We start from the raw sequence: 53233 nt of genomic DNA on the forward strand, positions 1-53233 counted from the left end.
AGCCTTTAAGCCTCCCCTGTCAAGGGGAGGTTTGGAGGGGGTAGATACGAAAACTTAAATGTTACAATGCACTTAGTCTCAAACTAAAAATCGACGATTACATCATTTCCAAATTTAAGGGCTGCTACCTCAGTAGCCATACGAATAATTGATTCTCTTTCTCACACATCAAGGGAGCCCCATCAAGCGGCACTTATAACGATAAAGCGGTCGTCAAAGAGATCCGCAAGGAGCGGGCGCACCTCCTCCCAGGAGAGACCGCCCCCGCCGCACCCGGGGCGGGGGACGATGACGAGGGTCCACCCCCCGCGGTCGGCACTGGCCCGGAGCTCTTCCGCAGAACGCCGGATGAGCCGCAGGTCGGGATTTGCCCACGGGCTCTCCTCCACGGGGAAGCTCACAAGACCGTCGCCGATCACGTGGACATGATTCCCCCCTTCGGACAACAACGCACCGAGACGAGCCGGCAGATCGGGAAAACGCTCCCGGGCCTGGCGGGCGCAGCCGCGGCCCAGAACCGCCTCCCCTTTCCTGGTCATATGCCCGTTGGTGGTAACGCAAATGACCGCTTTCCCGAGGTAATCCCAGATGTTGCCGGTTATTTCCTTCATGGGGTGGTGGTCCTGTGTTCGTGTTCTCCGACCCTCCAGGTCGGCTGCGAGCTCCAGATTTCAGCCAGTTATACCTTCTTGTCAAAAGTGTAGCTCCGACATTCCCGCTGGTCCCCTGTTGCTGATTCCAGGAAGAACATCTGAAAAGCCAGGTTTACCCCTCGACAAATCCAGCGAATACTTTCCGATGCAATCCGCACCTCAATATCCATGCAAGAAAAGGGGCTGGAAATCCTTCCGCCCCCTTTTCCGATCATTTCGTGTCCCGCTCCTGGCTCACTACCCCTTCGCCCGCCTTATGAACTCCCGCACCTTCGCCGGGTCTTTCCGCCCCGGGGCGCTCTCCACGCCGCTGGAGACGTCCACGGCATAGGGTTCGACCGCCGCCACCGCCTCGGCCACGTTGTCGGGGGTGAGGCCGCCGGCGAGGACCAGGGGGCCGAAACTCTTCACCCGCTTGGCGATCTCCCAGTTGAAGGTGTGGCCGGTGCCGCCGTATGCCGCGGGCGAATACGCGTCGAGGAGGTGGGCGGTGACGCGGTAGTGGCGGATCGGCTCGATGCTCGCCGAGTCCCGGACGCGAAACGCCTTGATGACGCGGCGCGCCACGGCGTCGCAATATTCCGGCGGTTCGTCGCCGTGGAGCTGGATCAGGTCGAGCCGGCAGCGCGCGGCGGTTTCGTTCACGAAGTCGATGGGGCGGTTCACGAAGAGCCCCACCGTCTGGACGAAGGGGGGGAGCGCCGCGATGATCTCCGCGGCCTGCTCAGGGGTCACGTGGCGGGGGGATGGATCGTGGAAGACGAAGCCGAGGGCGTCGGCCCCGGCGTCGATGGCGATGAGGGCGTCGGCCAGGCTCGTTATGCCGCAGATTTTTACGCGAACCATAATAAACCTGTAGGGGCGGCGCTTGTTCCGCCCTTCTTGGCACGTGGACCGTACGTTAATCAGGGGCGCGGCAAGCAGCGCGCGCCCCTACACTCTACACACCGACCTTCGGCAGCCGCGTCAGCGACTCCCGGATCAGTTCCTCGGGATAGGCGTAGTCCTCCAGGGAGCCGGAGAGGTAGGCATCGTAGGCCCCCATGTCGAGCTGGCCGTGGCCGGAGAGGCCGAAGAGGATCGTCTTCTCCTTCCCCTCCTCCCTGGCGAGAAGCGCCTCGTCGATGGCGGCCCGCAGGGCGTGGGACGACTCGGGCGCCGGGACGATCCCCTCGTTGCGGGCAAAGAGGAGCGCCCCCTCGAAGCAGGCGGTCTGGGGGTAGGCCTTCGCCTCGATGGCCCCGGCGTGGTAGAGCTGGGAGACCAGAGGCGACTCACCGTGGTAGCGCAGCCCGCCGGCGTGGATCCCGGGGGGGACGAAGTCGTGCCCCAGGGTGTACATCATGGCGATGGGGGCCATCTTGGCCGTGTCGCCGTAGTCGAAGGCATAGACCCCCTTGGTGAGGGTCGGGCATGATGCCGGCTCCACCGCCACGCAGCGGACCTCCTTCCCGGCGGCCCGGTCGGCGAGGAACGGGAAGGTGAGCCCTGCGAAGTTGGAGCCGCCGCCGCAGCAGGCGATCACCACGTCGGGATAGTCGCCGGCGATGGCCATTTGCTCCTTCGCCTCCAGGCCGATGACGGTCTGATGGAGGCAGACGTGGTTCAGCACGCTCCCGAGGGCGTAGTTCGTATCCTCGTGGGAGGCGGCGTCCTCCACCGCCTCCGAGATGGCGATCCCGAGGCTTCCCGGGCTCTCGGGGTCCAGTTCCAGGATGGCACGCCCCGCGGCGGTGGTGGTGGAGGGGGACGGGATCACGTTCGCCCCCCAGAGCTGCATCATGCTCTTGCGGTACGGCTTCTGGGTGCAGGAGATCTTCACCATGTAGACGGTGCACTCGAGCCCGAAGAGGGAGCAGGCGAGGGCCAGGGAGCTACCCCACTGCCCGGCGCCGGTCTCGGTGGCGAGGCGCCGGATGCCGGCCAGCTTGTTGTAGTACGCCTGGGGGATGGCCGAGTTCGGCTTGTGGGAGCCGGCGGGAGAGACCCCCTCGTACTTGTAGTAGATCTTTGCCGGGGTGCCCAGCGCCTGCTCCAGCCGACGGGCCCGGTAGAGGGGGGACGGCCGCCAGAGGCGGTAGATCTCCCGCACCTCGTCGGGAATCGGGATCCACCGCTCGGGGGAGACCTCCTGCTCGATGATCGCCATGGGGAAGATCGGCAGCAGGTCGTCGGGGGTCACCGGCTGCAGGGTGCGGGGGTTGATGACCGGCGCCAGGGGACCCGGCATGTCGGGGATGATGTTGTACCAGTGGGTCGGGATGCGGCTTTCGTCGAGAAGGATCTTGGTCTGCATCATGTCTCCTCAAATCAGTTGGTGGCAGGCGGTCAGTCGAGCAACTCCCGCAGCTTCGCCCCGATGTCCGCCTCGCGCATGAGCGATTCGCCGATGAGGAATCCCCTGGCCCCGGCGGCCTGGAGCCGCAGGATGTCGGCGCGGGTGTTGATGCCGCTCTCGGCAATGGCGAAGCGTTCGGCGGGGATCTGCGGCACGAGCCGCTCGGTGGTGCCGAGGTCGGTGACGAAGGTCCGGAGGTCGCGGTTATTGATCCCGATGAGCTGACAGCCGCTCCGGAGCACCGTCTCCAGCTCCCGCTCGTCGTGGACCTCCAGGAGGACGTCGAGGGAAAGCTCCGCGGCCAGGCCGGCGAGGTCCTCGATCTGGGAGGGCTCCAGCATGGCGGCGATGAGGAGGATGGCGTCGGCGCCGGCGGCCCGGGCCTCGTAGACCTGGTAGGGGTCGAAGAGGAAATCCTTGCGCAGCAGCGGCAGCCCGATCTGCTCGCGGATGAGGGAGAGATAGCGGAGGTTCCCCAGAAAGAAGCGCTCGTCGGTCAGGACCGAGAGGCAGGCGGCACCGCTTGTCTCGTAGATTTCGGCGATCGCCAGCGGATCGAAGTCGGGGCGGATCACCCCCTTGCTCGGCGACCCCTTCTTCACCTCGGCGATGACGGCGGTCCACCCGGAGGCATGGCAGTCGCGCAGCGCCCGCTCGAAGCCGCGGGGATGGTCCTCCAGGTCGGCGATGCGCCCCTTGAGGTCGGCCACGGAAAAGGCCGCCCTGGCGGCCGTCACCTCGTCCCGCTTGTGCGCGACGATCTTCTTCAGGATGTCAGGGGTCGAGGACATTCGATTTTCCTGTAGGGACACCCCCGTGTGGGGGTGCCCAGGTTCGGGGCGACCACGCAGGGCCGCACCCACAACATCATTCGTTCGTCAATGCGATCAGTTTCTCCAGCTGCGCCAGGGCACGGCCGGAATCGATGGCCTCGGCGGCCATCCCGAGGCCGGCGGCGATATCCGGCGCCCGGCCGGCGGCCACGAGGCCGAAGGCGGCGTTGAGAAGCACCACGTCCCGTTTCGGGCCGCGGCCGCCAGCGAGGATCTCACGAATGATGACGGCGTTCCCCACCGCATCGCCCCCCAGGAGCTCCTCCGGCCGGCAGCGGACCAGGCCGAACTCTTCCGGGGCGATGAGCCGGAGCGTCACCCCTTCCGGCGTTATCTCCGCCACCCGCGTCTCGCGGGTGAGGGTGATCTCGTCCATCCCGTCGAGGCCGTGGACCACGAAGCCGCGCCGGCAGCCGAGTTTGCGCAGGACATGGGCCAGCTTCTCCACCAGATCGTCGCGGTAGACCCCGAGCACCTGGCAGTCGGCGCCGGCCGGGTTGGTGAGGGGGCCGAGGATATTGAAGATGGTCCGGATGCCGATCTCCTTCCGGGGGCCGATGGCGTGCTTCATGGCGCCGTGCAGGGCCGGCGCGAAGAGGAACCCGACCCCGATCTCCCGGAGACAATGTTCGACGGTCTCGGGAGTAACCTCCAGATTGACCCCGAGGGACTCCAGGACGTCGGCGCTGCCGCAGGCCGAGGAGACGGCGCGGTTGCCATGCTTGGCGACCTTCACCCCGCAGGCGGAGATCACGAAGGTGACGGTGGTGGAGATGTTGAAGGTGTTCGTGCCGTCCCCCCCGGTGCCGACGACATCCAGGATCGTCTCCCGGTCGATGTTGATGTCGTCCCGGTCGAGATCGAGGACGTTTCTCCCGACCCGGATGGGGGTCGCCCGGTCGCGCATCACCCGGGCCGCGCCGGTGATCTCCTCCACCGTCTCCCCCTTCATCCGCAGGGCGGTGATGAAGGAGGCGATCTGGGCGGGAGTCGCCTCGCCGGACATGATCTGGTCCATGACCTCGATCATCTCGGCCTCGGTCAGATCCTGGCGCTCCACAACCTTCGCGATGGCTTTTTTGATCATTTGTTTCACCCGTAGGGGCGATCCTTGTGATCGCCCTGTGTCAGGGCGAATACAAGATTCGCCCTGACTACGATCGTGTCATCTCCAGGAAATTGCGCAGGATATCCATCCCCCCCTCGGTCAGGATCGACTCGGGGTGGAACTGGACTCCCCAGACCGGGAGCTCCCTGTGGGCAAGCCCCATGATCTCCCCCTCCTCCACCCAGGCGGTGACCGCCAGGGAGTCGGGGAGCGAGGCGCGCTCCACCACCAGCGAGTGATAGCGGGTCGCCTGGAAGGGGTTGGGAAGCCCGGCGAAGAGCCCCTTGCCGTCGTGGTGGATGGCGGAGGTCTTGCCGTGCATCAGGTAGTCGCTGCGGACCACCGTGCCGCCGAAGGCGGCGCCGATGGCCTGATGGCCGAGACAGACCCCGAGGATCGGGATCTCGCCGGCAAAACGGGTGATGACGGGAAGCGAGATTCCTGCCTCACTAGGGGAACAGGGGCCGGGGGAGATGACGAGCCGCGAGGGACGAAGTCCCTCGATCTCCTCCAGGGTGATCCGGTCGTTGCGGAAGACCCGGACCTCCTCCCCCAACTGGCCGAAATACTGGACAAGGTTATAGGTGAACGAATCGTAGTTGTCGATCATCAGCAGCATCAGTCGAGTCCTCTCTCCACCGCTTCTATCGCCTTCACCACCGCCATTGCCTTGTTGACGGTCTCCTGGTACTCCTTCTCCGGGTCGGAGTCGGCCACGATCCCCGCCCCCGCCTGGAGATGCACCTTGCCGTCGCGGATGACGACGGTGCGGATGGCGATGGCGAGGTCCATGTTGCCGGAGAAGGAGAAGTAACCGATCGCGCCGCCGTAGACCTCGCGGCGAACCGGCTCCAGCTCGTCAATGATCTCCATCGCCCGCACCTTGGGGGCGCCGGAGAGGGTGCCGGCCGGGAAGGTGGCCCGCACCACGTCGAAGGCGTCCTTTCCTGCCGCCAGCTCCCCCCGGACGTTGGAGACGATGTGCATCACGTGGGAGTAGCGCTCGATCACCATCAGCTCCGAGACCCGGACCGTGCCGGTGCGGCAGACGCGCCCCAGGTCGTTTCTCCCCAGGTCGATCAGCATCACGTGCTCGGCCCGCTCCTTCGGGTCATCGAGGAGCTCCAGCGCCAGCCGCGCGTCCTCCTCCGGGGTGGCGCCCCGGGGACGGGTGCCGGCGATGGGACGAAGCTCCACCCGCTCCCCCTCCTTGCGGACCATCACCTCGGGGGAGGCGCCGACCACCAGGGTGTCGTCCAGCCGGAGGAAGAACATGTAAGGGGAAGGGTTGAGGGTCCGGAGCACCCGGTAGATGTCGAACGGCTCCACGGTCAGCTCGCCGCTGAAGCGCTGGGAGAGGACCACCTGGAAGATGTCGCCGGCCCGGATGTACTCCTTGCACTTCTCCACCGCCGCCTCGAACGCCTCCCGGGTGACGTTGGAGGCGAAGGAGACCGGCCGCTCGGCCCGCTCCGGCAGCGCGGGGGGAAGCGGCGTCCGGAGCTTGGCGATGATGGCGTCGATGGTGGCAGTCGCCGCGGCGTATGCCTCTTCCGGGGTTTTTCCCCCGTCCAGATGGGCGTTGGAGACCACGGTGATCTTCTGCCGGACGTTGTCGAAGACCAGGATCGTGTCGGTGATGACGAAGTACGAGTCCCAGGCGCCGATGACGGCCGGCCGCTCCGTCGGGAGCCGCTCGAAGTGGCGGACCATGTCGTAGCCGAGATACCCCACGGCACCGCCGAAGAAGCGGGGGATGCCGGGAATCTCCACCGGGGTGAAGCGGGCGAGGTAGTCCCGGACGAAGCCGAGGGGATCGTCGGTGGTGACGGTGCGGGGCGCTTCCCCCGTCGAGAGGAGCTCCACCGTGGCGCCGCGGGAGCGGATGACGGTGGTGGGGTTGGAGCCGAGGAAGGTGTAGCGCGCCCACTTCTCCCCCCCCTCGATGCTCTCCAGGAGGAAGGCGTAGCGGCCGTCGTCGATCTTGCGGAAGGCGCTGACCGGCGTATCGAGATCGGCCATGATCTCGCGGCAGACGGGGATCAGGTTCCCTTTGTCGGTAAGGGCGCGGAAGGTCTCGAAATCGGGGAAGTACACGACTGGCTCCGGGGAATACTGGTAAGTAGCGAACGAACCAAGAATGTCCGTGTTTTAAAGGAGTTTAAATTAGCATAGGGGACGGAGAAGTGTCAAGGAAGGGTGAAGAAGGAAGGGGCGGCAACAAAAGACCGTGACTGCGGAGTCCTTGCAGTTTCCCCTTGAAAAACGGGGCGCCGATGATTAGGTTGTTTCCGTTTCGTTCAAATCCGACACCCGAAAGGAGAATACCCGTCCCATGAGCAAGACCGTGAAGCAGTTCGAAACCGAGGTCCAGCAGCTCCTCGACCTCGTGATCCACTCCCTCTATTCCAACCGCGACATCTTCCTGCGGGAACTGGTCTCCAACGCCTCCGACGCCATCGACAAGGCGCGCTTCGAGTCCCACTCCAACGCCTCGATCATCGAGGGGGACCCGGAGTGGAAGATCAAGCTCGTCCCCGACAAGGAGGCCGGCACCCTCACCATCCGCGACAACGGCATCGGTATGACCCGCGAGGAGGTGGAGAAGAACATCGGCACCATCGCCCACTCGGGGACCAAGGCGTTCATCAAGGGGCTGAAGGAGCAGAACGTGGCCGAGCACCCGGAGCTGATCGGCCAGTTCGGGGTCGGCTTCTACGCCTCGTTCATGGTGGCAGACCGGGTGACACTGGTCACCCGCCGGGCGGGGCACGACAAGAGCACCGGGGTCCGGTGGGAGTCCACCGGCGACGGCTCCTACACGGTCGAGGAGTGCGAGAAGGGGACCCGTGGCACCGAGATCACCCTCCACCTGAAGGAAGAGATGAAGGAGTACCTGGACGAGTGGAAGATCCGCGCCATCGTCAAGAAGTACTCCGACTACGTCCAGTACCCGATCGTGATGGACGTGACCCGGACCGAGGTCCCGAAGGGGGTCGACGGCAAGGAGATCGAGGGGGCCGGCACCATTGAGAAGACCAGCGAGGAGACCCTCAACTCCATGAAGGCGATCTGGACCCGCCCCAAGAGCGAGATCACCGAGGAGGAGTACGAGGAGTTCTACAAGCACGTCTCCCACGACTTCGACAAGCCGCTGAAGACCATCCACTACGCGGCCGAGGGGGTGAGCGAGTTCCGGGCGCTCCTCTATCTCCCGTCCCACAAGCCCTTCGACCTCTTCTCCCCGGAGCGGCGCAAGGGGATCCAGCTCTATGTGAAGCGGGTCTTCATCACCGACAGCTGCGAGGGGCTCGTCCCCGATTATCTGCGTTTCGTGAAGGGGGTGGTGGACTCCAGCGACCTCCCCCTCAACGTCTCCCGGGAGATCCTCCAGGAGGACGTGCAGATCAGGCGGATCCAGAAGAACCTGGTTACCAAGGTCCTCTCCACCCTGGCCGAGATGAAGGAGAAGGAGCCGGAGCAGTACCTCGCCTTCTACCGTGAGTTCGGCCCGGTCCTCAAGGAAGGGGTCCACTTCGACTACGCCAACCGGGAAAAGCTCCAGGAACTGGTCCTCTTCGAGAGCACGGGGACCGAGGCCGGGAAGTTCGTCTCCCTCAAGGAATACGCGGAGCGGATGCCCGAGGGGCAGCAGGAGATCTACTACATCACCGGCACGGACCGCGCCGCCCTGGAGCAGTCCCCCCACCTGGAGATCTTCCGGGCCAGGGGATACGAGGTCCTCTTCCTGACCGACCCGGTGGACGAGTGGGTGGTGCAGGGGATCACCGAGTACGCCGGGAAGAAGCTGAAGGCGGCGGACCGGGGCGATCTCTCGCTGGAGAGCGACGAGGAGAAGAAGGAAAAGGCCGCGAAGGAGTACCAGGGGCTCCTCGACCTCATCAGGGAGAAGCTCGGCGACCGGGTAAAGGAGGTCCGCCTCTCCAGCCGTCTCACCGACAGCGCCTGCTGTCTCGTGGCCGACGAATACGGCCTCAACGCCAACATGGAGCGGATCCTCCGGGCCATGAACCAGGAGGTCCCCGAGTCGAAGCGGATCCTGGAGCTCAACCCCGACCACCCGCTCATGCAGGTCCTGGCCGGCATCTACGCCAAGGACCAGGGCAACCCGCGCCTAGCCGACTACTGCGACCTCCTCTACGACCAGGCGCTCCTCACCGAAGGCTCCGCCATCAGGGATCCGCTTCGCTTCACCCGCCTCGTTTCGGAACTCATGGTGAGCGACGGCAAGACGGTGATCGGGGGATAAACGCCGGCAATCCCGGCAACAGCATCATCTCAAACAGCGAGGGGGAGCCGGCCGGCTCCCCCTTTTTCGCGTCACCAGACACCACAACAAGCTGCAATCACGATTATTTTTTACCTACAAACACACTTGCGACTTATTACGTCGCACCGCCATGGTTTCATGCTAAAAAACGATGGAGGTGCGCCATGATCTATCTCACCACCGACAACCACGACCAGGGGGTCTACTTCGACCTGCGCCGGAATGAGCCCAGGCGCCGCAGCGGCGGGATCGAGCACGTCATCCACGGGCTCCTCGGCAACGGCATCGCCGAGGTGCCGGTGACGGTCCGCAGCTGGCGGGACTGGATGGAGATCGCCTTCGGTGCGGGAGAGCTCTTCCGCTTCGTGGAGGAGCGGGACATCCGCCGCATGCTCGGCCAGGTGGTGCGGGAGATGGAGCTGCACTGACAGAGCCGGCTTACGTCCCTTCGCACCACCTCCGCCACATGTCGCGGTAGAGACTTTCAAGATTGGCGGTGAAGCGCCGGGCATCGCAAAGCGGCGATCCCGCCATCCGCTCCCGCATCCCGGCCCGGAGCGCGGCGAGCCGCCAGCGATCCGCGGCCAGCCCTGCCACCATGTCCAGATACTCCGCCACGTTTCCGGCTATCAGCTCCTGGAGCCCGATGACCGGCAGGAACGAGGCGGTTTGCCGTCCGGCGGGACGGTCGCCCGGGAGCGTCACCACCGGCACCCCCATCCAGAGCGCCTCGCAGCTCGTGGCACCACCGCAGAACGGAAACGGATCGAGGGCGATGTCGACGTCGGCGTACTCGGCCAGCATCTCCAGGTGGGGAGAGCTCCCCCGGAGCTCCAGCCGGTCGGGACCGATGCCGTGGGCTGCGAAGAGCTCCGCATAATGCCGCCGGATCTCCGCCACGCCGAGCGTCTTCCATTTCAGGAGCAGGCGGGAGCCGGCGACGCGATTCAAAAGCTTCGCCCACGCCGCGATCACCGCTGGCGAAAGCTTCGCCAGATTGTTGAACGAGCCGAAGGTGATGCTCCCCGACGAAAGAAGGGGGGGAGGTGCCACTTCCGGCGCGCCGGCCGGGGGCTGATAACAGAAACGGCTGTCGGGAAGCCGCAGGACTGTCTCGACGTAGTTACCCTCCTCGCCGGCGTGGACCGAGAAGCGGTCGGCGAGCAGGTAGTCGATCTCCCCGACGCCGGTGGTGTTGAAATAGCCGAGCCAGGTGGCCTGAACCGGAGCAGGTTTCAGCGCGAAGAGGGTGAGGCGGTTGTAGGCCGTGTGGCCGGCCAGGTCGACGAGGATGTCGATGCCGTCCGCCCCGATCTGCCGGGCGAGCTCCGCGTCCGCAATATTGGAACACTCCGTCCAGCGGTCGGCGAGGCCCCGGAGGCGCTCCGTGAACCCGTCGCCACCGGGGCGGGTCGAATAGCAGGCGATCTCGAAACGGTCGCGGTCGTGGCGCGCCAGCACCGGTTCGAGGAAGAAGGCGACCGGATGCCGCCGCAGATCGGGGGAGACGTAGCCGATCCGGAGCCTCCGCTCCGGGTCACGGATGTTGGGAAAAGAGCCGGCAGGTCTTGCGGGCGCCCGGTGCAGTTCGCCGAACCGGCGGTGCTCCGCGGCAATTTCTTCCGGGCTGCATTCCGACAGGTAGTTGAGGGCCAGGAGGTAGTCGCTGTGGGCCGCCGCATCGGCGGGATTCAGGGCCAGGGTCTTTCGGGGGAGTTCCGCCGCCTCCCGGTGGCGGCCGAGCTCACGGTAGATGCCGCACAGGTTGACGGCCGCCTCGTGGTAGTCGGGCTTCAGCTCCAGCGCCTTCTCGAAGGCGGCGACGGAGTCGCGGACAAGCCCCAGGTCATGGAGAACCCCGCCCAGGTTGTTGCGGTAGAGGAAGTTTTCGGGGTGGAGGGCTACGGCCCGTTCGCAGTGGAGTCGCGCCTCTTCGGGAGCCCCGAGCTGGCGCAGGAGATTGCCGAGGTTGCCGTGGGCCTCGGCATAGTCGGGCTTGAGCCCCAGCGCCTTCTCGTAGCTTTTCCGGGCGTCTTCGAGACGGCCCGCCTTGCGGAGCGCCACCCCGAGGCTGTTACGGTAGGTGGCGAAACGGGGCTCCAGCCGCACCGCCTTCTCGATCAGCTCGATCGCCCGGCCGGTCTCCCCTCTGGCATCCCGCACGAGCCCGAGGAGGTGCAGGACATCGGCGTTCTTCGGTTCCACCTGCAGGATCTGCCGGTAAAGCTCTTCCGCGGGCGCCAGCTCACCCACCTGGTGATGGCGAAGCGCCGCGCGGAAGGCCTCGGGGACCTGGTGCTTCCTGATGGGACGGTGACTCATCGGCCGTAATGCTGCGGGGGCGCGTCAGTGCGCCACCCCCTCGCCTCCCTGCTGGGCGCGCATGGCGGCCTTGGCCTGCTCCACCGCCTCCATCTCCTTCAGCTTCTCCCCCAGCCAGTGGTGGAAGTCGCGGGCGGTCTGGTAGTTGAGCACCACGCCGGTCGGAACGAAGCGGACGAGGCTCTGGGCGAAGTCATCGGGCTCGACGGCGGTCTCGGCGCCGATGGTGCCATTGGGGTTGATCTCGTGGGTGATCTCGTTGGGAAGCGGCGGCCGCTCCAGGTAGAAGTTCACCACCAGCTCGCCCCGGGGGGAGACGCCGCCATGGGCGCCGTTCACGTAGAGGGGGTTGTAGTCGTAGGTGAAAATGTACTTGAAGGTTACTTCGGGCTTGTTGGACACGAATGGATCTCCTTCCTTGTCTGGGATTGGGGATTAATAGCATGTTACCGTGACGGTTTCGAGTGTTTTTCGTTATAAAATCCGCTCCGCCGTGGCACTTCGCTCAACGCCCCCTACCCCTCCCGCAACAGGGCCAGCAGCTCGGCGGCGGAGATCCGGGCGCCGGTCTCCGTCCCCTCCAGGAGGCTGTCGGCCAGGTCCCGCTTGGTCTGGTGGAGGGCGATGATCTTCTCCTCGATGGAGTGCTTCGTCACCAGCCGGTAGACGGTCACCGGCCGGCTCTGGCCGATGCGGTGGGCCCGGTCGGAGGCCTGGTCCTCCACCGCCGGATTCCACCAGGGATCCAGATGGATGACGTAGTCGGCGGCGGTGAGGTTGAGGCCGGTGCCGCCCGCCTTGAGGCTGATGAGGAAGAGCTCCCCCTCTCCCCCCTGGAAGGCATCGACCCGCTTCTTCCGCTCCAGGGGTGGCGTCGATCCGTCCAGGTACTGGTAGACGATCCCCCGCCGGTCCAGCTCTTCCCGGACGATGGCCAGATGGTCCACGAACTGGCTGAAGACGAGGGCCTTGTGGCAGTTGTCCCGAAGCTCCTCCACCAGCTCCATGCAGGCGGCCAGCTTCGCGCCGGGAAGCGGACTTTCCGGCAGCACCAGCCGGGGGTGGCAACAGGCCCGACGAAGGCGCATGATCTCCGCCAGGATCCGCAGCCGCCGCTCCCCCTCGGGACCGCTGCTCCCCTCGATCCGCTCCAGGGCGTTGAGGCGGACCGCCTCGTAGAAGGCCCGCTCCTCGGCGCTCGGTTCCACGGAGACCGAGATCTCGGTGCGGGGGGGAAGCTCGGTCAGGACCTGGGCCTTGGTCCGCCGGAGCATGAAGGGGCGGACCAGCTTTTTCAACCGTTCCCGGGCACCCTTGTCGCCGCTTTTCTCGATGGGGAGGGCGAACCGCTCGGTGAAGGAGCGGTGGGAGCCGAGAAGGCCGGGGTTGATGAAGCGAAAGAGGTTCCAGAGCTCTCCCAGGTGGTTCTCCACCGGCGTTCCGGTGGTGATGAGCCGAAAGCCCCCCTTGAGGGACATGGCGGCCTGGGAGCGTTTGGTGGCCATGTTCTTGATGGCCTGGGCCTCGTCCAGGACGATGGTCTGCCAGGAAACGCCTCCCATGAGCTCCGCCTCCTGCTGCAGGAGGCCGTAGCTGCAGATGACCAGATCGAAGGGCCGGAGCTCGGCCAGGACCTTGTGCCGGTCTCCCGGCCCGAAGACGATCACATTGAGGGTGGGGGCGAAGCGGTTTGCCTCGGCCTCCCAGTTCATGCAGACCGAGGTAGGGGCCGCCACCAGGGTGGGACCGCCGGGAGCGCGGAAAAGGATGAGGGCCAGGGCCTGGACGGTCTTGCCGAGCCCCATGTCGTCGGCCAGGCAGGCCCCGGCCCCCCAGTGGGCCAGGTGGGCCAGCCATTCGAACCCCTCCCGCTGGTACTCCCGCAGTTCGGCCTGGAGGGTGGAGGGGAGCGCCGGCACGAGGCTTTCCGCCTCCCGCAGCCGCGCCAGCCGGGCCTCCCATTTTTTGTCGGTGGTGAAGCTTCCCGCCTCGCCGGCCAGCTCTTCGAGGGAGGCCAAGGCCGGCAGGGCACAGCGCACCCCCTTGCCGTGGGGCTCGGTGAAGCTCCGCAGCTCTTCGAGGCGGCGGCGGAACTGGTCGGTCAGGGCGAGAAACCGCCCCTCTCCCAAGGGGACGAACCGTCCGACCCGGCTGTCCAGAAGATCGAGAATCTTCCGCAGCTCCAGCACTTCCCCGTCATCGGTCTCCAGGCTCCCGTCGAGCTGAAACCACTCGCCGGACTCCCGGACCCCGAGACGAAGCTTCGATGCGTCATGGGGCCGCGACACCCGCAGCTTTTCCCCTTCCGGCCAGACCGTCCGCGCCGCCCCCTCCTCCAGGGTGCGAACCGTCTCCAGCAGTTCCAGACAGGCGCGGGGCTCATGGAAGAGCCAGACCCCCTCCGCCTCCTCGTCCGCATAGTGGAGCGGCAGAAGCGCCGTGACCCGGTCCGCGGCGGCCGTCTCCCCGGCAAGGTCCCGCCGTGCCTGGACCCGCGTCCCCGCCAGGTCGGCGATGATCGTGGCGCCGCCGGTGCCGGGGCAGAAGAGGGGACCACCCTCGCCAAGGGGGCGCACCTTGAGTTCGAGGCGCAGGCCATCCCCGTAGGGGGTCAGGAGCAGGAGTGGCACCGGGTCGGCCGGCCGCTCCTCGAGACTCCCGCCGCCGCCGATATCCGAATGGACCGTGACCAGGGACGAAACCGCCCCCACCGCCTCCAGCACCTTCCCTTCGGCCGTCGCCGGCACCGTGAGCCCCTCGCCCACGATCTCCGCCACCGTGCGGAACCGCTCGCCGATCTCGATCACCTTGAGCCGGGTCCGGGTCTCCCAGACGAAGCAGGCCCGCTCCTTCTCCCCGGCCAGGGGAACCACCGTCAGGCGGAGCCGGTCCCCGGCCCGGGCCACCCGCAGCTCCGGCTCCCCGGCCACGATCTCCAGGGGAAGGAGGACGCCGTCATCCACAAAGGCCAGGGGGTGCCCCACCAGAAGCGGCAGAGCCCTCATGGGGTCGATCCGGTAGCTCTCCTGACTGTTGCGGTAGTAGTAGGTCTTCTCCCGGATGATCGCCGCGCAGACCTTGCGGTCCTGCTCGGTCAGGAAAGGAAGCGTCGCCGTCCCCTCCTTGAGGCGCTTCAGGGCCACGGCCCGGCCGGAGGTCCAGCCTCCCGAGGGGGTCCGTTTCTGCTCCTTGGGCTGGATATCCAGAAAATCCTCGGCAAACTGACTGATTACCCAGACCAGGCGCGACTCCCCCCGGGCCACCTTGGCCGCCGGGACCTCGCCGGCGCTCCCCAGACGCGCCAGGGCCGCCAGGGCCGACTCCCAGGACGCCCGCCGGGTAAGGAGAGATTGGAGCGGGATGATTCCCTCCCGCTCCTGGCGCTCCTCGGCTCCGGCTGCGTCGTTTCCCGCGCCCAGGGCCCGGCAGGCAAGGGCCGTCTCATCGGCCAGCCAGCGGTAACCCGCCCGGGTCATCCTGTCGATGAGGGGCAGGGCCTGTCGGGCCAGCTCCTTTCCCCTCTTGCCGCCGGTCCAAAGCTGGGCCAGCAGGGCGAAAAGGACCTGGAACGCCGATCCGTGCCGCACCAGATGGAAGGACCATTCGTCGATCGTGTGGGCGGCGGAACTCACCCCGCGCCGGCCCTCCAGCACCTGGGAGAGGAGGTAGTAGACCGGCCAGAAGTTCCAGCCCCGTTTTCCGGCCACGAAGGAGGCGTGCTCCTCGGCCTGGCGAAGGCGGTCCGGCTGGCCGGTGCGGATGAGGGACGGGATGAAGAACATGCCGGGGATGTCGGTGAAAAAATGCTTCCGCTTGTTCAGCTCCTTCTTGATCCGGGTCAGGGCCTCCCCGTAGCTGGAAATGGCCCCCTCGTCGTCGCCGGCAAGAAAATCGGCCCAAGCGAGTATCGTCAGGTCGGTGGGAGTCGCGTAAGTTGCTACCACCTCCCTTCCCTCCCGGACCCGTCCCCGCATGATCAGCTCCGTGGCGTAGACCTGGCGGAGAAAAGAGATGCCTGCTCCATTCTCCCGGCGGTAACGAGCCTCGAAATGGGCGAATATATCGCCGCTCGGGATCATCTGGGACTGGGAAATGTTGAAGTGTTCCGCAACGATCCCCAGATAGAGGTTCAGGGGAAGCTCGTCGAGCCATTGGCCATCGAAAGGTTGGCATATGATCAAGTAGGGGTGCTTTCGTTCGACCTCGTCGGGAAACTGGCTTGCGCAGGCATCGAGGGCCTTCTGGACATCATGGGCGCGGCCCCGGTGGAGGCCGATCCGCACATCCCGCACCGCCTGGAGGTAGGAACGGTAGTACACTTCTCCGCCCCAGGCGCTCTGGGGTCGGATCTCCTGCTGGACCGCCGCGGCCATCGCCTCGAAGCGGCCAGCGGCAACGGCCTCCCGCGTGTACCGGTGACAGAGGTCCGGTCGCAGGTAGTACCCGTTCATATCGTGAACGACCACCCCTTTCTCCACGAGGGGGCGCAGCAGGGGTTCCACATGGGCGGGAATGAACTGCCGACCGTCGGCGTTTCTGATGCCGACCCGGTTGAGGCAGGATGAAATGGCGGTCTTGGAGGCGGGGGCAAAGATGACGGAGAGGAGCTGGAGCACTTGCTCCTCCAGAGCCTTCGGCAGGGGAGCGCTCTTGATGGGCTCCTTTTTCATCGTGTCGCTTTTCTGCTCGGCCTTCCGCTTCGCCAGGGCCTCGGCAAGCTCAAAGATGATCCGTTTGTTTTCGGCGTTTTCCCGGGCACGTTTGGACATGCGTTGATTCCTCGCTGGTTGTGTCTTCGAAACGTCGGAAATCATACCGGGTTGAGGTGTAAAAAGGAAGATTGAACATGGGTAGAGTAGAGAGCAGGGTTTCCCCTACCCTCCCTCATCAAACCGTGCATGCGGTTTTCCCGCACACGGCTTTCCGATGTTCTTCACCGCGAGGCATGCGCTTTCGTCCAGCCCGCTGTTGTCGGCACTTTGTACAGGGCGCACTTTTCACATAGTGTCTCGATGGGAAACAGAACGTACCCCGCTTTTCGTTCTCGGACCTTGTGCCGTTTGCGTAGATGGGTCCGTAACCGCTCTTCGACATGGCTCTTCAGTTACCAGCTGCGCCGGTGGCTGATGGGATTCGGGGATGGGATGGAGGTACTGGAACCGGAGGCGCTGAGGGACGACTTCAGGGAGATGGCCAGGAATCTGCGCCGGATTTACAGGCGGCGTTAAACCTGAAAAAAGCAGTTCACCACGGAGACACTGAGGCACGGAGATTTTTTTCTAAGAGAAAACAGACGAGCGGGCTAGCACTTTCTCCGGCTCGAGGCAAAAAAGCGGGCACCCCCTCCGGAGTGCCCGCTTTTCATCATTCTGCAGCCAGTGCGGCATTCGCTACACCAGCACGATCACCAGATCTTCCTTCTCCACCTTGTCCCCTTCCCTGAACTTCACCTCGGCGATGGTGCCGTCTTCCTTCGCCTTGATGTTGGTCTCCATCTTCATCGCCTCGGTGACCATGAGGACGTCGCCGGCCTTGACCTCGTCGCCGGCCTTGACGTTGAGCTTCAGGACCTTACCCGGCATCGGGGCGCCGATGTGCTTGGCGTTCCCCTTGTCGGCCTTCTCGCGCACCGCCTCCTCGGTCTGGACCGACTGGTCGCGCACCACCACGCTGCGGGCGTTGCCGTTCAGCTCGAAGAAGATATGGCGGGTGCCGTCGGGGTGGACCTTGCCGATGGCGTTCAGCTTGATGATGAGGGTCTTCCCCGGCTCGATCTCGATGGAGGTCTCCTGCCCCGGTTCCAGGCCGTAGAAGAAGATCGGGGTCGGGATGACCGAGGTGTCGGAATACTCTTGGCGGTGCCGGTCGAACTCCGGGTAGACGTGGGGGTAGAGGATGTAGCTCATGAGCGCCTTGTCGTCCAGCGGGTGCCCCACCTTCTCCTCCACCTTGAGTCGTTCCTCCTCGAAGTCGACCGGTTCCAGGAGCTCGCCGGGACGGCAGGTGATCGGCTCCTCCCCCTTCAGGACGATCTTCTGCAGTTCCTCGGGCCACCCCTGGTACGGCTGGCCGAGCATCCCCTTGAACATCCCGACCACCGATTCGGGGAAGGTGAGCTCGTCACCCTTGGTGAAGACGTCGTCCACGTCCAGGTTGTTCTTGACCAGGAACATGGCCATGTCCCCCACCACCTTGGAGGAGGGGGTCACCTTCACGATGTCGCCGAAGAGGAGGTTCACCTTGTGGTACATCTCCTTGCACTCCTCCCAGCGGTCCAGGAGGCCGAGCCCCGCCACCTGGGGCTTGTAGTTGGAGTACTGGCCGCCGGGGATCTCGTGGTGGTAGACCTCGGCGGTACCGTTTTTCAGCCCCGATTCGAAGGGGGCGTAGTAGTCGCGCACCGTCTCCCAGTAGTTGGCGAGCTTCTGGAGCCCCTCCTCGTCGACCTGCGGGTCCCACTCGGTCCCTCTGAGGGCCGCCACGAGGGCGTTCAGGTTCGGCTGGGCGGTGAGCCCGGAGAGCGACGACAGGGCCGCGTCGACGATGTCGGCTCCCGCCTGGCAGGCCATGAGGAGCGTGGCGCTCCCGTTGGAGGAGGTGTCGTGGGTGTGGAGGTGGACCGGGATGCCGATGTTCTCCTTGAGGGCCTTGACGAGCTTGTAGGCGGCGAACGGCTTCAGGAGCCCCGCCATGTCCTTGATGGCGAGGATGTGGGCCCCCATCTGCTCCAGCTCCTTCGCCATGTTCACGTAGTATTCCAGCGGATACTTGTCCCGCGTCGGATCGGTGATGTCGCCGGTGTAGCAGATGGCTGCCTCGCAGATCTTGCCGCTCTTGCGCACCGCCTCCATGGCGACGGCCATGCCGCGTGTCCAGTTGAGGGAGTCGAAGACCCGGAAGATGTCGATGCCGCTGGCAGCCGCCTCCTCCACGAAGCGCTGCACCACGTTGTCCGGGTAGTTGGTGTAGCCGACGGCGTTGGAGCCCCGCAGCAGCATCTGGAAGAGGATGTTGGGGATCGCCTCGGAGAGCTTGTGGAGCCGCTGCCACGGATCCTCCTTCAGAAAGCGCATGGAGACGTCGAAGGTGGCCCCCCCCCAGCATTCAAGCGAGAAGAGCCCGGCCCCGAGATGGGAGGTCGGTTCGGCGATCTTCAGGAGATCGTAGGTGCGGACGCGGGTGGCCAGGTTCGACTGGTGGGCATCCCGCATGGTGGTGTCGGTGAGGAGCAGCTTCTTTTGCTCCAGGATCCACCTGGAGAGCCCCTCGGCGCCGAGCTTCATGAGGAGATCGCGGCTTCCGGCGGGACGGGGCTTCGTGGCGTCCACCTCCGGCACCCGGGCCTCCAGGAGCTCCGCCGACTTGAGGGGCTTCGTGATCCCCGGCGAGCCGTTGACGATGACCTCGCCGAGGAAGCTGAGAACCTTCGTGGCCCGGTCCTTCTTCTCGGGGATCCGGAGGAGCTCCGGGTGCTTCTCGATGAAGGAGGTGTCACACTTGCCACCCAGGAAGACCGGGTGGGTGATGACGTTCTCCAGGAAGCCGATATTGGTCTTCACCCCCCGGACCCGGAACTCCTGGAGGGAGCGGTTCATGATGTGGGCCGCCTCTTCGAAGGTGAGTCCCCAGGAAGTGACCTTCACCAGGAGCGAGTCGTAGTGGGGAGTGATCACCGAGCCGGTGAAGGCGTTGCCGGCGTCGAGCCGCACGCCGAAGCCGGCCGACGAGCGGTAGGTGGTGATGGTGCCGAAGTCCGGAGCGAAGTTATTGTTCGGATCCTCGGTGGTGATCCGGCACTGGATGGCGTACCCCCGCATGGCGATGGCCGACTGGTTCGGGATGTTGATGGGGGAATCCGAGAGCGTCTTCCCCTCGGCCACGAGGATCTGGGCCTGGACCAGGTTGCGGCCGGTGATCATCTCGGTCACCGTGTGCTCCACCTGGATGCGGGGGTTCATCTCGATGAAGTAGAAGTTCCCCTCCTGGTCGAGGAGGAATTCGACGGTGCCGGCGTTGCGGTAGTTGACCTGACCGGCGATCTTCAGGGCAGCGGTGCAGATCTCCTCGCGGGCCTCCTGGGTCAGGCAGAGGGCCGGGGCGAACTCCACCACCTTCTGGTGGCGGCGCTGGATGGAACAGTCGCGCTCGAAGAAGTGGACCAGGTTGCCATGCATATCGCCGAGGACCTGGACCTCGATGTGCTTCGGGTTCTCGATGTAGCGCTCCAGGAAGACCGCCGGGTTGCCGAAGGCCGCCTTCGCCTCGCTTCTGGCCGCCACCAGCCCCTCCAGGAGCTCCTTCTTGCTCCGGGCCACCCGCATGCCGCGCCCGCCGCCGCCGGCCGCCGCCTTGATGATGATCGGATAGCCGTAGTTCTTGGCGAAGATGAGGGCCTCTTCCTCGTGCTCGATGGGGTCCTCGGTGCCGGGGACCGTGGGGACGCCGGCGGCCATGGCCACCTTGCGGGCCGCCACCTTGTCCCCCAGGGCCCGCTGCATCTCGGCCGTGGGGCCGATGAAGGCGATGCCGGCCGCCTCGCACTTCTCGGCGAACTCGGCGTTCTCCGAAAGGAAGCCGTAACCGGGGTGGATGGCGTCCACATCATGGTGCTTCGCAATGGCGATGATCTCGTCGATGCCGAGGTAGGCGTCGATGGGGCTCTTCCCCTTCCCCACGAGGTACGCCTCGTCGGCCTTGTAACGGTGGAGGGAGAGCTTGTCCTCTTCCGAGTAAATGGCCACGGTGCTGATGCCGAGCTCCGTACAGGCGCGGAAGATCCGGATCGCGATCTCCCCCCGGTTTGCCGCCATCACTTTTCTGAACGTCCTTTTTTCCATCCCTGCCTCCCCTTCGTCTATTTTACCTGTAATAAAACAAATACAAGCGCATTAAACTTTAGCGCCGCTAAATTTGTTTCGTTATTATAAATAGTTACAACGTAATAATCCTTCCGGATAAAACCAGATAGCATCTTTCCTGTCAACAATAAACTTGCGTTTTACAATTTTCCCCTCCCAGATTTTTATTTAACAATCTGCCCGAGAGGTGGTACCATTATAACGTTTTTACTCAAGGAAAGGAGATCACATGCACTTCAGAACCAAACTCTGTACGCACCTAGTTTCTGCAGCGTCACTCGTAGCATTCGCCCTCCCCGGCGTTGCGCCGGCCCAGGAGAAAACCCCCGCCCCCCAGGCGGAAAAAGCAGCGCAGGCGCCATCCCCCACCACGGTAGTGGCCAGGGTCAACGGCGTCGACATCACCCGCGCCGATCTGGAGCGGGCTAAGAAGGTCCTCCTCTCCCAGAACCGGATGGCCATGCAGCCGATGGACGCCGAGATGATCAAGCGGGTCGAAGAGGCCGCCCTCCAGCAGCTCATCGCCAAAGAGCTCCTCTATCAGGCCGGCCGCAAGCTCGAAATCAAGGATCTGGACAAGCAGGTCCAGGAGCGGGTTGCCCAGAGCAAGGCCCGGTTCCCCTCCCCCGCCGAGTACGAGAAAACCCTCAAAGAGATGGACATGACTGACAAGGATGTCGAGACCTTCTCCCGCGAGGACCTGGTGATCGGCAACCTGGTGGAGAAGGAGATCGCCTCGAAGGTCACCGTCACCGAGGCGGAGGCGAAGAAGTTCTACGACGAGAATATCGACCGGTTCAAGCAGCCGGAGACCGTCCGCGCGAGCCACATCCTGGTCGGTGCCGACGCCAAGGCGACCCCGGAAGAGAAGAAAAAGGCCAGGGAAAAGGCCGAGGCAATCCTCAAGAAGCTGCAGGAGGGGGCCGACTTTGCCGAAACCGCCAAGAAGGAATCATCCTGCCCCAGTTCGGCGCAGGGGGGCGATCTGGGCGTCTTCGGCAAGGGGCAGATGGTCCCGGCGTTCGAGAAGGCCGCCTTCGCCCTGAAACCGGGTGAGATGAGCGGCGTGGTGGAGACCCAGTTCGGTTACCACATCATCAAGCTCACCGAGAAGCATGATGCCAAGACCACCGGGTTCGATGAGGTGAAGGACCGGATCATGCAATACCTCAAGGGGCAGCAGGTACAGAAGGGGATCGGCGAGTACGTGGAGAACCTGAAGAAGAAGGGAAAGATCGAGATCGTCGCCAAGTAGGGTTCCCTGCAGAAGCACACCCAAGGCCCGCCGGTTCCGGCGGGCCTTTTTTATCACCCGTCTTATTTCCCGGTACGCTCCAGGAACATCTTGATGAGATCGATCGGCACCGGGAAGATGGTGGTCGAGTTCTTCTCCGCCGCGATCTCGGTCAGGGTCTGGAGATAGCGAAGCTGGAGCGAGCTCGGCTGCTCCGCCAGCACCTTTGCCGCCTCGGCCAGTTTTGTCGAAGCCTGGAGCTCGCCGTCGGCGTGGATGACCTTGGCCCGGCGCTCCCGTTCGGCCTCGGCCTGTCTGGCGATGGCCCGCAGCATCTCCTGGGGAAGGTCGATGTTCTTCACCTCCACCGCCGTCACCTTCACCCCCCACGGGCCGGTGTGGCGGTCGAGGATCTCCTGGAGCTCCTTGTTGATCTTTTCGCGGTTGGCCAGGAGCTCGTCCAGCTCCACCTGGCCGAGGACGCTTCGCAGCGTCGTCTGGGAGAGCTGGCTCGTGGCGTAGAGGTAGTTCTCCACCTCCACGATCGCCTTCTCGGGCCCCATGACGCGGAAGTAGATCACCGCCGAGACCTTCACCGTCACGTTGTCATGGGTTATGACGTCCTGGGGCGGAACGTCCAGGGCCACGGTCCGCAGCGACACCCGGACGAGCCGGTCGATGCCGGGAATGATGAAGAAAAGCCCCGGCCCCCTCACCCCGGCGAGCCGTCCGAGACGGAAGAGGACTCCCCGCTCGTACTCGGGAAGGATGCGGATGGCGCTGGCCGCGAACATGATGAGGAGGATGACGAGGAAGACCAGCGGCACATAGTTGAAGATGTCGAACATTGAAATACCTCCGTATGTTTCGGGATTCGGGGCTCGGGATTGGGAAGAGCCTACCAGCCCCTAGCCCCCAGTCCCTAGCCCCGAGACCCCAGTCCCGGCCTTCCTGACTTTGACTCTCATTCCCTCCACCGCCACCACCGTCACCCGCTCCCCCTCGGCGATCGGGTCGTCGCTCCAGGCGTCCCAGTATTCCCCGTGGATGAAGGCTCTCCCATCCGGAGCGATGGCCGTCAGGGCCTTCCCCGCCTCCCCCACGAGACCCTCTCTCCCGGTGGTTGGCTTCCTCCGGTGGGCCTTCACCGCCATGGTGACGGCGAAGACCGAGAAGGCGGAAACGGCGCCGACCGTCACCAGGATCACCTGCCATGACACCCGCAGGTACGGCTCTGGCGACTCGAACAGCAGCAGCGACCCCAGCACCATGGCGATCACACCTCCGACCGTCAGCATCCCATGGGAGACGATCTTGATCTCGGCGATGAACAGGATGAGGGCAAGGAGGATGAGCAGTACCCCGGCATAGTTCACCGGCAGGGTCTGAAGGGCGAAGAACGCGAGGATCAGGGAGATCCCCCCGACAACCCCCGGGAGGATGACCCCGGGATTGGAGAGCTCGAAGAATATCCCGAGGAAGCCGAGCATCAGGAGGATGTAGGCCACGTTCGGATTGCCGATGACGTCGAGGATCCGCTCCCGCAACCCCATCGGCTCCTCCCGCACCGTGGCCCCGGCAAGCGCCAGGGTGATGGTCCTCTCCCCCCGCACGATCCGCCGGCCGTCGAGTTTCCTGAGGAGATCGCCCCGGTCGGTGGCCATGAGGTCGATCACCTTTTCGGCGAGGGCCTTTTCCGCCGGCAGCGAGAGGCTCTCCCGCACCATCCGCTTCGCCACTTCGGCATTTCTTCCGCGCCGAAGCGCTATCCCCTCCACGTAGGCCTCGGCGTCGTTCAACACTTTCTCCTCCATGACCCGGTCCTGTTTTTCGCCGAGGGAAACCGGGTGGGCCGCGCCGATGTTCGTCCCCGGCGCCATGGCACAGACATCGGCCGACAGGGCGATGACCGCGCCGGCTGAGGCGGCCCGGGCACCGGAGGGAGTCACGAAGACCGCCACCGGCACGGGACTGGCCATGACATCCTTCACGATCTCCCGCATGGCGCTGTCGAGCCCGCCGGGGGTATCCATCTCGACGAGGAAGAGGGTTTCGCGGTTGCGGGAGGCTTCGGCGAGGTTGCGTCCGAGGTACGAGGCGGTAACCGGATTGATCGCCCCCCGTACGCCGACGACCCGCACCGTTGCCGCCGCGGCGCCATCCGCCGCCCAGAGGGCAACCAGCAAGATAATCAGGATAATGACGGGCCACGGGACCTTGGTCGTGATCATGGGGAAAGTATACCCCTCCTCCCTGCTCCGTCAACGCGGGCTCCGCCGGAAAAACAAGAGGTTGCGGCGGGGAACGGGGGGGAGTATACTCCCCCGTTATCACTCCGGCTTTTTCGTCCGGGCACAAGGACCTCCACCATGACCCCGAAACGCAGAAACCTGATCATAGCCTCCGCCCTTTTGGTGCTGACGGTACTCATCGGCGCCGTCGGCACCGTCATAGTCGCCCGGCTCCACGAACTGGACACCTACAAGGGGGAGATCCTGGCCGAAGTCGAGAAGGCCCTGAACCGCAAGGTCACCTACGAGAAGGGGGAGGTCTCCGTGGGCTTTCGCCCGGCCTTCAGCTTCACCCGCGTGGTCATCAGGGAAAGGGACGGCAGCACCGTCTTTGCCACCGCCGACCGGCTGAGCTTCCGGCTGGCACTGCTGCCGCTGCTGCAGAAGCGGGTGGTGGTCCGGAAGCTGGAGGTGGAGCGCCCCACGGCCCGGATCGTCCGCAACCCCGACGGTACGTTCAACATCGGTGACCTGCTGGAGGAGAAAAAGGAAGCGGTGCCGCTGCGCGTGAAGGGGATCAGGATCACCGGCGGCACCATCACCGTCGACGACCGTGCCGCCGCCCCCGAAGGGGTGGTGACGCTCCTCGAAAAAACCGACCTCGACGTCGACCGTCTGGTCCGGGGGAAGAAAACCGCCCTGGAACTCTCCACCACCCTCGTCGAGGGGAAGAACCGAAGCCCCCTCTCGATTCGCGGCACCGTGAAACTTGCCCCCAGGGAACGCTCTCTCGCCGAGTCCCGCGTCGACGTGAAGGTGCACGCCCGCAACCTCGATGCAGGGCATTACTGGCCCTATTACGCCCGCTTTGTCCCCTTCCGCCGGCCCGCCGGCCGCCTCGACGTGGAGAGCCGTTTCGAAGGGAGCGCCGGCGACTTCACCTCCAGGGGGTCGCTCCGGATTGCGGGACTGCGGTTCGACTACCCCCGGGTTTTCCACGCCGTTCTCACCCCCCGGGACCTGCAGCTCGCCTACGAGATGAAGCGCGATTCCCGCGAGGTCGACGTCTCTGCCGTCGACTTGCGGATGGACGGCCTCCATGTCAAGGGGAGCTGCGCCATCAAGGATATCCAGACCCGCGATCCCCGGATCGTGGCACGCACCACCATCGCCCCCTTCCGGCTGGAAAGATTCTTCTGGTACATCCCCTTCGGCATCATCGCCGACGACACCTCGCAGTTCATCGAGCGCCACATCAAGGGGGGAATGTTCCGGGTCGACGAGGGGAGGCTCGACGGCCGGGTGAGCCAGATCCTCCACATGGAGCGGGGACAGAACTACAACATCCTGACGGTCAAGGCCAAGGCCCTCGACGGCGCCATCGTCGACATGGGGCGCGGCGTCCCCGTCTTCAGCGCCATCACGGGAGACCTGGAGCTCGCCGGGAAAAACTTCACCCTCCGGAACATGGCGGGGAAGTTCGGCACCTCCCCCTTCACCCTGAACGGCATGATTGCCGACTACCCCCTCAACACCCCCTCCAGCTACCCCTTTGCCGCCGTGATCGCCCCCCGGCAGCCGGAGCTGGCATGGCTCATGGGGCCGACGCAGGGCGCCAGGCTCCACCTGACGGGGGGATCCTCGCTTAGCCTCACCGGTGAGGGGTACACATCCGGCTACACCCTCACCGGCGAATGGAACCTCGGGGGGGCCGCCTACAGCTTCACCGACGTCATCGCCAAGCCGGCGGGGCAACCCAACACCCTGTCGTTCAGGCTGGGACTCGGCAAGGGGAGCGCCACCACCCTCTCGTGCCAGTACACACTCCCTCCCCTCGCCCTGGGGCTAGGCGCACGTTTTCACCCCGGGAAGGGCACCCCCTATCAGCTGGAGCTCAGGACCAACCCGTTCGCGGTGGCCGCCGTGGCCCCCTTTGTCCCCAGGGCCCGCAAGTACCTCCCCCAGGGGCGGATGCAGATAAACGCCCGGGGCGAGGGAGAAGCGGAATCCCTCGCCGACATGAACTGGAGCGGCGATATCGCCCTTGCCGGGGGGGCGTTCAGGCCGACGGCGGACATGAAGCCCCTCAGCAACATCAACGGCAGCATCCGCTTCCGCGGCAAGTCCCTGGAAACCCCGCGCATGTCGATGATGCTCGGCAGCTCCTCGATCTCCGGCAGGGGGACCCTTACCGACTTCGACAATCCGTCGTTCACCGTCGACTTTTCATCCCCCTCCCTCGACCTGGCAGATCTGGGACTCAAGAGCCCCAAGGGGGAAGCGCGAATCCGACAGCTCCAGGGGAACCTCTCCCTCCACGACGAAACCATCCGAATCCGGGCACTCTCGGGGAGAGTGAACAACTCCGTCTTCTCCCTCAAGGGGACGGTCGAGGATATACATAATCCTCGCACCGATGTCACCCTCACGGCCCCGTTTCTCGATGTCGGCGACGTAATCCTTTTGGCCGGTCTGCGCCGCACCGGCGCCGGCGCCGGCACCGCCACCCCCCTCAGCATCAAGGCGTCGGTCAGCGCCGATGCGGGCAAGTACGAGAATCTGCAATTCAGGAAACTCCAGACCGTCGCCATGTACGAGGACGGCATCCTCTACCTTCAGCCCCTCGAATTCGCCGCCTTCGGCGGCAAAGTCTCCGGCAGGGTCCGGGCCGATTTCGGCTCCAACGGCGAGCCCCGCTACCAGACCGCCCTCAAGGTGGAAAACGCCTCCGCGGAGCAACTGGTCCAGGACCTCAACCTGAGGCTGCGCAACGAGATCATCACCGGCACCCTCGCCCTCCAGGCGGACGTAACCGCCAAGGGGGCGAACGTCGCCGCCCTGAAAAGGACCCTCCTCGGCAACGTAAGGCTCCACCTCCAGGAGGGTTCGCTCCGCAAATACTCGGTGCTCTCCAAGATCTTCTCCATCCTCAACGTTTCCCAGCTCTTCAAGTTCAGGCTCCCGGACATGGTTTCGGGGGGGATGCCGTACGACGAGATCAACGCCACGTTCTCGATTCACGACGGGGTCATCGCCTCCAACGACCTTTTCATCGACAGCGAGGCGATGAACATCTCGGCCGTGGGCAAAATCGACATGATCCGGGAAGAGATCGACGCCACCGTTGGTGTCCAGCCGCTGCAGACCGTCGACAAGGTGGTGAACCGGATACCGATCGTCGGCTGGATCCTCACCGGCAAGGACAGGAATTTCATCACCACCTATTTCGAGGCAAAGGGGAAATGGGACGACCCGGTCGTCACCGCTATCCCGGTCAAATCCATGGCGCGGGGAGTCTTCGACATCTTCAAGCGGGTATTCCAGCTCCCGGCAAAGCTTTTTACCGATACCGGCGATGTGATCCTGGGGAAATAGCCTTGTTTTTGCTGTTGTAAAAGATTCGGGACCTATGATAAGTTTCCGTTTTGTAGAAACCCCAGACAGGAGGATACAGGTGAAAAAGACAGTATTGGTTGCTCTTGCAGTCGCTTCCCTTGCCGCCGCAGGGTGCAAGGAGAAACCGCAGTCCCCGGAAACTCCGGCAGCACCCCAGAGCGGAATGCCGGCTCAAGGCCAGATGCCCAATGACGCGACGCATGGTGGCGGCAATCCGCACGCCGGCCTGAAGTCCCAGGAGATTCCCGCCGGCGCCGGCCACAAGGGGAAGGTTCTCTCCACGATGGACGCTGCCGGTTACACCTACCTGGAAGTCGAGGAAAACGGTCAGAAGCTGTGGGTCGCCGTTATGCAGACCAAAGTGAAGGTGGGCGATCAGGTCGAGTTCCCCGACTCCCCTCCGATGGTCAACTTCCACAGCAAGACCCTCAACCGCACCTTCGACAAGATCATCTTCGCCCCGGGCCTGCGGATCGCAGGGAAGTAAGGACCGGCACAACGGCAAAAAAGGCGGCATCCCCACGGGTGCCGCCTTTTTTCGTCTCTAAGCCCGACAGGCTCCTAACTTTTTCAACCGCTCCCGAACCTCCCCGTCACGGGGATCCAGCTCCCGGGCACGTTCGTAGTGACGTCTCGCCCCCTTCCGGTCCCCCGCCATCAGGAGCAGATCCCCCAACGCCAGAGAGGCCGGTAGATGGGCCGGCACGATCGCCTGTGCCCGCCGGAACATTTCCACTCCCTGTTCGACCAGACCCGCCCCGCCGTAAAGCCCCCCGAGGGCAAGCCACCCCCACGGATTCCCGGGCTGCCGTTCCGTGATCTCACGGTAGACACTCTCGGCGGAACCGAAATCGTCGTGTTCCTCATGCCATTCTCCTTGCGCCAGCGCGGTGGCGTGGCAATAACCGAGGATTTGACGCTGTCGGTCGAAATCCGCCGGACCGAACCGGGCCCGGCGTCCAACCCGGTCGATGGCACGAAGGAGTGTTTCCGAGGCGCGGGCGACGAACGGGTCGCTTCTGACATAGAACGCCTCCCCCCGCTGCCGCTCGAAGAGGTCCCCCGGCACTCTCCCCTCCCGTACCGCATCGGCAAACAGGGCGGTTCCGGGATAATAGGCCAGAGGTGCCACCTGCCCGTCATGGGGCAGGATCTCGTCCATGAGCCGGACCGTGGCCTGAACGTCGTCCTCGGTTTCGCCCGGGACCCCGGTGATGAGATAGATGGAGAGGCTGATCCCCGCCTGCCGGGTGGCCCGGGCCGCGCGCCGCACCTGTTCCGGCGTAATGCGCTTGCCGAGCATCGCGAGGACCTTCTCCGAGCCGGACTCGACCCCATACTGGATACACTCGCAGCCGGCCCGCCGCATCCAGAGAAGCATCTCCTCATCGACGCAGTTGACGCGCGACTGGCAGTTCCACAGGATATGCACCTGCTCGTCCAGCATCAGGCGACAGAATTCCACGACACGGTCCGCACGGGCCGTGAAAGTATCATCCCGAAGCGAGAAGTAGATGAGCCCGTAACGGTCGCGAAGGAGCCGAATCTCGTCGACCATGGAGCGGGGAGAGCGGAACCGGAGCGACTTGCCCCAGAACAGGGGGGATGAGCAGAAGCGGCACGATGCGGGGCATCCCCGGGAAGTGATGATGAATTGGAGCTGGCGGCGGATGTCGCATCCCTCTGAGTACTCGTAGCCGTGGACGGGAAACGGCAATCCATCCAGGTCGACCAGCGGAGGACGACAGGTGGAACGTATCCCTCCCCCCCCCCGGAACGCCACCCCCTGCAGCGCTGAAAACTCCCGCCCTCCCGCCGCCACCATCCGGGCAACGTCGAGGACGGTCTCCTCACCCTCCCCGAGCACCACTGCATCCACCTCGGGGTGCCCCTCCAGGATGGCGGCGAAGGTGTGCGTGGCGTGAGGGCCGCCGAGAAGCGTCACGCAGGAGGGGCGAAGTTTCTTGGCGAGCGCGGCTAGTTTGAGCGACTCGAAGCGGTTGTGGGTGAACTGGGAGATGCAGACGAGGTCGGGACGCTCCCGGGCGAGCAGTTCTTCGGCATTCGCCCAGGAAGAGCCCGAGAGGTTGGCCAGCACGGGGTCGAATCCGTGGCCCCGCAGGTACGCCCCGATGTACCCGAGGCCGGTCGGAAGGAGCGAGGTGAACGGATCCCGCGCCCCGGCAGGATGGGATTTATAGAGAAGAAGTATCCGCATGGCCGAATTCTCGGGGGGCGGCCGGCTTGCGCCGCGTCAGCGGTATCCAGCCACCATGTGCAAGGATGGCAGCGGTGACGATCAAGGGTAGCATGTCCGGTGCACCTCAAAAAAAAATCCGGCCCCGGGCCGGATTTCGATGACAGCTAACGGGTCCGCCAATTACTTGAGCAGGCTGACTCCGAGCGTATCGTTCAGCAGAATATCCTCGGTCCCCTCTTCCTCGACACCGACAGTCAGGTCATCGAGTCTCAAGGTGTCGGGATTGACCCTGGCGATCCGCTTGGCACCCAGAAAACGGGAGCGGTAGTAAGGGGTATCGATAGATGAGATGACGACGCGCCGGTCACGGGAGGAGGCATGGATCATCTTGTTGTTGCCGAGATAGATCCCCACATGGGAAGCGAACCGCGCGTAGGTATGGAAGAAGAGGAGATCCCCCTTCTGCAGATCGCCCGTTGCCACCGTGTTCCCCACTTGAAACTGCTCGCGGGCAGTACGGGGAAGATTCACGTCGAGTTCGCGGAACACGTGCTGGACGAAGCTGGAACAATCGAGCCCCTTGCGGGTGGTGCCGCCGAAGCGATAGCGGGTACCTATGAAGCTGTAGGCACTCTTTTTCAGTTCGCTGATGCCGTCAACCTGAAGAGTAACCCCCTTGGTAAAATCGGCGGGACGGTCTGTATCCCCCTCCTCCGTCAGCTCCGCGAGGCTTTGCTCGTATTCCTTCTCGCTGAAGAGATCTTCATTTTTCACCGGCTTTTTCAGGGAAAGCTTCGGAGCCGGTTCGGCTGCCGGTTCGATCTTCTTCAGAACGAGAACCTGCCCCGGCTTCAGACGACCCTTGCGCAGTCTGTTCAGCCGCCGCAGCTCACTCACGGCAACGCCGCTCTTGCGTGCAACCTTGGCGAGGGTGTCACCTCTCCTGACGCGGTACGTGGTTGCAGTGGCCTTGTGGTCGTCCGGGGAAGCATCTGCTGCCGCCGTGCGAGTAGGGATGACGAGGACCGTGCCGGGAGAAACCCGGTTCTTGGCGAGGTTATTGGCAGACTTGAGATCCCTCACCTTGACATGGTATTTGCGAGCGACGGAGGCAACGGTTTCGTTCTTGCGGACTCTGTGGGTCTTGGCGGCAAAGGAAAGGGAAGGGAAAACGAGCAGGAGGATGGAGAGCGCGACAAGTCGCAATCGTATGTTCATACTCCCTCCTTCATGACATTTGTGCATTTGTTTTACAACATCGAAAAAAACTCCGGGATTTTATAACACAATGTCATACGGTTGTCAAACTTTTATCGTCCGAACCAAACTCCGTCATCGCCCCGAGGCCACGATCCGCACCCTCACCGGCTCTTCGCGCAGCACCCTGAGCTGCGGCGATGGCGGCACGAGCCTCGCCTCCACCACCGAACTCCCCCGGATCGAGCCGAGGTCGATCTCCTCGGTGCGAATCGTGTCATATTGGGCCACCAGGCGCTCCGGCCCCTCGACCAGCACCTCGGCCGGCTCCACCCTGATTTTCTGCAAGCGGAGCCTGCCGGGAAGCTCGCCCACGATCCTCGCCCTGACCCGGAGCGGTTTCCGCATCTTGCGCGCGACGGTCACCTTCACCACGGACGGGTTCACATTGGAAACGACGACCCCGAGGGGAAGCTTCATGTCCCCTTCGCGGATTGGCAGATTGTTCACTCCTTCGCGGGCATTGGAGAGGTCCAGGTCGGCCGAGATATCGAGCTGCTTCGGCGACGGAATCAGACTCGAAAAGACCTTGAGTTGCACCTCCACCTCTTCGGGGGCGCTTTTGATCAGAACCGCATCGGCCGGTAGGTTGTGGAACTTGATCGGCACGGCGACGGTAAAGATCTCCCCCTCCTTGGTGGTGATGATGAGCCAGCTTGCCACAACGGCGAGCACGGTGACAATTTTCGGGACAAGGTTGCGGAACAGTAGTTGACGAAGCGGCGTACGGGCCTTTTCCTGGCGTTGGGGATACAGGAGAGCGCGAAGCCGGTCGGCAAGCTCTTCCGCCGACCCCATCCGTTGGATCTCACCCCCAAGCGCCAGCCCCACCTCCCCCCGCTCCTCGGAAACGATCACCACCGCGGCGTCGGAACGCTCGCTGAGACCGATCCCTGCCCGGTGCCGGGTGCCGAAGTGACGGGGGAGTTCGGTTTTCGACGAAAGGGGGAGATGGCACGAAGCCTGGGTGATGCGGCCGTCCTTGATAACCACCGCCCCGTCATGGAGGGGGGTTCCGTCGAGGAAGATGCTTCCCAGAAGCTGTCCGCTCGGCAGGCTGTCGAGACGAACGCCGTGGAGGAGGTAGTCGTCGAGCGCCTCCTGGCGCTGGAAGGCGATAATGGCGCCGGTGCGCTCCCGGGCAAGAGCGAAAACGGTCCGGGAGAAATCGGCGAGATCGATCTCGCTCCCCCCCTCCTGCCGGCCGAAAAAGTTGCGCAGCAGACTGAAGCGATAGAGCGCCTGACGGATCTCCGCCTGAAAAATCACGATAATGAGGACAAAGAGCACCGTCCCGAGCTCCTGGAGAATCCAGCTCGTCATGAAAAGCCCAAGGTTCTTCGTGACGAAGTAGATCCCCACCAGGAAGGCCATGCCGATGAGCACCTGCATTGCGCGCGTATGCTTGAACCAGCTGTAGAGCTGATACGCGAGGAAGCTCATGATGATGATGTCGGCAATATCCTGCCAGCGGATTATCGGAACCACGTGTTCGGCACCGTACCTTTCCTTGTTCGTGCGGCCGACGCTGCCCCAGAAGGCCGATCCGCGGCCAAAATATTCTGGCGCGGGTGGCTGGTTATATGTTACAAACGTCGGGCTGCCCGCCGGGAACAGAATCAGGATTTATACCACCCCAGCAGCCAAAAGGACAGAAAAAACATGTACAAGCTATCGGAAAAGGGGGAACGAATCCGGGAGATGTTCAGCGACATCGCCCCCCGGTACGACTTCCTCAATCGACTCCTGAGCTTCGGCATCGACCGCCGCTGGAGAAAAGTGGCGGTTCGCCTCGTCAGATGGACAGAGGGAGGCCGCGTTCTCGACGTTGCCACCGGCACCGGCGACGTGGCCCTGGAGATCGCCCGGCAGACACCGCCGTCGGTCTCCATCGTCGGCATCGACTTCTCCGAGGGGATGGTGGCCCTCGGCCGGGAAAAGGTGGCCCATTCCCCCCATGCCGACCGGATCACCATGGAGATCGCGCCGTGCGAAGCGATCCCCTTCCCCGACGGGACCTTCGACTCCGTCACCATCGCCTTCGGTATCCGCAATGTCGTCGACCGCAGGCAGGGACTCTCGGAGATGCTGCGGATCCTCAAGCCGGGGGGGCGCGCCGTGATCCTCGAATTCTCCACCCCCCGCTCGCTCCTGTTCAAGAAAATCTACTACTTCTACTTTTTGAGGATTCTGCCGGTGATCGGCGGCCTCTTCTCGCGGTTCAGCGCCTACAAGTACCTTCCCGACTCTGTCCTTGAATTCCCCTCCCAGAAGGAGTTCGTCTCCCTCATGGCGTCGGTCGGTTTCCGAAACACGGCTTACCGCGACCTCACCTTCGGCATCGCCACGGTCTACACCGGAGAGAAGACAGTGAAATAGCGCACGTTCCTTGACACTCCCTAACCGTTTCGGTATAAATCGACCGGTAGCCATCCCTTCCGAAGGGGCAAATCCATGTTCGTGTTCGCCAATTTTATCCTGGCCGTTGCAAAAATCGCCGACATCCTCCTCACCATCTACATGTACATCATCATCGCCCGGGCCATCCTCTCCTGGGTGAATCCCGATCCGTACAACCCCATCGTCAGCTTCCTCTACCGGAGCACCGAACCGGTCCTCTCGCGCATTCGCCGCATCCTTCCCGACCTGGGAGGGCTCGATCTGTCGCCGATCATCGTGCTGGTCGCCATCTATTTCCTCCAGAGCTTCGTGGTCCGCACCATCTACGATCTCGGATACAAAATGAAACTCGGAATGGGAGTGATGCCGTGAAGATAACCCCCCTCGACATCCAGCAGCAGCAGTTCAAGGGCAAGATGATCGGCGGCCTCGACCCGGAGGACGTGGATGGTTTCCTCCAGATGGTGGCCCAGGAGATGGAGGGGCTGGTCCGCGAGAACACCGAGCTCAGGGAGCAGTGCCGCAAGGCGGCGGCGGACGTCGAGCAGATGGCCCGCCAGGAGAAGGACCTGCGGGAGGCGATGCTTGCCGCCCAGAAGATCACCGAGGAGATGAAGGCAAATGCCCAGAAGGAGGCATCCCTTCTCGTCTCGGAGGCCGAGCTGAAGGCCGAGAAGATCCTGGCCGACGCCGAACGCAGGCTCGCCCAGATGGGAGACCAGATTCAGGAGCTGCGCCGGCAGAAGGTCCAGTTCGAGAGTGCCTTCAAGTCGCTCCTCGATACCCACTACAAGATGCTTTCCCTCGATGAAGCCTGATTCTTCCGCCGACGATCTGAAAATCTCCGAGGGCGTCGACAGCGTCACCTTAAGCGTACACGTCCAGCCCCGGGCCTCGAAGAACGAAGTCTGCGGTATCCAGGGAGATGCCCTCAAGCTCCGGCTCACCTCCCCCCCTGTGGAGGGGGAAGCGAACCGCCTCTGCATCGAGTTTCTCGCCAAGCTTCTGAGGATCCCGAAATCGTCGGTGACCATCATCGCCGGCGAAAAATCCCGCCACAAAACGCTTCGGATCACCGGCGTCACAGCCCGGGAGATAGCCGCCCTGATCCGCTGAGGCGGCGGCACGTTCCGTTACCCTGCGGGGTTGACAACTCCCGCGGTGAATCACTATATTGGTTGAAAATTGTTTCACAGGAGGTCCCCCAGCGATGCCACTCTATGAATACCAGTGTACCCAGTGCGACAACCGTTTCGAGCTGCGCCAGAAGTTCTCCGACGAGCCGGCCAGGGAGTGTCCCGCCTGCGGCGGCGCGGTTCAGAAACTCATCTCCCAGAGCGGATTTGCCCTCAAGGGGGGCGGCTGGTACGCCGAAGGCTACGGCAGCGGCAGCAAGAAGTCCGATGCGCCGGCCTGCCCATCGGGAGGCAATTGCGCCGGATGCCCCTCCGCCGCATAGTCCGCCCCCCCTCTTAGCCCCGAATCAGAAATCCCCCGCCCACCGGGGGATTTTTTTGTTCGCGACTGTCAAACTCCCTTTACAACACCAGCCCCGTTCCGTATTATTCTGAGACCGTTTTCACCAATTTTGCGACACTGCGGAAACCTTGGAAGGGGAGTCCTCACCCTTGGCACAACGGGATTATCCATGATCGTCAGCAAACAGAAGCCGTTCCCCGAAATCCTCGCTTCCCTTGAAAACGTTTCCCGGGTCTTCCTGATCGGCTGCGCCAAATGTGCGACGGTCTGCAAGTCGGGGGGGGAGGAACAGGTCTGGCAGATGCAAGAGGACCTCGTTGCCGCCGGCAAGGAGGTCACCGGGTCGGTGGTAATCGACGAGGCGTGCCACATGCTCCGGGTTCAGCGGGATCTGCGGGCGAAGGGGGAAATGGTGACGGCCGCCGAGGCGCTCATCGTCCTTTCGTGCGGGGCCGGGGTCCAGTCGGTTTCGGCCGGCTCGAACCGGATGACCGTTGCCGCCCTCGACACCCTCTTTCTCGGCAACATCCGCCGCTTCGGTCAGTTCGAGCAACGCTGCTCGCTCTGCGGTGAGTGTCGTCTCAACGAAACGGCCGGGATCTGCCCGGTCACGGTGTGTCCGAAAGGGCTCTTGAACGGCCCCTGCGGCGGCATGAGCGAAGGGAAATGCGAAGTCTCGCCCGACGCGGAATGCGCCTGGTACCAGATTTACGTCCGGCTCAGGGACCGGGGCGACCACCCCCTCCCCCACGAAACGATCCCTCCCAAGGACTTCTCGAAGCAGATCAGGCCGGGGAGCCTCAAACTGGAAAAATAGATGGTCAGCCCGATGAAATTCAACCTCCACGACCTGCTCGCCGCCGACCGCTTCGTCGTCACCGCGGAAGTTTCCCCTCCCAAGGGGAGTGACTGCGGGGAATTCATGGAGAAGGCCCGTGCCCTCCGGGGAACGGTCGACGCCATCAACGTCACCGACAACCAGGGGGCGAACATGCGGATCTCCCCCCTGGCGCCGGCGGCGCTCCTCGCGGGAGAAGGGATCGAGCCGATCCTCCAGCTCACCTGCCGGGACCGTAACCGCCTCGCCCTCCAGAGCGATCTGCTGGCGGCCGCCACCTTCGGCGTAACCAACGTCCTCGCCCTCACCGGCGACTACATCACCTTCGGCGACCATGCCGGCGCCAAGCCGGTCTTCGACCTCGACGCCGTGCAGCTTCTGCAGACCATCGCCGCGCTGAACTCCGGCCGGGACCTCGCCGGCACGACGCTGCACGGTGTACCCGCTTTTTTCCCCGGCGCAGCAGCGGCCCCGGAGGCGGAGCCCTTCGAGCTGACCTTGGTCAAGCTGCGGAAAAAGGCTGCAGCCGGCGCCCGCTTTTTCCAGACCCAGGCTCTCTTCTCTCCTGAAAAACTCGTCCGTTTCATGGAAGCGGTACGCCCCCTCGGGGTGAAGGTCATCGCCGGTGTCATCCTCCTCAAATCCGCCGGGATGGCCCGCTACATGAACGCCCGCATCCCGGGGCTCACGGTCCCGCAGGAGCTCATCGCCGAACTGGACGACGCCGAACGGCCCCTGGAGGCAGGGGTGGCGATCGCCCGGCGTCTCGTCGCGGCGTTTCGCCCCCACTGCGACGGCATCCATATCATGGCCATGGGGAAAGAGGCGCTGATCCCCGAGATCCTGGCGGATCTGCACCGCAGCGATGGAAGTGAAGGCTGACACCCCCGATCTGAAAGGAGTCGGATCATGCAGGTAAAGAAAGCGGTCTTTCCCGTGGCGGGGCTCGGCACGCGTTTTCTCCCGGCCACCAAGGCGTCTCCCAAGGAGATGCTCTCCCTCATCGACAAACCCCTCGTGCAGTACGTGGTGGAAGAGGCGGTGGCGGCCGGCATCGAGCAGATCCTCTTCGTCACCGGCCGGGGGAAGCGGGCCATCGAGGACCACTTCGACATCTCCTTCGAGCTGGAGGCCCTTCTCCAGGAGAAGGGGAAGGACGACATGCTCCAGGAGGTGCGCGACATCGCCGAGATGGTAAACATCTTCTACGTCCGCCAGAAGCAGGCGCTGGGGCTGGGCCACGCCATCCTCTGCGCCCGGGAGTTCGTGGGGGACGAACCGTTCGCCGTCCTTTTGGGGGACGACATCATCGACGGCGTCAAGCCGTGCCTCGGCCAGCTCCTGGAGGTCTACCGCAAGTACCGCGGGTCGGTCCTCGCTCTGGAAAAGGTGCCGCTGGAAAACATCTCCTCCTACGGCTGCGTCCGGGCGAACCAGATCACCGAGCGGGTCTTCGAGGTGACCGACCTGGTGGAGAAGCCGCGGCGCGAGGAGGCCCCCTCCGACATGGCGATCATCGGCCGCTATGTCCTCACCCCCGACATCTTCCCGATCCTGGATAAGCAGCAGCCGGGCAAAGGGGGGGAGATCCAGCTCACCGACGCCCTCCTCACCCTCTCCCGCGACGAGGCGATCTACGGCTGCCTCTTCGAGGGGATCCGCCACGACTGCGGCGACAAGCTCGGCTTCCTGAAGGCGACGGTCGACCTGGCCCTCAAGCGGGAGGAGTTCAACGGCGAGTTCGAGCGTTACCTGCGGGAACGGCTCTGCGGCTAAGGGTAGAAACGGCGGGAATCAGTGGAGGGTGCCGCGGCTCGAACCGCGGACGATCCCGTACTGGAAAAACGCGATGAGGTTGAACTTATCCTTGGTGTACCCTTTGGGGAACGGCCCCACGGGCCCCATGAGGCGAAGGGTCCGCTCGACCTCCCCGTCAAGGATCCTGCTCCCCGAGCTCTGCAGGATCTCGAACTTCTCGATCTCGCCCCTATTGTTGAAGGTTATCTTCACCGGCGTCACCCCCTCGATGCCGAGGCGGGCCGCCTCCTGGGGATAGCGCCAGACCCCGTAAATCATGTTCTCGAACCGGTGCAGAAACGAACCGAACTGGATGTCGTCGGTATCGAGGAACTTCGTCTCCCCTTCCGCCACCTCGGCGCTGTACTTCTTCCGGTAGCTTTCCTCCAGCTTCGCCATCCGCCGGGCATTCGGCATCAATTGCGCCAGCGCGGGCAACTGCTCCCCCCGCGGCTTCAACACCCCTCCACCCGTGGGAGCCTCGCGCATCGGGATTTCTCCGGTTTTGCCGGTCGGGGATGGCGGACCCGCCTCGCTCCCCCGTGGCGCCGGGATCTGGCGCGGGGAAGGGACGGCCGGTTGTCGTTGGGGGGGGACGGAGCGCGGCGGCAGGGAAGCGATCCGGTCCTGCTCCCGTTCACCTTTCGGCGCCATCTCCCGCTGAACCCGCTCGCGCCGTTCCGCCTGGCGCCTGGCCTGGCGTTCGGCCGGCGCCGGCTTCGCGGGAAGCTCGGGGATGTCCTCCAGATCAATCATCACCGGCTCCTGCCGGACTTCCGCTTTTCGCTCCGGAAGGAAGATGATGGCGGTGAAGAGGGCTGCATGGAGAAACAGCGAGAACGCGAGGAGATAGAGGAAGGATTTTTCGACGTAGCGATCGGACATCAGGCTCTCTGCCGGGTGAATCGTGCGCAAAAACTCATTGTATTGCCCCGGAGGGAAAAACGCAACCGGTCACTGACCGGCATAGGCCTGCCAGAGGATGGCGGCGCCGAAAATCAGGAAAAGGAGTGCCGCGCCCCGGTGGATTACCGAAAGGGGAACGAAGCGCACGAGCTGCTTCCCGAGAAAGATGCCGAGGAGCGAGACCAACCAGAGGGCGAGGGTCGACCCGGTGAAGACAACAAGCGAAGAGTCGTGCTGGGCCGCCAGGCTGGTGGTGACGAGCTGGGTCTTGTCCCCCAGTTCCGCCAGCAGGATCATGAGAAACGAGGTGACCACCGGCCCCCGCGCCGTTGCACGCCCTTTTTCCCCGTCTTCGTCGTCCCCGGCGCCCCGGAGCGTCGTGACGCCGAAATAGAGGAAGAGTCCGCCGGAGACGAGCCTGATCCAGACCAGCGGAAGGATGGTGAAGAGGAGCTTTCCCACGAGTACCGCCCCGAGGTTGAGAAGGGCAAAGGCGGCGGCGATGCCGAGGAATACCTTCTTCCACGGATAGCGGGTGGCGAGGGCCATGGCGGTCAGCTGGGTTTTGTCGCCGAGCTCCGCGAGAAAAATGAGGCCGAAGGTAGTGAAAAAAACTGTCGAATCCACGACTCCTCCCTGGTGAGAGCGGGATGGTACCGGAAGTGCGGCCGAAATGCAAGAAAGGGAGGGAGCCGCAACGAACCCCTTGACAGTACCGGCGGCGACCATTACTATTATTCATGTTAAAGGGGAGTAGCAATCGGCCACCGACAAGGCCGACCCGACGCCCGTCACCACGGTGGCAACACCCGGGCCAGGGGCTTCCGACCGTTCGTCGAAGCATGCAAGACCTTTATCCAGGGCACCGACTCGCCGTGGGTAAAGGTCTTTTTTATTTGCCCCGGCGCATCACTCTCACCCCGCCGTCGGTACAGGACCGGCGGACGGAACACACCGGAGGTAACGAACTATGATGAACCGACTCAAGACCACCCTTCTCCTCACCCTTCTCACTCTCCTCATGGTGGCCATGGGGAGCGCCATCGGCGGCAGGTCCGGCATGGTCTTCGCCTTCTTCATGGCCTGCGCCATGAACTTCTTCTCCTACTGGTTCTCGGACAAGATCGTCCTCTCCATGTACGGAGCAAGGGAAATCACGGAAGGGGAAAATCCCCAGTTTTACGGCATGGTGCGCCGCCTTACCGTAAGCGCGGGACTGCCGATGCCGCGGGTCTACGTGATCCCTTCCGACAGCCCCAACGCCTTCGCCACCGGGCGTAACCCGAACCATGCGGCGGTGGCGGCCACCCAGGGGATTCTCCGCATCCTCTCCCCCGAGGAGCTGGAGGGGGTCATGGCTCACGAACTGGCCCACGTGCGGAACCGCGATATCCTCGTCTCCACCATCGCGGCGACCTTTGCCGGGGCGATCTCCATGCTCGGCAACATGCTCCAGTGGGCCGCCATCTTCGGCGGCGGCCGCAACGACGACGACGAAGGGGCCGGCGGCATGATCGGCGGCCTCGCCATGGCGATCATCGCCCCCATCGCGGCGATGTTGATCCAGATGGCGGTCTCCCGTTCCCGCGAGTATCTGGCCGACGAGTCGGGGGCCCGGATCTGCGGCAACCCGCTGGCGCTTGCCAATGCGCTGCGCAAGCTCCACAGCGCCTCGCAGATGATCCCGATGCAGGAGGCCTCTCCCGCCTCGGCCCACCTCTTCATCGTCAACCCTCTCACCGGCGGATCGCTCCTCAGCCTCTTCTCGACCCACCCGCCGATGGAAGAGCGGATCGCCCGGCTTGAGGCGATGGCGTACAACCGGAATTTCTGATACGGGCCAGGGGGGGCACACCTTCGTGCCCCTCCCTCTCACCCCCCACCTTCCCGGAGAAATCAATGCCCGTACAAACCATGATGTGGCTAGGCTTCGGTGCGCTCATGACCGTGATGTTCGTCATCGACCTGGGGCTGTTCAACCGCAGGAGCCACGAAATCAGATTCCGCGAGGCCCTGGCCTGGACCGTCGTCTGGGTATCGCTGGCCCTGGCGTTCAACGTCTGGATCTACTTCGAGATGGGGCCGACCAAGGCCCTGGAATTCTTCACCGGCTACATCATCGAGCAGTCCCTGTCGGTGGACAACCTCTTCGTCTTCATCATGATCTTCGCCTTCTTCCACATCACGAAGGTCCACCAGCCGAAGATCCTCAAGTGGGGGATCCTCGGCGCCCTCGCCATGCGGGCAGTCTTCATCATGGCCGGCATCGGGCTCATCGAACGGTTCCACTGGATCATCTACGTCTTCGGCGGGATTCTGGTGGTGACGGGCATCAAAATGGCCTTCGGGGGGGAGGAGCAGATCGAGCCGGAGAAAAACTACCTTGTGCGGCTCGTGCGAAAGTTCGTGCCGATCACCAAGCGGATCCGCGACGACCGGTTCTTCATCAGAAAGGGAGGGATAAGGGCCGCCACGCCGCTCTTCCTGACCCTTGTCATGGTGGAGTCGAGCGACCTGATCTTCGCCGTCGACTCCATTCCGGCGGTCCTCGCGGTGAGCCGGGACCCGTTCATCGTCTACACCTCCAACGTCTTCGCCATCATGGGGCTTCGCTCCCTCTACTATCTTCTCTCCAACGTCATGGAGATGTTCGTCTACCTGAAGCTCGGCGTCTCCGTGATCCTGGTCTATGTCGGGGTGAAGATGCTTCTGGTGGACATCTACCACATCCCCATCGGTTTCTCCCTCGGCACTATTGTGGGGGTGCTCGCGATCTCCATCATCACCTCGGTCACCATCGGCAGCAAAAAGGCCCGGGCATCGTACCGGGCCTGAACCACCGCAAACCAGAACCGCCGTCCCTATCCTTCGGCCTCCCCTTTCTCCACTTCCCGACGATAGATATCGAAGAGCGCCAGGAAAAGCGCCAGCACGATGGGTCCCACCACCGCGCCGAGCACGCCGAAGGCGGCAAGTCCCCCGAGACCGCCGATGGCGATGACGAGGACCGGCAGCTTCGCCTTGCCGCTGATGAAGAAGGGGCGGATGACGTTGTCGATGGAGCTGACCGCCACGAGCCCCCACGCCAGGAGCCCCACCCCCCTGGCCACCTCGCCGTTCAGGATCAGGTACAGGGCTCCGGGAAACCAGATGAGGCCGGTCCCCACCACCGGGATCAGGGCGCTGACAGCCATGATGGCGCCGAAGAGGGCCGGGGCGGGGAGCCCTGCCGCCCAGAAACCGATGCCGCCCAGAGCCCCCTGCACGAGGCAGGTGAGGAAGACCCCGTACATCACCGCCGTGAGCACCCGCCGCACCGTCTCGACGAGCATCTCCTTGTGGGTGGCGTTGAGGGGGACCACGGCGAGGAACTGTCGCTGGATCCGTTCGCCGTCGCGGTAGATGAAGAAGAGGGTGATCACCATCAGGATCAGTTTCAGGGTGAAGAGGAAAAAGTTCTTGGCAATCTCCTTGGAATACCCGAGGACCGTGGCCGCCACCTCCTTCACCTCGGGGAGGACCCTGGCATCGATCTCAAGGCTCAGGGGGCCGGTGTACGGCTCCAGATGGGCGAGGAACTGGCGGATGAGGGGATGGTTCTGGATGCCGCGGATGAGCGATTGTCCGCCATCGGCGGCCGTCTTTTCGAGGAAAGCATAGGCGAGGGTCGCCTCGTGGATGAGAAAGAAGGTAAAGCCGGTGACCGGGATGACCAGCATCAGGACCACGGCCGGGGTCATGATGCCGGCGGCGAGGGGCTCCCGGCCGCCGACCCGGCGCCGGAGCCTCCGGTAAAGGGGAAAGGTCAGGATCCCGATCACCGCCGCCCAGCCGAGGGGGGCCAGGAACGGGGAGACGATGGCGTAGACCACGTAGAGGATCAGGACGAAAAAGAAAAAGGCCGCCAGGGCAAAGAAATGGGAACGATCCATGGGAGCTCCGCTATTCCCTTTCCCCGCCGCCTGGCTCTTCGCCCTCTTCCGCCGCCGGCGCCCGCTCCACGATCCTCACCCTGACGATGGCGGTCGCCTTGACCTCGTCGCAGATCAGCGTGAAGCTCCCCCACGCCACCTCCTCCCCCTTCTCCGGGAATCGGCCGAGGCGGTCGAGGATGAGCCCGGCGAGGGTGTCGTAGGGGATATCGTCGTCGAGCTTCACCTCAAGCTGCTCGGCCAGGTCGCTGATGGAGATGAGGGCATCCACCAGGAGGCTGCCGTCGGGGAGCCGCTGCACGCTCCCCGGCTCGCCGATGTCGTGCTCGTCCTCGATCTCCCCCACCAGCTCCTCCAGCAGATCCTCGGTGGTGACAAGCCCGCTGATGCCGCCGTACTCGTCCACCACCAGCGCCATGTGGATCCGCTTGCGCTGCATCTCCTTGAGGAGCTCGTTCACCTTCTTCCCCTCGGGTACGTAGAACGGCGGCCGGATGATCGACTCCAGGGCGAAACCGGGGTCGGTCACCGTCCGGCCGAGGAGATCCTTGCCGTGGATGAAGCCGGCCACGTTCTCGATGCTCCCGCGGTAGACCGGGTAGCGGGAATACATGTTCTCCAGCACCGCCGTCACCAGCTCCTCCCGGGGGCGTCCCAGATCAAGGGCGACCATGCGGGTCCGTGGGACCATGACCTCCCGGGCGCAGGTATGGGTGAAGTCGAAGATGTTGCGGATGTACTCCTGCTCCGTGGCGCTGAAGACGCCGGCCTCGTGCCCCTCGGCCACGATGTGCTGGACCTCCTCGCGGGTAATGAAGGCATGGCTCCCCTCGGTCTTGATCCCCACCATGGCCAGCACCGCCCGGTTCGAGAGGGTAAGGAAGCCCACCACCACCCCCGCCGCCCGGGCAAGGAAATTGATCGGCTTGGCGACCCGCAGCGCCATCTGGTCGGCATACTGCAGCCCGACCGTCTTGGGGACCAGTTCGCCGAAGATGAGCGAGAAGTAGGAGATGAGCGCGACGATGATGGCGAGGGAGAGGGGCTCGGCCGCCCTCTGGACGAATTCCAGCGGCACCGAGAGGAGCAGCGGCTTTACGTAGCGGACGGCGGTGGCGCCGCCGACGGCGGAGGCCAGCGAGCCGACCACCGTCACCCCTACCTGGACGGTGGCGAGAAACCGGTGGGGATCTTCCTGCAATCGATCCACGATCTTCGCCGCTTCGTTCCCCTCGGCGACAAGTTGGGCAATCCTCCCCCTGCGGGCGGAAATGATGGCGAGCTCGGAACCGGCAAAAAAGCCATTGGCAAGGATAAGGAGAGCGATGACGGCCAACTCTTCGAGAACCGACTCCAACGAGATACCTCCGAGAGATCATGCAGAATAGGCGTAACCGCCCAAATCACCAGTTGAATATTAGCATATTTTTGTCATAGTGGAACCGAAGGGAGTTCGTCCGATCCCATTTCAGTCGGCCCGGCACTCACCAAGGAGCCATCATGCGCCCATGCACGCTTATCGCCGTTCTCATAGCCGCGACCCTGGCCGGATGCACCCTGCCGGCAACGGTGCCACCGGTGCAGCATTACCCGAACCGGGTGTCGTACTACGACCTGACCGTTTCCTGGAAGGTCACCCGTTCCGCAGGGAAGGTCGCGATCGAAGGCGCCGTCGCCAACACCAGCTACTACTATATCCGCGACCTGGAGCTGACCGCCACCCTCCTGGACGCGGGCGGCAAAGAGGTCGGCGAGAAGACCTCCTTCATCATTCCGAGCCAGCTCGCCATCGATGAAACCGCCCCCTTCTCCATGACGATTCCCGTCACCCCCGGGGCCGTTGCCGAGAGGATCCGGTTTTTCTACCGCTACCGCCTTGCCGGGGAAGGCCCCTCCGGCTTCCCGCGGTTCCAGGACTTCGAGGTCCCCATCGACGGGAGAACCTATCTCCTGCGGTAGCGCCCTCCCCTTTTCACCCCCCACAGCAGGATCAGACTCATTCCCGCCGCAAAGCCGCCGATGTGGGCGAAATAGGCAACGCCCCCCCGCTGGAGCTCCCCGCCGCCAAGCCAGCTCGCGTTCAAGAACTGGATCAGCACCCACCAGCCGATGATCAGAAAGGCCGGCACCTCGATAAACGTGAAGAAGAAGAGAATCGGAACCAGAGTCAGGATCCGCGCCCGGGGAAAGAGGAGGAGATAGGCCCCCATAACGCCGGCCACCGCCCCGCTGGCACCCACCATCGGGATACTGGAGTGCGGCGCGCTCATCACCTGGGCGATGGCGGCCGTAGCCCCGCAGGCAAAATAGAAGAGGACGAAGCGGAACCGGCCCAGCGTATCCTCCACGTTGTTGCCGAAAATCCAGAGGTAGAGCATGTTGGAACCGATGTGCAGCCAGTTCCCGTGGAGAAACATCGACGTGAAGATGGTCGGCCAGGCAAGGAGCGGCAGGGAGGCAAGCGCCGCCGGCACGAGGGAAAAATGCGCGGAGAGCCCTCCGACGAACACCTCCGTCCGGACGACTCCCCGCGCCGTCTCGATCAGCATCGGCTCGTAGTGGCCGGTCAGCCGGTCATAGAAAAAGACAACGATGTTGAGGGCGATGATCGTAACGCTCATCACCGGGAAGCGCCGCGTCGGATTGTAGTCCTTGATCGGGATCACGACCGGCTCCCCCCGCCCCCCTTACTTCTTCTCCCCTTCGTCCTCGCAGGCAGCGGCAGCTCCCGGTTTTACCCCCTCCGCGAGCTTGCACTTGCCGATGATGCTCTCGATCAGGGGGATGTTCGCCCCGCTCACATACTTGCCGTCCACCCAGAAGGTGGGGGTCGACTGCACCCCGAGCTTGGTCACCACGGCCCGCTGGGCGGCCAGGAGCCCCTTGTCGTCGTAGGGCTTGTCGAGCTTCTCCCGGTTGTTGTCCAGCTCTCCCGAGTAAACCTCCCAGAGGGCGAGCTCCTTGTTCTCGGCCGCCAGGATGTAGCGCGCCTTCTTCTCGGCGTTGGGGTGAATGCTCAGGGGGAGGAAGAAGACGTAGCGGGTCACGTCCGGACGCCTGGCCCAGTACTCATGCATCTTGCGGCAGAAGGGGCAGTCGGGGTCCGTAACCTCGATCACCACGTGCTTGCCGTTCCCCACCTTCACCGCCAGTTTCTTGTCGGCGTCGGTCAGAAGCCTCAGGCGTTCGGCGGCAAAGCGGCTGCGGGCCTCCGCCGTCAGGTTTCTTCCCTCCCTGGTATAGAGGTCACCGACGAAGATATGGCCGCTCTTGAGGTGGACGTAGAGCACATTGCCGTCGGCCACCACCTCGTAGAAGCCGTCGATGTCCGTCTTTGTCACGCTCGACACCGGCAGGCGCGGAAAGAGCTTTCTGATTGCCGCCTCGGGGTTATCCTCCCGGGCTCCGTTCCCTGACGCCGCAAGCGCGGCGGACGTCATACAGCAGAGAAACAGGGAAAATGCGCCGATCCATTTCTTTTTACGCAGATGCGACATGGCTCCTCCGTGATACTGGTTAGGGGTTGTGCCGCAGCTCCTTGAAAAGAGTCGGCACCAGAAGATTGATAACACTTCGCACCCGTTTCATCAAGGTGCAACTATTCCCGGCATGTGCGACAACCCACTTTTTTCATTCCGGAAAAAGGCCCTGTGCTTCGGCGAGGAGCACCACATCTTCATCACCCCCCGACACGGTCCGCTAAGATTGGAAAAAGTCTTGATATGAGAAACCATAACTGCTAAACATTCTGCAGTGAAGATCCCGTTTCCCCGCCCAACATATCACTTCTCTTGTTCAATGGAAGCACGTCGGTCGCTGGTGGGCCGCCCGGTCTTCAAAACCGGTGGGGGGGATGAGAAATCTCCCCGGTGGGTTCGATTCCCATGTGCTTCCGCCATTTATTCCAACCCGCACCACGGTGTAACTGGAAGCATAAATTTGAAAAATTCCAAGTTTATGCTTCCATTGACCGTATCAAGTTTATGGTTCCACTTTTTTGCCAGGAGTACACCCGGTAGAATCAGAAGGGAGGACCACATTGCGCTGTGAAGTCCGCCTACCTCCCCACTGGGTTCGCTCCCGAGATTTAGACCAGGCTTTGGCAGCGGACAATTCCCCTCTTTCATCAAACCCCACCCGCTCGTAAACACAGGGGACATTCAGGGGATAACGTTCCGTACGCCGAACAGGGCCGTCATGTCCCGCTTCAGCACCCTTTCCAGATATACCTTCCCGATCCCGCCCTCCTGGGCGAACGGCACATAGGCAAAATCGTCCCGCTCGATGGAAAGGTTGGCGACCACGTGGTCCCGGATCATCTCCAGCCACCGCTGCTGCTCGTCCGTGAACGCCTGCCGAGGCTTATCCATGAACGCCATTCTCCCCTGCCATGACCCTGCAAGCCCGGCAATGTGCTACACTCTAAGGGCCGGACGACACATCGGAGTGCTCGGCAATTTCCCTTAAGGCCATCCCCTGAATACCGCTACGAGCTCCTCTTCTTCCTCTACCTTCACCTGCGGGGGACCGTCGCCGAGGTGAACCGCCCCTTCTTCCGGCAGGACCGGCTCAACCTCTCCCGCCTCGACTTCACCCACGATTACAGCGGGGCGTTCTCGCTGGGCGTCACGAGCGGCCTCCCCCGGAATTCCCAGCTCTACCTGGAATACGCCTACGACACCCGCATCCTGCGAAACGGCGCGGCAGGAAGCAGCTTCCTCGCCCAGTGGTCGAAGTCATTTTAGTTGGCGGGCTTCCCGGCCTCATGGATCCACGTTCTACTTTACGCTCCACGCTCATGACGGTCACCGTCCTCCACCAGCTCGGCGCCACGGCATGGATCGGCGGGACCATGCACCTTTCGGCCCAGTGGCTCCTGCTGCGTCGCTCTCCCGAAGGGGAGCTCCTCTGGCCGCAGCTCCCCCCCCCGCTTCTCCCCCCTGGCGATGGGCTTATGCAGAACTCTCATAGCAACCCCGCTTTTCCTCCAAGATATCCCATTCCTATCCACAGAAAATGCACTGCCTTCATATTGTCTTAAGGTCCTTTGTTCATCTTCTATTACAGGGATAGCCCTGTTGCTCACCCCTCTGACGCCAGGCCGGATGCATTTCGTAATTCAAGAGGAGAACCGGATGAACTCAATAACGGAATCGTTTGCCTTCAGAAACAGGGGGAAGGCGGGATTCGCGCTGGCGGCCCCCATGGTCGCCCTGCTGCTCGTAAGCTACCCCACGGTCAGAGAGAACTCCTCGGCCGGAATACTCCTAAACCTCTGCGGATGGCTCGTCTTCGGGCTCTACGTAACCTTCCGCGTCTGGGCCACGCTTTTCATCGGCTCCCGCAAGGACACCGAACTGCAATCGGAAGGACCGTACTCCATAACCAGAAACCCGCTCTATTTCGGCACGTTTTGCTTTGGTTTATCCGCGGTGTTATTATTGAAAAGCCTTGCGCTGGCGGTTGTCGTACTTGCAGGGTTCCTGTTCTACTCCCGCTTCGTCGTCAGGGCCGAGGAGCATTTTCTCGCGGGAAGGTTCGGCGAGGAGTTTGCGAAATACTGTGACGCGACGCCGCGCTTCATCCCTTCGTTCTCCCGGTTCCGTTCTCCGGAGTCGGTCAACGTAAGCCTGGCGGCCTTCAGGGCCGAGGCCAAGCGGCTCTGGACGGCTTTTCTCTTTCCGGTTGCCGTTGAAATCATGATGCAGCTTCGGATGTCCCCCCACTGGCCCCACTGGTTCCGGCTGCCCTAGACCCTGCGGGTTCGTAGAATAGGACTCCCGAGAAGAGGAACTTTATGCGCATCCTGCTCGTAGAAGACGACCCGATGCTCGGCGACGCGCTTCGACACTCCCTCAAACAGGAGGGGATCACCACCGACTGGGTACGGGACGCCGAGGAGGCGGAGCTGGCCCTTGCCACGGAGGAGTATTCCCTGCTCCTCCTCGACCTCGGCCTCCCCGGCAAGGGAGGGCTCGACCTCCTGGCGGAGTTGCGCCAGAGCGGCAACCCGGTCCCGGTCATCATCCTCACCGCCCGGGACGCGGTCCCGGACCGGATCAGGGGGCTCGACAGCGGGGCCGACGACTACCTGGTGAAACCGTTCGACCCGGACGAACTGGCGGCGCGGATACGGGCGCTTCAGCGGCGGCAGGCGGGCCGGGCCGCGCCCCTCATCGAACATGGACCCCTTTCCCTCAATCCCGCCACCCGCGAGCTTTACTGCCATGGTGAGCGGGTATATCTCTCCGCCCGGGAGTACGTGATCCTGGCCGCCCTCATGGAGCGTCCCGGCGCCCTTCTCTCCCGCACCGCCCTAGAGGAAAGGCTTTACGGATGGGGGGAAGAGGTGGAGAGCAACGCCGTGGAGGTCCACATCCACAACCTGCGGAAAAAGATCGGGGCCGACCAGATCCGCACCGTCCGCGGGGTCGGCTACATGCTGGCGGGTGCTCCATGAGTTCCATCAGCCGAAAGCTCCTGACGTTCCTCCTCGGCGGACTCGTGGTCGTCGGCATTGTCGCCGGCGGCGCCACCTACCTCAAGGCGCGGGAAGAACTGGACGAGCTGTTCGACTACCAGCTCGCCCAGGTAGCCCACACCTTTTCGCGCCAGGAAAGCGTTACGCCGCTCCCCTCATCAGGGATCAACTACGAAGAGGAGGCCGAGCTCGCGCTCCAGGTATGGGAAAAGGGCACATTCCTCTCCGCTGACCCTCCGGGCCGGGCACTCCCGCTTCAGCGGGAAGGCCTCAGCACGGTATACTCCGGCGGGCGGCACTGGCGCGTTTTCGTCCTTCGCGCGGGTAGCAGGTCCGTCCAGGTTTCCCAGCCGATCGAAGCCCGTCGTGAGATCAGCGTCAACTTCGCGCTCCGCACCGTTGTACCCCTGCTTTTGACCATCCCGTTCTTTGCCCTGTTCATCTGGCTCTCCGTCAGGAACGGGCTTAGACCGCTCATCCGCCTTGCCGACGAAATCTCCCGACGCTCCCCTGCCTCCCTTGAGCCACTCCCGATCCACGGGCTCCCCGCCGAAGTCCGTCCCCTTGTCGGTCGCCTCAACCTCCTCCTCGAAAAACTGGCCCACGCCATCGAATCCCAGAAGCGGTTCGTTGCCGATGCGGCCCATGAGCTTCGGACACCGCTGGCCGTCGTCGGGCTCCAGGCGCGCGTTCTTGAACGAAGTGCCGATGACGCTGAGCGGACCGAAGCGCTTGAACGACTGAAGGAAGGTGTCGGCCGCGCCGCCCGACTGGTGGGCCAACTCCTCGCCCTGGCCCGCCTGGAACCCGAAGCTCCTCCGCTATGGTCCAACGTGGCGCTGACCCGACTGGCCGGGGAGATCATTGCCGAGCGGTCGAGTCTGGCCCTGGAAAAGGGGGTCGACCTGGGAATGACCGACAGCGAACCGGTGACCATCACCGGGGAAGAGGAGGCGCTCCGGGCGATGGTCGGCAACCTGGTGGACAACGCCGTCCGCCACACCCTGCCGGGGGGGACGGTGGATGTGGCGGTGCGCGGCGGTGAGCGGATGGCCGTCATCGAGGTGACGGACACCGGCCCCGGCATTCCTCCCGACGACCGGGAGCGGGTTTTCGACCGTTTTTTCAGGCGTGGAGGGAACAGCACCGGCAGCGGCCTCGGCCTCGCCATCGTCAAGTCCGCCGTCGAGCGGCACGGCGGGAGCATAACCCTTGGCGAGGGGGACGGAGGAAAGGGTCTCAAAGTTACGGTGAGTCTCCCCTGTTCGGGCAGTAGCATCCATCACCCAGTGGCGCAGCACTCCGAAGGAATATAATGAACGTGCGGGGAGGGCGGAATACGTGAACATGCCGGTTCTGATACTTCTGGCGGCAGCACTTCTGTCCGGTTGCGCCACCTATCAGCCAAGGCCGTTGGAGCCCGCCCGGACGGCGGCAGCCTTCGAGTCCCGCACCCTCGACAACCCGGAGCTGAAAAAGTTCCTGGAGGGAAACCTCGGCCGGGAGATCACGTCCTGGCCGCCGAAAACCTGGGATTTCCGGCTTCTCATGTTGACGGCCTTCTACTACAACCCCGAACTGGACGTAGCGCGAGCCCAATGGGCTGTTGCCGAAGCGAGAAAAATTACGGCGGGGCAGCGCCCCAACCCGAGCTTCGGCTTCACTCCCCAGCATCATTCGCGCACCGCCGGCGGACTCTCTCCCTGGACCCTCGGCTTCAACCTGGATATTCCCATTGAGACCGCCGGCAAGCGGGGCTACCGGATCGCCCGGGCCGGCAGCCTTACCGAGGCAGCCCGTCTGAACATCGCAACCGTGGCCTGGAAGGTGCGAAGCCGCCTGCGAACCGGCCTCCTGGACCTTTATGCCGCCGGCCGGGCGGAAACCCTCCTCCGAAGGGAACAGTCCGTCCGGGCAGAGCTCGTCAAGGCGCTGCGAAGACGGCTGGATCTGGGTGAAGTGTCCCGGCCGGACGTGACTCAGGCGGAAATATCACTGGCGCAGGCAGCGGTTCTCCTGCGGGAGACACAGAGGCAGAAGGCTGAGGCCCGCGTGCGGGTTGCCGACGCCCTTGGACTGCCGGTCACGGCCATCGAAGGGATTACCCTCTCCCCCGATATCTTCGCCGCTCGCCTCCCCCCTCCCCCCCCGCGGGAAGCGCGACGGCAGGCGCTCCTCAACCGTTCCGACATCCTGGCGCTCCTTGCGGAATATGAGGCGTCCCAGGCCGCCCTGCAACTGGAAATCGCAAAACAGTACCCTGATATTCACCTCGGTCCCGGCTACCAGTGGGACCAGGGCGACAACAAGTGGTCCCTCGGCTTCTCCGTGACCATGCCGATTCTCAATCGCAATCGGGGGCCCATCGCCGAGGCGGAGGCGCGCCGCAAGGAAACGGCGGCACGCTTCGACGCGTTGCAGGCGGCCGTGATCGGCGAGATCGACCTGGCACTGAGGGGCTACCGTGCCGCCGTTGATAAACTTGAAACCGCTGAGGGACTGCTCCTGTCCCAAAAAAACCGGTGGAAGTCGGTGGAGGCATTGTTTGCAGCCGGTGAAACGGACCGTCTGACGCTCCTCTCCGCCGTTCTGGAGCAGGAGGTAAGCGCGCTCGTCCGACAGGATGCCCTCGTCAGAGCGGAACGGTCTCTCGGCGTGCTGGAAGACGCGCTCCAGCGCCCACTGCCACAAGTAGAGCCGCTTCCGGTGAACGTCGAGACAGATCCCCGGCCGGAAAAGGAGAACCGCAAGTGAGACGAAAGAGCGTGAAGATCATCGTGACGATTGTCGTCCTGGCGGCAATTACCGGCTTACTCGTCTGGGGCTTTATCGAAGGGCGCAAGGAAGGGGGGATGGAAGCCGAGCGGGAGCGCCCGGTGAAGCCGCCGTCGCGCGTTTCGGAGGAGGGGGGGGAGAGCGTTGTTACCCTCGACCGGAAAACCCTGGAAAGGTCGGGGATCCAAATCCTTCCTCTGGTGCCGGTCTCCCACCGTAGCGAAATCCGCGCCTTCGGAATCGTGCTCCAGCTCCAGGAGCTGTTCGACCTTCGCGCTTCCTGCGCGAAGGCCCAGGCCCGGGCGGAGAGCGCAGGGGCGGCCGTCGAGGCATCCGGCCGGGAGCACGAGCGCCTGAAACTCCTGAATGCCGACAACCGGAACGTCTCCGACAAGGCCCTTCAGGCAGCCACGGCGGCATGGCGCGCCGACGAGGCTGCCCTGCGCGCGGGCAAGGCTTCGCTTTACGCGCTGAAAGCGAGCATCAGGCAGCGATGGGGGGGCGTTATTGCCGGGTGGGTGACCAGCGACTCTCCCTCCTTTGAACGGCTGGCGCGGCAGGATGATCTTCTGCTCCAGGTCACGTTCCCCCCGGAGGCGCAGGTTGGGAGGGTCCCGCAGAAGATCACGCTCCAGACCGCGGAGGGGACCCCTCTGACGACGGCGCGCCTGATATCCCCCTCCCCGGCAACCGATCCGCGCATCCAGGGAAGGAGCTTTTTCTACCTCGCCCCTGCAGGGCCCCGCCTCCTCCCCGGCATGAACGTCCTGGCCCGCCTCCCGGTCGGCCCCCTGCTGCAGGGGGTCACAGTCCCTTCTTCGGCCGTGGTCTGGCGGCAGGGGAAAGCGTGGCTCTATCTGGAGAAGGGAGCGGGGCGCTTTGTCCGCCGCGCTCTCCCTACCGAATCGCCGTTGAGGGATAGCTTCTTTGTCGCCAGGGGGCTCGCCCCCGGTGACCCGGTGGTCGTGAGGGGGGCGCAGCTGCTGCAATCCGAGGAGTTCCGCTCCCAGATCCGGGCAGGCGAGGAAGGCGACGGTAAATGACCAGGCAAGATACCGGGATACTCTCCGCCATCGTCCGTTTTTCCCTCCGTTTCCGGGGGGTGGTGCTCGCCTTGACCTTTCTCCTGGCGGGTTACGGCGCCTACACACTCTCCAAGGCCAGGTACGATGTCTTTCCCGAGTTCGCCCCGCCCCAGGTGGTGATTCAGACCGAGGCGCCGGGCCTTTCTCCGGAACAGGCGGAGATGCTCGTCACCCAGCCGGTGGAGAATGCCGTCAACGGCGTGGCGGGGATCGAGGCGCTCCGCTCCGGCACGATCCAGGGACTGTCGGTCGTCACGGTGACCTTCACCCCCGGAAGCAACATCTTCCTGGACCGCCAGCTGGTGGCCGAACGCCTCTCGACCCTTTCAGGGCGCCTCCCCCGGGGAGTGCAGGCGCCGGTTATCGCTCCGCTCACCTCTTCCACAAGCGTAGTGCTGGCGGTGGGGCTAACCTCCCCGAAACTCTCCCTCATGGAGCTTCGGACCATCGCCGACTGGACGGTCAGGCAGCGCCTCCTGGCGGTCCCCGGCGTCGCCAAGGTTGCAGTGTTCGGCGGCGAGGTGCGGCAGCTCCAGGTCCAGCTCCGCCCTGACCAGCTTGTCCGTTACAACCTCTCCATTGATGATGTCCTGGCGGCGGCCCGGCGCGCCACCGGGGTGCGCGGCGCGGGATTCATCGACAACGAGAACCAGCGCATCGTCCTGCAGAGCGAGGGACAGTCCCTCACTCCGGCGGAGCTGGAGCGGACGGTAGTCGTGCACCAGAACGGCTCCAACGTGACCCTTGCCGATGTGGCGCGGGTGGTCGAGGCGCCGGAGCCCCCCATCGGCGCCGCCGCAATCATGGGTAAACCGGGGG

Annotated in this window: 48 protein-coding genes and 1 tRNA gene; 25 read left to right on the forward strand and 24 right to left on the reverse strand. The window is 63.9% G+C overall.

Translation table 11 applies throughout. From position 1 onward, the window contains the following. Positions 1–182 precede the first annotated feature (182 nt). From M6689_RS09970 to trpE, 7 genes are all read right to left on the reverse strand, one after another. Positions 183–611, reverse strand: coding sequence for an ADP-ribose-binding protein (locus M6689_RS09970; RefSeq protein WP_298270990.1), 429 nt, complete (start codon positions 609–611; stop codon positions 183–185). 279 nt (positions 612–890) lie between these two features. Further along, positions 891–1499, reverse strand: a complete 609-nt coding sequence (locus tag M6689_RS09975; RefSeq protein WP_298270992.1) for a phosphoribosylanthranilate isomerase — start codon at positions 1497–1499, stop codon at positions 891–893. A gap of 94 nt (positions 1500–1593) precedes the next feature. Next, positions 1594–2949 (reverse strand): TrpB-like pyridoxal phosphate-dependent enzyme, encoded by a 1356-nt coding sequence (locus tag M6689_RS09980; protein ID WP_298270994.1) that lies wholly within the window; start codon positions 2947–2949, stop codon positions 1594–1596. A 32-nt stretch (positions 2950–2981) separates the two neighbouring features. Next, the gene (trpC, locus tag M6689_RS09985) at positions 2982–3782 is read right to left on the reverse strand and encodes an indole-3-glycerol phosphate synthase TrpC (RefSeq protein ID WP_298270996.1); all 801 of its coding nucleotides are present in this window, start codon (positions 3780–3782) and stop codon (positions 2982–2984) included. 76 nt (positions 3783–3858) lie between these two features. Next, positions 3859–4911, reverse strand: coding sequence for an anthranilate phosphoribosyltransferase (gene trpD, locus M6689_RS09990; RefSeq protein ID WP_298270998.1), 1053 nt, complete (start codon positions 4909–4911; stop codon positions 3859–3861). A 67-nt stretch (positions 4912–4978) separates the two neighbouring features. Beyond that, the gene (locus tag M6689_RS09995; protein ID WP_298271000.1) at positions 4979–5551 is read right to left on the reverse strand and encodes an aminodeoxychorismate/anthranilate synthase component II; all 573 of its coding nucleotides are present in this window, start codon (positions 5549–5551) and stop codon (positions 4979–4981) included. Then, complete coding sequence (trpE, locus tag M6689_RS10000) at positions 5551–7029, reverse strand: anthranilate synthase component I (protein ID WP_298271002.1); 1479 nt, start codon at positions 7027–7029, stop codon at positions 5551–5553. The genes M6689_RS09995 and trpE overlap by 1 nt, the downstream gene beginning before the upstream one ends. Positions 7030–7267: 238 nt before the next feature. Here trpE and htpG point away from each other — a divergent pair, with 238 nt between their 5' ends. Together htpG and M6689_RS10010 are read left to right on the forward strand one after the other, a co-directional pair. Further along, on the forward strand, positions 7268–9202 hold the full coding sequence (gene htpG, locus M6689_RS10005; RefSeq protein ID WP_298271005.1) for a molecular chaperone HtpG: 1935 nt from the start codon (positions 7268–7270) through the stop codon (positions 9200–9202). A 185-nt stretch (positions 9203–9387) separates the two neighbouring features. Beyond that, positions 9388–9651: a hypothetical protein gene (locus M6689_RS10010; RefSeq protein WP_298271007.1), complete on the forward strand. Its 264-nt coding sequence runs from the start codon at positions 9388–9390 to the stop codon at positions 9649–9651. 10 nt (positions 9652–9661) lie between these two features. Here the strand turns inward: M6689_RS10010 and M6689_RS10015 are convergent, their stop codons facing one another. The 3 genes from M6689_RS10015 to M6689_RS10025 form a co-directional block, all read right to left on the reverse strand. Beyond that, complete coding sequence (locus tag M6689_RS10015; protein WP_298271009.1) at positions 9662–11545, reverse strand: tetratricopeptide repeat protein; 1884 nt, start codon at positions 11543–11545, stop codon at positions 9662–9664. A 24-nt stretch (positions 11546–11569) separates the two neighbouring features. Further along, positions 11570–11947: a hypothetical protein gene (locus tag M6689_RS10020; RefSeq protein ID WP_298271011.1), complete on the reverse strand. Its 378-nt coding sequence runs from the start codon at positions 11945–11947 to the stop codon at positions 11570–11572. Between the two features lie 113 nt (positions 11948–12060). Continuing rightward, entirely contained in the window at positions 12061–16314 is a 4254-nt protein-coding gene (locus M6689_RS10025) for a DEAD/DEAH box helicase (protein ID WP_298271014.1), read from the reverse strand. A 243-nt stretch (positions 16315–16557) separates the two neighbouring features. Between M6689_RS10025 and M6689_RS16300 the strand changes: the two genes are divergently transcribed. Beyond that, the gene (locus M6689_RS16300; protein WP_366949743.1) at positions 16558–16773 is read left to right on the forward strand and encodes a WYL domain-containing protein; all 216 of its coding nucleotides are present in this window, start codon (positions 16558–16560) and stop codon (positions 16771–16773) included. 162 nt (positions 16774–16935) lie between these two features. Here M6689_RS16300 and M6689_RS10030 read toward each other — a convergent pair whose 3' ends face one another. After that, positions 16936–20382, reverse strand: coding sequence for a pyruvate carboxylase (locus tag M6689_RS10030; protein ID WP_298271017.1), 3447 nt, complete (start codon positions 20380–20382; stop codon positions 16936–16938). A 250-nt stretch (positions 20383–20632) separates the two neighbouring features. Here M6689_RS10030 and M6689_RS10035 point away from each other — a divergent pair, with 250 nt between their 5' ends. After that, on the forward strand, positions 20633–21658 hold the full coding sequence (locus M6689_RS10035) for a peptidylprolyl isomerase (RefSeq protein WP_298271019.1): 1026 nt from the start codon (positions 20633–20635) through the stop codon (positions 21656–21658). A 62-nt stretch (positions 21659–21720) separates the two neighbouring features. On the opposite strand, the gene M6689_RS10040 is transcribed toward M6689_RS10035, so the two are convergent. After that, complete coding sequence (locus tag M6689_RS10040) at positions 21721–22485, reverse strand: slipin family protein (RefSeq protein ID WP_298271021.1); 765 nt, start codon at positions 22483–22485, stop codon at positions 21721–21723. Between the two features lie 60 nt (positions 22486–22545). Beyond that, positions 22546–23868, reverse strand: a complete 1323-nt coding sequence (locus M6689_RS10045; protein WP_298271024.1) for a nodulation protein NfeD — start codon at positions 23866–23868, stop codon at positions 22546–22548. Positions 23869–24006: 138 nt separating this feature from the next. Between M6689_RS10045 and M6689_RS10050 the strand changes: the two genes are divergently transcribed. Both M6689_RS10050 and M6689_RS10055 read left to right on the forward strand, forming a co-directional pair. Next, a complete protein-coding gene (locus tag M6689_RS10050; protein WP_298271027.1) occupies positions 24007–27243 on the forward strand; it encodes an AsmA-like C-terminal domain-containing protein in 3237 nt (1078 codons plus the stop codon). 79 nt (positions 27244–27322) lie between these two features. Next, positions 27323–27751 carry a hypothetical protein gene (locus tag M6689_RS10055; protein ID WP_298271030.1) on the forward strand — a complete coding sequence of 143 codons (429 nt, stop codon included), beginning with the start codon at positions 27323–27325 and terminating at the stop codon, positions 27749–27751. Between the two features lie 57 nt (positions 27752–27808). On the opposite strand, the gene M6689_RS10060 is transcribed toward M6689_RS10055, so the two are convergent. From M6689_RS10060 to cdaA, 3 genes are all read right to left on the reverse strand, one after another. Next, positions 27809–29482: a radical SAM protein gene (locus tag M6689_RS10060; protein ID WP_298271033.1), complete on the reverse strand. Its 1674-nt coding sequence runs from the start codon at positions 29480–29482 to the stop codon at positions 27809–27811. Positions 29483–29644: 162 nt separating this feature from the next. Then, on the reverse strand, positions 29645–30682 hold the full coding sequence (locus M6689_RS10065; RefSeq protein ID WP_298271035.1) for a C40 family peptidase: 1038 nt from the start codon (positions 30680–30682) through the stop codon (positions 29645–29647). Between the two features lie 114 nt (positions 30683–30796). After that, entirely contained in the window at positions 30797–32209 is a 1413-nt protein-coding gene (gene cdaA, locus M6689_RS10070) for a diadenylate cyclase CdaA (RefSeq protein ID WP_298271037.1), read from the reverse strand. A gap of 174 nt (positions 32210–32383) precedes the next feature. On the opposite strand from cdaA, the gene ubiE reads away from it, so the two are divergent. The 8 genes from ubiE to galU all read left to right on the forward strand — a co-directional run bounded on the left by ubiE (position 32384) and on the right by galU (position 37214). Next, entirely contained in the window at positions 32384–33100 is a 717-nt protein-coding gene (gene ubiE, locus M6689_RS10075; RefSeq protein ID WP_298271038.1) for a bifunctional demethylmenaquinone methyltransferase/2-methoxy-6-polyprenyl-1,4-benzoquinol methylase UbiE, read from the forward strand. A 75-nt stretch (positions 33101–33175) separates the two neighbouring features. Then, positions 33176–33493 carry a YggT family protein gene (locus M6689_RS10080; RefSeq protein WP_298271040.1) on the forward strand — a complete coding sequence of 106 codons (318 nt, stop codon included), beginning with the start codon at positions 33176–33178 and terminating at the stop codon, positions 33491–33493. Further along, entirely contained in the window at positions 33490–33939 is a 450-nt protein-coding gene (locus M6689_RS10085) for a DivIVA domain-containing protein (protein WP_298271042.1), read from the forward strand. Before M6689_RS10080 ends, M6689_RS10085 begins: the two co-directional genes overlap by 4 nt. Continuing rightward, the gene (locus tag M6689_RS10090; RefSeq protein WP_298271045.1) at positions 33929–34237 is read left to right on the forward strand and encodes a DUF167 domain-containing protein; all 309 of its coding nucleotides are present in this window, start codon (positions 33929–33931) and stop codon (positions 34235–34237) included. Before M6689_RS10085 ends, M6689_RS10090 begins: the two co-directional genes overlap by 11 nt. A gap of 94 nt (positions 34238–34331) precedes the next feature. After that, entirely contained in the window at positions 34332–34580 is a 249-nt protein-coding gene (locus M6689_RS10095) for a zinc ribbon domain-containing protein (protein WP_298271048.1), read from the forward strand. 189 nt (positions 34581–34769) lie between these two features. Continuing rightward, positions 34770–35417: a methylenetetrahydrofolate reductase C-terminal domain-containing protein gene (locus tag M6689_RS10100; RefSeq protein WP_298271050.1), complete on the forward strand. Its 648-nt coding sequence runs from the start codon at positions 34770–34772 to the stop codon at positions 35415–35417. Further along, entirely contained in the window at positions 35418–36320 is a 903-nt protein-coding gene (locus tag M6689_RS10105) for a methylenetetrahydrofolate reductase (protein ID WP_298271053.1), read from the forward strand. Positions 36321–36347: 27 nt separating this feature from the next. Then, on the forward strand, positions 36348–37214 hold the full coding sequence (gene galU, locus M6689_RS10110) for a UTP--glucose-1-phosphate uridylyltransferase GalU (protein ID WP_298271056.1): 867 nt from the start codon (positions 36348–36350) through the stop codon (positions 37212–37214). A gap of 18 nt (positions 37215–37232) precedes the next feature. Here galU and M6689_RS10115 read toward each other — a convergent pair whose 3' ends face one another. Together M6689_RS10115 and M6689_RS10120 are read right to left on the reverse strand one after the other, a co-directional pair. Further along, on the reverse strand, positions 37233–38120 hold the full coding sequence (locus tag M6689_RS10115) for a TonB family protein (RefSeq protein WP_298271058.1): 888 nt from the start codon (positions 38118–38120) through the stop codon (positions 37233–37235). 69 nt (positions 38121–38189) lie between these two features. Continuing rightward, entirely contained in the window at positions 38190–38768 is a 579-nt protein-coding gene (locus M6689_RS10120; RefSeq protein ID WP_298271060.1) for a TMEM165/GDT1 family protein, read from the reverse strand. 346 nt (positions 38769–39114) lie between these two features. On the opposite strand from M6689_RS10120, the gene htpX reads away from it, so the two are divergent. Further along, on the forward strand, positions 39115–39975 hold the full coding sequence (htpX, locus tag M6689_RS10125; protein ID WP_298271062.1) for a zinc metalloprotease HtpX: 861 nt from the start codon (positions 39115–39117) through the stop codon (positions 39973–39975). Between the two features lie 65 nt (positions 39976–40040). Next, positions 40041–40976, forward strand: coding sequence for a TerC family protein (locus M6689_RS10130; protein WP_298271064.1), 936 nt, complete (start codon positions 40041–40043; stop codon positions 40974–40976). Between the two features lie 26 nt (positions 40977–41002). Here M6689_RS10130 and M6689_RS10135 read toward each other — a convergent pair whose 3' ends face one another. Further along, positions 41003–42073 (reverse strand): AI-2E family transporter, encoded by a 1071-nt coding sequence (locus M6689_RS10135; protein WP_298271065.1) that lies wholly within the window; start codon positions 42071–42073, stop codon positions 41003–41005. Between the two features lie 10 nt (positions 42074–42083). Next, positions 42084–43430, reverse strand: a complete 1347-nt coding sequence (locus tag M6689_RS10140) for a hemolysin family protein (protein WP_298271069.1) — start codon at positions 43428–43430, stop codon at positions 42084–42086. A gap of 143 nt (positions 43431–43573) precedes the next feature. On the opposite strand from M6689_RS10140, the gene M6689_RS10145 reads away from it, so the two are divergent. Continuing rightward, complete coding sequence (locus M6689_RS10145) at positions 43574–44032, forward strand: FxLYD domain-containing protein (protein ID WP_298271071.1); 459 nt, start codon at positions 43574–43576, stop codon at positions 44030–44032. Here the strand turns inward: M6689_RS10145 and M6689_RS10150 are convergent. Together M6689_RS10150 and M6689_RS10155 are read right to left on the reverse strand one after the other, a co-directional pair. Beyond that, positions 44017–44739, reverse strand: a complete 723-nt coding sequence (locus M6689_RS10150; RefSeq protein ID WP_298271073.1) for a rhomboid family intramembrane serine protease — start codon at positions 44737–44739, stop codon at positions 44017–44019. The two genes, M6689_RS10145 and M6689_RS10150, sit on opposite strands and share 16 nt — an antisense overlap. Before the next feature lie 21 nt (positions 44740–44760). Next, complete coding sequence (locus M6689_RS10155; protein WP_298271075.1) at positions 44761–45570, reverse strand: DsbC family protein; 810 nt, start codon at positions 45568–45570, stop codon at positions 44761–44763. 303 nt (positions 45571–45873) lie between these two features. On the opposite strand from M6689_RS10155, the gene M6689_RS10160 reads away from it, so the two are divergent. Further along, a tRNA-Sec gene (locus M6689_RS10160) sits at positions 45874–45971 on the forward strand. Positions 45972–46233: 262 nt separating this feature from the next. Here M6689_RS10160 and M6689_RS10165 read toward each other — a convergent pair. Further along, entirely contained in the window at positions 46234–46443 is a 210-nt protein-coding gene (locus M6689_RS10165; RefSeq protein WP_298271077.1) for a type I restriction-modification enzyme R subunit C-terminal domain-containing protein, read from the reverse strand. Between the two features lie 42 nt (positions 46444–46485). On the opposite strand from M6689_RS10165, the gene M6689_RS10170 reads away from it, so the two are divergent. Beyond that, positions 46486–46818 (forward strand): hypothetical protein, encoded by a 333-nt coding sequence (locus M6689_RS10170; RefSeq protein ID WP_298271081.1) that lies wholly within the window; start codon positions 46486–46488, stop codon positions 46816–46818. 38 nt (positions 46819–46856) lie between these two features. Here the strand turns inward: M6689_RS10170 and M6689_RS10175 are convergent, their stop codons facing one another. Further along, complete coding sequence (locus M6689_RS10175; RefSeq protein ID WP_298271082.1) at positions 46857–47042, reverse strand: hypothetical protein; 186 nt, start codon at positions 47040–47042, stop codon at positions 46857–46859. A 166-nt stretch (positions 47043–47208) separates the two neighbouring features. Here M6689_RS10175 and M6689_RS10180 point away from each other — a divergent pair, with 166 nt between their 5' ends. From M6689_RS10180 to M6689_RS10205, 6 genes are all read left to right on the forward strand, one after another. Then, complete coding sequence (locus M6689_RS10180) at positions 47209–47826, forward strand: isoprenylcysteine carboxylmethyltransferase family protein (protein WP_298271085.1); 618 nt, start codon at positions 47209–47211, stop codon at positions 47824–47826. A 44-nt stretch (positions 47827–47870) separates the two neighbouring features. After that, positions 47871–48533 (forward strand): response regulator, encoded by a 663-nt coding sequence (locus M6689_RS10185; protein ID WP_298271087.1) that lies wholly within the window; start codon positions 47871–47873, stop codon positions 48531–48533. Continuing rightward, positions 48530–49870 (forward strand): ATP-binding protein, encoded by a 1341-nt coding sequence (locus M6689_RS10190; protein WP_298271089.1) that lies wholly within the window; start codon positions 48530–48532, stop codon positions 49868–49870. The genes M6689_RS10185 and M6689_RS10190 overlap by 4 nt, the downstream gene beginning before the upstream one ends. A gap of 31 nt (positions 49871–49901) precedes the next feature. Continuing rightward, positions 49902–51308 carry a TolC family protein gene (locus tag M6689_RS10195; RefSeq protein ID WP_298271091.1) on the forward strand — a complete coding sequence of 469 codons (1407 nt, stop codon included), beginning with the start codon at positions 49902–49904 and terminating at the stop codon, positions 51306–51308. Next, positions 51305–52372, forward strand: coding sequence for a hypothetical protein (locus tag M6689_RS10200; RefSeq protein WP_298271093.1), 1068 nt, complete (start codon positions 51305–51307; stop codon positions 52370–52372). The genes M6689_RS10195 and M6689_RS10200 overlap by 4 nt, the downstream gene beginning before the upstream one ends. Next, a partial coding sequence (locus M6689_RS10205) for an efflux RND transporter permease subunit (protein WP_298271096.1) occupies positions 52369–53233 on the forward strand: 865 nt, incomplete at its 3' end. The genes M6689_RS10200 and M6689_RS10205, both read left to right, overlap by 4 nt.

Source organism: Geobacter sp., assembly GCF_027327745.1.
Lineage (GTDB): Bacteria > Desulfobacterota > Desulfuromonadia > Geobacterales > Geobacteraceae > Geobacter.

What these genes read in the sequence shown, in the direction of transcription:
- M6689_RS09970 (WP_298270990.1), bottom strand. Translation starts at nt 611, where the DNA reads ATGAAGGAAATAACCGGCAACATCTGGGATTACCTCGGGAAAGCGGTC.
- M6689_RS09975 (WP_298270992.1), bottom strand. Translation starts at nt 1,499, where the DNA reads ATGGTTCGCGTAAAAATCTGCGGCATAACGAGCCTGGCCGACGCCCTC.
- M6689_RS09980 (WP_298270994.1), bottom strand. Translation starts at nt 2,949, where the DNA reads ATGCAGACCAAGATCCTTCTCGACGAAAGCCGCATCCCGACCCACTGG.
- trpC (WP_298270996.1), bottom strand. Translation starts at nt 3,782, where the DNA reads ATGTCCTCGACCCCTGACATCCTGAAGAAGATCGTCGCGCACAAGCGG.
- trpD (WP_298270998.1), bottom strand. Translation starts at nt 4,911, where the DNA reads ATGATCAAAAAAGCCATCGCGAAGGTTGTGGAGCGCCAGGATCTGACC.
- M6689_RS09995 (WP_298271000.1), bottom strand. Translation starts at nt 5,551, where the DNA reads ATGCTGCTGATGATCGACAACTACGATTCGTTCACCTATAACCTTGTC.
- htpG (WP_298271005.1), top strand. Translation starts at nt 7,268, where the DNA reads ATGAGCAAGACCGTGAAGCAGTTCGAAACCGAGGTCCAGCAGCTCCTC.
- M6689_RS10010 (WP_298271007.1), top strand. Translation starts at nt 9,388, where the DNA reads ATGATCTATCTCACCACCGACAACCACGACCAGGGGGTCTACTTCGAC.
- M6689_RS10015 (WP_298271009.1), bottom strand. Translation starts at nt 11,545, where the DNA reads ATGAGTCACCGTCCCATCAGGAAGCACCAGGTCCCCGAGGCCTTCCGC.
- M6689_RS10025 (WP_298271014.1), bottom strand. Translation starts at nt 16,314, where the DNA reads ATGTCCAAACGTGCCCGGGAAAACGCCGAAAACAAACGGATCATCTTT.
- M6689_RS16300 (WP_366949743.1), top strand. Translation starts at nt 16,558, where the DNA reads ATGGGAAACAGAACGTACCCCGCTTTTCGTTCTCGGACCTTGTGCCGT.
- M6689_RS10030 (WP_298271017.1), bottom strand. Translation starts at nt 20,382, where the DNA reads ATGGAAAAAAGGACGTTCAGAAAAGTGATGGCGGCAAACCGGGGGGAG.
- M6689_RS10035 (WP_298271019.1), top strand. Translation starts at nt 20,633, where the DNA reads ATGCACTTCAGAACCAAACTCTGTACGCACCTAGTTTCTGCAGCGTCA.
- M6689_RS10040 (WP_298271021.1), bottom strand. Translation starts at nt 22,485, where the DNA reads ATGTTCGACATCTTCAACTATGTGCCGCTGGTCTTCCTCGTCATCCTC.
- M6689_RS10045 (WP_298271024.1), bottom strand. Translation starts at nt 23,868, where the DNA reads ATGATCACGACCAAGGTCCCGTGGCCCGTCATTATCCTGATTATCTTG.
- M6689_RS10050 (WP_298271027.1), top strand. Translation starts at nt 24,007, where the DNA reads ATGACCCCGAAACGCAGAAACCTGATCATAGCCTCCGCCCTTTTGGTG.
- M6689_RS10060 (WP_298271033.1), bottom strand. Translation starts at nt 29,482, where the DNA reads ATGCGGATACTTCTTCTCTATAAATCCCATCCTGCCGGGGCGCGGGAT.
- M6689_RS10065 (WP_298271035.1), bottom strand. Translation starts at nt 30,682, where the DNA reads ATGAACATACGATTGCGACTTGTCGCGCTCTCCATCCTCCTGCTCGTT.
- ubiE (WP_298271038.1), top strand. Translation starts at nt 32,384, where the DNA reads ATGTACAAGCTATCGGAAAAGGGGGAACGAATCCGGGAGATGTTCAGC.
- M6689_RS10080 (WP_298271040.1), top strand. Translation starts at nt 33,176, where the DNA reads ATGTTCGTGTTCGCCAATTTTATCCTGGCCGTTGCAAAAATCGCCGAC.
- M6689_RS10090 (WP_298271045.1), top strand. Translation starts at nt 33,929, where the DNA reads ATGAAGCCTGATTCTTCCGCCGACGATCTGAAAATCTCCGAGGGCGTC.
- M6689_RS10095 (WP_298271048.1), top strand. Translation starts at nt 34,332, where the DNA reads ATGCCACTCTATGAATACCAGTGTACCCAGTGCGACAACCGTTTCGAG.
- M6689_RS10100 (WP_298271050.1), top strand. Translation starts at nt 34,770, where the DNA reads ATGATCGTCAGCAAACAGAAGCCGTTCCCCGAAATCCTCGCTTCCCTT.
- M6689_RS10105 (WP_298271053.1), top strand. Translation starts at nt 35,418, where the DNA reads ATGGTCAGCCCGATGAAATTCAACCTCCACGACCTGCTCGCCGCCGAC.
- galU (WP_298271056.1), top strand. Translation starts at nt 36,348, where the DNA reads ATGCAGGTAAAGAAAGCGGTCTTTCCCGTGGCGGGGCTCGGCACGCGT.
- M6689_RS10115 (WP_298271058.1), bottom strand. Translation starts at nt 38,120, where the DNA reads ATGTCCGATCGCTACGTCGAAAAATCCTTCCTCTATCTCCTCGCGTTC.
- htpX (WP_298271062.1), top strand. Translation starts at nt 39,115, where the DNA reads ATGAACCGACTCAAGACCACCCTTCTCCTCACCCTTCTCACTCTCCTC.
- M6689_RS10130 (WP_298271064.1), top strand. Translation starts at nt 40,041, where the DNA reads ATGCCCGTACAAACCATGATGTGGCTAGGCTTCGGTGCGCTCATGACC.
- M6689_RS10135 (WP_298271065.1), bottom strand. Translation starts at nt 42,073, where the DNA reads ATGGATCGTTCCCATTTCTTTGCCCTGGCGGCCTTTTTCTTTTTCGTC.
- M6689_RS10145 (WP_298271071.1), top strand. Translation starts at nt 43,574, where the DNA reads ATGCGCCCATGCACGCTTATCGCCGTTCTCATAGCCGCGACCCTGGCC.
- M6689_RS10155 (WP_298271075.1), bottom strand. Translation starts at nt 45,570, where the DNA reads ATGTCGCATCTGCGTAAAAAGAAATGGATCGGCGCATTTTCCCTGTTT.
- M6689_RS10165 (WP_298271077.1), bottom strand. Translation starts at nt 46,443, where the DNA reads ATGGATAAGCCTCGGCAGGCGTTCACGGACGAGCAGCAGCGGTGGCTG.
- M6689_RS10175 (WP_298271082.1), bottom strand. Translation starts at nt 47,042, where the DNA reads ATGAGAGTTCTGCATAAGCCCATCGCCAGGGGGGAGAAGCGGGGGGGG.
- M6689_RS10180 (WP_298271085.1), top strand. Translation starts at nt 47,209, where the DNA reads ATGAACTCAATAACGGAATCGTTTGCCTTCAGAAACAGGGGGAAGGCG.
- M6689_RS10185 (WP_298271087.1), top strand. Translation starts at nt 47,871, where the DNA reads ATGCGCATCCTGCTCGTAGAAGACGACCCGATGCTCGGCGACGCGCTT.
- M6689_RS10190 (WP_298271089.1), top strand. Translation starts at nt 48,530, where the DNA reads ATGAGTTCCATCAGCCGAAAGCTCCTGACGTTCCTCCTCGGCGGACTC.
- M6689_RS10195 (WP_298271091.1), top strand. Translation starts at nt 49,902, where the DNA reads ATGCCGGTTCTGATACTTCTGGCGGCAGCACTTCTGTCCGGTTGCGCC.